A 45,556-nucleotide genomic window follows, 5' to 3' on the forward strand; every position below is an offset into this window, starting at 1 on the left:
TAATTGATAAAGTTAATTTTATACCAAATATGAGTGAATTGAAAGGTAATCAACAATTAATAAAAAAAGTAATATTAATGTTAAGCCCAGAGGATTTAAATCAGATGAATATTACTGGAAATTATTATAGTAGAACTATAAAACATAATGACTATTTTGAGCTTTATAATATGACCTATAACAAAATATCAAAAGAGACTTGGGATAGATACGCCCCTTATTTATTGCCTTTAATGGATATTGATGGAACTGTTAATCTTAATTAAATTAGAAATGAAAAAAAATATTATCCTAACTTTGTTTTTATTCTTTTGCTCAATAAGTTTTGCTCAAAACACAAAGGCATCATACGAAAAAGCAAATGCTTATTTTCAAGAGAAAAATTATTTTGCAGCTATTCAAGAATTAAATAAATTAATAAAAATAAATCCAAAAAACAAAAAAGCAATAGAATTAAGAGGAATGGCAAAACATAATCTTAAAGATGAGCGAGGAGCTATTTCCGACTTTACCCTAATAATAAGTATAGATAAAAATTACGCAAACGCTTATTTTTTGCGAGGTGTTTCAAGAATATTAAATAACCAAAAAGAAGAAGGTTGCCAAGATTTAAGCAAAGCAGGCGAACTAGGAATTAGCGACGCTTACACTATAATCGAAGCCCAGTGTAGAGATTAATTATTCTAACACAATTCTTTTTCTATTTTTCATTATGAAATAAATAATGATTGAAAGTATTATCCCAATAGTTGAATAAATAGAAAAATATATTAAAAACGCCCATTTTTTTGGTTCTAAAGAATAACGATTATAATAACTTTTATACCAGACTATCCAATCTGATGTAAAAACATAGCCATCATTTCTACTTGTTGATGATGTAATTTTATCGTCATTTATAATATGGTTTTTATCACCATTTGGTCTTATAATATGTATTGTATCACCCAATTTAAAATACTTATCGCCTACTTGATTAACTTCATAATAATCATTTTTATATTTACCTAAATGTAAATCCAAAATTTTAGAATAAGCCCCTGGAATGAAAGTACTATCTTTATCTTCCTTTGTTAAAAATTCAGCTGCACCTATGTAGCAATTTTTTATTGAAGGTCTGTATGTTGGTAAATCATAACCGGGTGTAGAAAAATAACCATAGTTAGTACCACTATGATGAATTTTTTCTGGTACTTTATATGCCATATCACCACCCAAGTAAGTGACTATTGTAAATACATCATCATTACGCCATAGATTTAGTGCGGTAAAACCATCACTATAAACATCTTTTATGTAATATTGTTTTAAATTTTTAAATATATCCCATTGTTTTAATTCTTTATCATACCAATAACCATCTTTATCATTCTCCCTTTTAATAGGTTGATAAGCTAGAATTATATCATTAGCTTTTACTGAAGCATTTTTAAAATCAATACCCATCTCTGTATCTGATGGACGATAAACTACATCGTGTAAATTACCATCTAAACGATCATCACAATAGTAATCGGAAATAGAGGTTTTGCTTTTAAAAAGTTCATTTATTTCATCGCTAATTTTATTATAATCATTTTTTTGTTGAAAATAAGTAATTAAAGCAGCAATACCGATTGAAGCAAGTATAAGTATAATTAAAATAGTATGCTTAGGTAATTTAATTTTAACCTCATCAGTAGTAATAGTTTCTTCTTTATCAATATTACTCACAACTTCGATTGGGATTATTACATCTTCACTTTCAATGGTTTCAATTTGATTTAATTCTTCAAAATCAGACAAGGCTAGCCAATTTGTTTTATCCTCACGGTAAATCATAGTATCAGAACTAAGATTTCTAGAAATTATTTCCTCTAAAGTATAAGGACCTTTTTTTTCAATGCCATCTAGGTAATAATATTTCATATTTTAAAATGTTTGATTAACATTAATGCAAAGCAATATTTAAACTAATATAACTTTAAACTAAGAGTTTTAATTAATTCAAAGATAATTTTTTTTTCTATTTGTTCATATGTTATTAAAAATAAACGAAATAATCATTTATTAACGAAATGAAGCAAACAAACAATTGATGCTAGGAATACTTGGACTAGGAGCGATTTTTGTGCAGGTGAATGAGGTAATAATTATTGTTATTTTAAATAATTTTCTTCTAACAATAATTTAAAATCTACTTTCTCATTTTTAGCATGTTTTTTTAGTAGTACTCGTACTGAGTTTGAAATCCTTTTTAAATTACCTTTAGACACCTTGCCATCTTTGTGTAATTCAAAAAAATATCTGCCATCATTAAAAAGCCATCTAATAGAAAAATGCCAAAAATTCCATTTGGCTGGAGTGTGAATAATTTTGCAGTGAAAAGTATTCTCAATATCACCATCAGTATGTAAATATGTCAATGGCTCATCATTAATCATACCAATATTAATACACCAAAAATCTCTATCATTTGTAAAATAAAAATGGTCCAAATATCTTGGAATTAATGTACTAAAATCATTGTCACAATACATACCAAATTCTTTGCCTCCCCATTTAGTCAAAGCAACAGAAATATCGACATAAGTAAAAATACTTAATAAACTTGTAGACATGTCCCCTAGCTTGTCTGAAGGGCTAAATAAATATTTGTCTTCAATTAAGCCATTTGCATCTAAAATTGGCAATTCAGGATTAACAACCTCAAAGTGTCTTATCAAAAAGTATTCTGCTAAATCACATTCGATTGATTTATATTCTACTTTGGGTAAAAGATATAAAGGAAAAATCACGCTATTAAGCTAATTCGTAGGATAACAACTCTTTTGACAAGACTTTACTCAACTTTGAATATCTGGTCTCTATTGAGTAATTATCATTATTTGAAATATTTGAAAAAATTATTTCAACATCATCTTCTTCGTTAGGGTCAAAATCGATGAAGTATTGAAGTATGTACTTATTATTATTTTTGTCTAAAGAAAAAATTAGAGTGTTATCAAAAGTAAATTCTACAGACATTTTATTAAAATCAAATGCTATCAATTCGCTGTAGATTTTTGAGAATTTATTTTTAACAATTTGTAATGAATAATCATTATTGCACAAATGATATTCTTTTTCAATTTTATTCAAGAAATTGATATAATTCTTATCAAACAAACTATCTATATCATTTGTAGCATCAACTGAAATCATTGTAGTTGCAGGAGAATTAATAAAATCATTCCCTCTTGATTGAATATAAGCTGACCTAAAAAACATTGCCCCGTAATGTCTTTCAATCGGTCTAACAATACTAATAAGCGAATTGAATTCTACACTATTATAATCTGTATATGCCATAATTAATATTTAGGGTTTAGGCTTGCTAAAAATTCTTTTCTTATTAATTTAAAAAAAACTTCTTTTTCAAGAGTATGAGCGTCATCTATAATATTAAATAGTTCGTGATGACTATTTACATTTAAATTCATCTTAATAATATCAACATCAATCACTGATGTTGGTGTTACTTTATTATCAATTACTATTGGTACATTATTATTTAAGTTAAGCACTACTTTATGTTCTTTTAAATCAAATTCAGAGGTAAAAGAATACGAATTAGAAACTATATCAGGAAAACCAAATGAGAAATTGAAATTAATACTATCTGTCAAATTAATATCTTTATATTCACTGATGTATCTAACGCCAACTCTTTTAAATGTTTTGACAACATTAGTTGAAGCAATTTTTGTTAATACATTTTTGATTTCAACAAAGTAATTTTCCCATAAAATATATTCACCCTGGCAATTAAAAGCTATAGAATTGTTGTTAATTTGGAATTTAATTTTATCATTATAAAACAAACTAATACCTCCTAATGACAATGTGAATTCTTTATTAAAACTATTTGAATTAGATGATAATTGTTGTGTCCCTATTGGTTTATTAGAATATTTATAATCATCTTTTAAAGCACTAAAAAAAACCCCTAAATTTACTTCATTTGGGTAATCACTTTCAAAGTTGATTTCAACAATTGCATCTTTAATTCTGTCTGGTGCAATAGATTTAGGTATTTTCATATAGTAAAAAGCTAAACTTTGTTTAATTAAACCAAATATAAGTATAAATTAGAAAAGGTTTGCAAATATAATGTTAATATTTGTATTAGCAAAATACAGAACTATTATACCATAATGTATACAAAATAGACACACTAAATAACATAAAAAATAAAAAAATATTTACTTAAAGGCTTATTAATGAAATGAAGCAAACAAAGAATTGATACTAGGAATACTTGGATACCGATAGTTATCGGCACAGTCTAAGAGCCATTTTTGTTTAGCTTAATGAGGTAATGAATATGTTGGTAGTTGAAAAGATGGAATCAATGATCATTGTATAGATCGTAATACAGGTAATATGTCAGGTAAAGTATAGAAAAAACTTGACATTTAAAATAAAATTGTTATCTTTGTTGCTGAATATGAAAGTAACAGATAAAATAGTAGCTAAAATAAATCGAATAGATACTGGTGATGTATTCGGATATGATACTCTTGGATTAACTTCAGATGAAATTATTGCTGGTTCTAAAGCATTAAGTAGATTAGTAGATAAAGGTGTTATAAAAAGAGCTAGAAAAGGTTATTATTATAAACCAAAAGTTTCTGTATTTGGTGAACAAAAACCTAGAGAAGATGTTTTGCTTTCGCTTTATTTGTTTGAGAAAAACAAGCAAGTTGCCTATATTACTGGGACGAGACTGTATAATAGATTGGGATTAACCACACAAGTTCCAAGTTCTATACGAGTGGCTTCTTTGGACAGACAAGTTAAAGGTAAAGTAGGTAATGTTGTGATTAAGCCAGCGAAAAGTTATGTAAAAGTAACTGCTGACACTATTAAATATTTGGAATTATTGGATGTTATAAAAGATTTGAATACTATTCCGGACTTGCAAAAAAGTGATGGACTTGTTTATTTAAAAAAGACTATTTATAATTTTGAAACCATAGAATTGAAAAAACTAATTACTTATGGTGTTGCTTATCCTCCTAAAGTTAGAGCTTTGCTTGGTGCTCTTTTGGAAGCAATGAATATTGATACAACCAACCTTTCTTTATTGAAAAAATCAATTAATCCTTCGAGTAGTTATGACTATGGAATTAGTCCCAAAATGCTTTCGACTGTTAACGCTTGGAATATAGTATAATGAATTTACATTTAGATAAAAACAACTTTGAAGGTGCTATTGTTGCAGCTGCTGACTATTTTCAAATTCCTGAGATTTTCATTGAAAAAGATTATTGGGTAACTTATGCTTTGCTATAGTTATATAACCTATTACAATATTTAATAAATGATTTTATTCCTTTAATTTTGTCCCACTTGCGTTTTGCTACACATTGTGTAGAGTTACGCAAATAGTTTATTAGCTAGTCTAATAACAAAATTATTTGAACTCGAATTGTAAATTCGAGCTATCTTGGTTCATAAGTTATTCAAATATTTAACGCGAAAGAATTAACTAATTTAATTATATTACGCGAACGTGAGTTGGAATTAAAATTATTTTTTTTTATTACTTTTTACATACTCTTTATATGTTTGTCCAAAATAAGAATTATACTTTAATGCTTCTAATGGTTTGACATATTTGATTTTCATTTTCTGGCAAAACTTGTTTCCAAAAACATCATGGATCTTTACTTCAATATCTACTAAATCATTATTTTCTAATCTAGGCATTAAATTGCCATAAGCTTCATATTCTTCAAAATATGCAACACCTGTTATCTGTTTCCCTACTTCTAAAAAAGTATCAACTTCTTTTGAATATAATTGATTACGTTGAGTTAAAAATGGATATACTTTAAGCTTATCACTATCAGGTAGTTCAATTTTAAAATCTTCTTTACTAATTGTTTGTTTAACCCATCTTCTTTTTGAACAAAATTTAGTTTTAAAGTCTGCTTTATAATAACCTAATTCAACTTTATGAATGCTGGATGAGATATTACCGATGTTTGAAACATTTAAATAAACTACAAATGCAGTCTTATGTACTGGTAAGTCATTATATGTTTCGTTTAAATCAATAATTGTACAAAAAGTACATTGTTCTAATTTTTCAATTCTAAACTTCGGACTAATAATAATTGACTTAAAAAAACCTGATACCCAACCTAATATAAAGGTTGCTATAAATAAAACTAATGACAAAAAACCTGAATTGACATTACACCAATGAATTATATTTGTAATTTCAATTTTTTCCATATTTAACTAATCTTCATAATTCCAATTTATTCACTCTTTATTATTTTACATATGGAGTTCATAAATCAAAATCGATAGATTTTAATTTATGATTTTTCTTTGATTTCGATTTCCTCCTAACTCAAATTAAACATCAAATACATCATCAAATCTAACTCAAACTCTAAAGCTTTTGTATTGTTGAATGCGAAAGGATTATCACACGAGCGGGGGTGTATAAATGTCAAAAGCATTTAGATTAAATTTTAATTACTATATTTTATATAGTTAGTATTTTACTTTTTATTTCTCAATTGCCAAATTTTTATTTTACCATTTTTTACTTTTTTCTGACCAAGTATTCTATCTGATAAGAGCGTATATAATTGATTATTTTCAATTGTATCTAATAGTTCAATTGTTTCTAGACTTCCAATTAGTTTATTAAAAGGACTACCTAGAGAATTTAATCTTGCATTGAGTATATCTAAACTAAGAGAAGGATTATAATATTTATTAAATAGAGAAACCTTGGTTTTTAATAAGTTATTTGAAGATAGCAAAGAATTTATCAAAACTTCACTTATTGGAATGTTTGTTTGTCTTAAAAGAAATATACATGTGAACGATTGTAGATTTTTATCATCAACAATTAAATTTTCATTTATAGTTTTAATGATATCAATTTTATTTTCTTCATTGAACACTTCTGAATTCATTATTTTTAAAACAATTGCACTTGTAATAGGAAGTTCATCAATTAATTCTAAAAAATCTTTCTTATTCAGTTCCGAATAAATTGTAGTTAAGTTTTCATAATTATCACTAATGCTAGTAAAATTATCAACTGAGAAGGGTATAACCTCATTTTTAATAAGAATTTCGATTTTATCTATTTCGACATCCTCCAGTTCAGAAAATTCAAAAGTAAAAGGAATTTTAGGCGCAAGTGAATTAAAGCTTTCTATAGGAATTGTACTATGTATTAGTTTTGTTATAAATTGAGTTTTAATTTCGTCTTCATTCTCTAAAATATCTTCATTTGAAAGAATATCAATTACTTCTTGATGTTTTAAATAATTTATAAGAACATCATCAAATTCATTGACCACTTTAAAGTATTCAATTACATTTTGCCATGAAACTTTTAATTTACTATTATTAAGAAATACTGGCCACAGATTTTTATCTTTTATGTCTGTAAGTTTATTTATTAATAATTCATTCTTTTCAATTAATCCAATTTCCAGATCTTGGGGTACTACTAATTCGTTCAAAATTTTTAAAATACTTGGTTCAGACTCATTTAAATTATTTTCAAACTCAAACAATACACATTCAATATAATATTCTATTTCATTATCTATATAAGAATTTAATTTTGAACAGCCAGAATTCGAAATCAATGTATAATTTGATACATTTAATTCCTCTAAATTAACCTCGTTTTCATGAAAACTTGAAATCATTAATTCAATCATGTCAAAATTAATTTTATATAGATTGTTTTCATAAATAAATTTTAATAATTGAAGGTGCTCTTCTTCAAAAATTAACCTTTCAAATTGAATTTTCTCGTCTATAAAGAACTGTTTTACTTTATTTTTATTTACATCATCGTCAAAATAAATAGGGGTTAAAGATTCTAAATAATTTAAAAAATAAACAATTGATTTGTCTTTATTCAATTCTTTTATCTTCGATAGTGAGTTATTTGCAAATATTAATCTTAAATAAAATGATTTTTTGTCAATTGAATATTCTGTTGAATTTTCTAAATAATTAAAAATATTAGTCCATTCATTTGATAAATTTATGATAAAAATATTTTTATTTTCATCATTAGTGTATTGTAAATATTCATCAATAAACAAAATTGAATTCTCCGTTTCATTTTTTACAACATTCATTATTTTGATTATTTCAACTGATTTATTATTCTCAATGAGATAATCCATCAATGAAAAATTTAATATTTCTGGTCTGTGTAAATAGATATCATCAATTTTACTTAATATACTATTAAACTCATTTAATTTTACATCAAATGATAACTGTTTCGAGTTAAAACTTAATAAGAAATCTCTATCTTCTTTAGATAAATTTCCATCTTGTCTTGAAATATAATGTTCATAATCTTCATCTATATATCCAACTTTAACTAAAAAATTAATCAAATCATAATTTTTTATTTTTTTCTTAATTTCGTCAGGCATTTTTAGTGAATTCTCATATTCCGTTTGTCTTTGAACAAAATAACTATTACTTTCAAATTCATTAAGTAGCTCTGATAGTTTCTTTGAATTTAAGGACTTAATTTTGTTTTGGTTTAATTCAACTTTAATTCTAAGTTCTTCATTATTCTTAAAAGCTTTATTTGTAATCCTTTCCAGTCTTTGTAAGTAAGTTGTTGAAGGATGTACGGCTTTTTCAATTTCTTTAAATGTTAAGTGTATAGTTGTATTATTTGAATTATACCAATAATAATTTATTGAATCAATCTCGGTAAATATTTTAAAATTAACATCATTCACTAAATCTGAAGGGATGATGTTCTGGGAGTTTAACATCACACTTATAACCCCTTGGTTATTTCTCTTATTTACAATTTCAAGGAACTTGGCTACATAAAGCATTCGTAAATCTTTAGAGTTAGTTATTATCTCTTTATTTGCTAAATCAATCAGACTATCAAAAGTTTTTGTTTCTTCTTCTATTGCTACTATTGTATCATCTGTAAGTTTACTCTTGTTTTTCAACAATCCATAAACATATCCTTTTTGCTTATTCAATAAATCGAAGTCTGTTGGTTCTACATTTTTGTATACCATCATAGCAAAAAGTTTTTTCTCGTCTATATTTTCATTAAGAATATTTTTATATACTTTATATTCGTTTGCAACAGATATTATTACTCTCATATCGCTTAAATAAAGAGATACTTTTTCTATAAAGTTTTTAAATTCTCTCTTTTCTTTTACGTTTTTAATTGATTCAATTTCATTGTTAAATCTTGTAATAAGTTCGATAGCAGAATTTGTATAGTTAATTATCGGAACGACAGGTAATATGAAATCGAAGAATTTCGTTCTCTCATTTTGTGTAAAAATATCGTCAATTACTGCGTAAACAAAAGTTACTTTTCCTTTTTCTTTAATTGGCTTGTAATTATTAATGAGGAAATTAATCTCTCGAAGTTTTATATAAATTTCAGTATTATTAAATCTATCTAAATCTTCAAAAAAAACTACATCTATTGGATTTCTTTCAAAAAAATATAAAATTTCATCAATCTCATTTTCAAAATTTATTGTTGCTTTTTCATGTTTACTTTCCAATTCTGCTTCATTTATCTTAAATTTTGTCATTTTAAAATTGATAAAAAAATCATATACTTTATAGACAATAAAGATAAGACCGGTAAGTGAAACTATACTATAAACTCTATTAAATAAAGAAGAATAAAAGTCTAATCCTAATGCAAAAATTAAAGAATCTAAAATACTATTATTTGTAAAATATAAAATTGAAATTAACCACAAGAAAAATAAAAATGATTTTACAGCAATATACTTATGATTTACAATTCTTTTAAATCTTGATTCAGGAACTTTATCAGGATGAACTTTATAAAAGAGTTGTTTTAATATACAATATTCTAATTTTGATGTAATCTTATTATCATCTTCAACAAATTTGTCATCAAAAGTTGCCAATGATATATCCATATATCTAAGAGAATATATATGTTTAAAAGTTTTTATAATTGATGTTTTTCCAGAACCATAAGGACCCGATAAGGCAATATTGTAAATATTACTATCTTCTATAGCTTCTCTTAGCAAAACAGAATGTTTGTCTTGTTCTTTAATCAAAATCTTCGCAGAAAAACTTTCAATAGACCTTTCGGTAAAACCAATTGATTTTTTATTAGCTAAATCATTTAATTTCAATATTATAATATTATCAATTAAGAATTGATTTACTTCAGCTTTATATTTTTTCAGCTTTATTTTTAATTTTTTAATCATAGTTTAATTTTTAATTTATGATTTTTTTACGATTTTGATTTCTTCCACCGTCAACCCATATTAGGCATACTTATAACATCTGTCTCGCTTCAAAAAATTATATTTTCTTTTCATTCTACTCCTTCTTGCTCTGAGCTTGTCGATGGGCAAACAACCTGACTGTATATGTCTTATACAACTCAAATATAAACACCATGCGTTTGGCCTAGCTTGTGAAAGCTTTTTGGTTTTAAGTTGCACCAAGTTTAACTTATTTTATCGTTTGAACTTAGTGCCATTTCTTATTTGTTTAATTGTAGCGCTTTATACCAATAATAAAAAGCTTCAGGGTTGTTCTTTTTTAATTTATTTAATTTGTTGTATTGTGGGGCTTCGATACTCCAGTCTTTTATTTCGAGTGGATTTGTAAATCGTACTATTTTAACTTCTTTCTCATTTTGTAGTAATTGGGTTAGATAGGCCACTTTTGCTGCTGCTGTTATTGCCTGGTCTATATTGAATTGTTCAATAGGGAAGTTAGTGAAATTGGTAATGCCCTTTTGTAATTGTTTAAAGTCTGCTGATTTTTCATTTCTTTCGGCTAGATTATAACTGGCTTGCCAGGTATCTTCTAGAACTTCTTTAGCTGTTATGTCTAATTTTCGGAATCCGATTTCTTCCTGAACCACTTTGTTGTAACTGTTTTTTACTACAGTTAAATCAGCTATGTTATCGAATAGAAAAGCGATGTCGTATAGTTGTTTTATGATTTCCGCCGGTCTGTTTTTACTGTAGAGTATTCCGGTTGTTTTTGGGGCGAATGCGGTTAATTTATCTCCTAAAATAGCATCAAATGTTGGCATTGTGATTGTAACCTCATCACCAGATGTGATTAGCCACGAGTGTTTTATTGGAACTTCTTGCGTTTCAGGATAAGGATTGGGTGTATATAGTAGGTCTAACAAAATTGGTTCAATATTACCATCTATTACACTTTTATAATAGGCTTTGAAATGTCCTATTGGCGCATCAGGTGTATGTTTACGGTTGTTGTCGTCTTCCCAACTCAAGAATATTTTATCGTCCACTATTTTTTGTAAAACTGCGGTTATTTCTTTTTCGGAATGTTCTGTAATTATATCGATGTCGATTGAAAATCGTTTTGGTTTTTCGGTTGCTAAGACTAAAGCCGTACCGCCTTTGAATATAAAGTTTAAACTGTTTATTTGTAATTGTTCCAATAGTGTTAGTGCCCAAATTACTTTTTCAATTAATTTGGCATCGCTATGTTTTCCTAACTTTCTTTTTAAGTTAAGAATCCAATTACTGGTATGTGTTTCGTTATTTATCATTTTATAGTATTGGCAAAAACGGTTTATTTTGCCTTAATTATATTGGTTTGGTTTTTAATTTCAGATACGCGATTTCTTCTCGATGCGTAGCGTTTCATTTTTGATTCGTTGATGTTGTATTTGTCAAATGCACTTTTGAAAATAAATTCTAGTTCGCCTTGCTGTGCTGAAAATAGTTTCTCGTCTGCAATTATGTCTACTAAAATTTTTTCTAATGTTGGTACATTGATGTTTTTCCATTTTAGTATTGGCGCTTCTGAATTTAAATTTTTGATGATTATGGCATTATCTAAAGCTCCGATGTATCGTTCAATTGTTTTTTCGTCTGGATTGATGAAAACATTTGAGAAGTTGTTATTGAGCTGGTTGAATACTTGTTCAATGGCTATTTTTTCTACTTCTACAATTGTGAAATTTTTGAACGTTTGATGCCGCATTACATCATTCAACCATGCGCTTTCCCACACGCAATACTCTACAAAAGGGAATGTTTTGTTTATGATTGATGCTATTTTAACTAATTTATTGTTTAGATGCGGTTGAAATGTTTCTTCTTTACCTAAGGCATACATGCCTCTTGAAAGGGAATGGATAATACCTTTCTTTTGTAAAATAGATAAATAAATATTGATAGTATTATCTGTCCAATTTGTAAAATCTTTTTTGATTAATACCAATAGTTCTTCTCTAGAGATTTTGTCTCTAGATTTAAAATATATATTTATTTGATTTTCTATTGTAACACTCATTTTTCGCTTATTTTAAGCAAATATACATCTTTTTTTTAATTAATATAAAATTGGCAAAAATATTTATTTTTTGCCAATTTTATATTAATCGTTTGGTTTGTGTTTGTGTGGTTTTAAATCAGGGTGTTTTGGTTTTGTTTCGGGTGTTACTCTTCTTCTTTTGTCTGGTGTTCCGTCTTCTTTTTTTGGTTTTGGTCCTGGTTTGATTGCTTGTATGGTCATATTTGTTTTTAGTATTTAGTTGTTTGCTACACGATGGGAATCGCTCAGTAGTGGTTGTAGTACTTTATATTAGAGAATAAATCTTTTCTATAAATAGAATTATTTTTCCAAATTTATATATTTTTCCAGCTTTTGATTTTATGACACTTATTGTATTTGTTGATTCTATTTCTAGTTTAATTAAATTAAAAATTTGTTCGTAATTTTTTCTGTTTTCAGTAGAAATTTGTTCCATTATGAAACTAACTTTTAATAATAAACCTTCAAGTTCTAAATATGATTTTTCGACAGTATTCTCTTTTAATGAACAAAAAAAGTAATCAATAATTTCCTTTTCCTTTACTTGAAAAAATAAAATTGCTGGTGTTTTAACTTTATCTTCTACTTCAAATTCTTCAAAAAGAAATCTATTCATTTCTTCTACAAAATTATTTCTAGATTTCTGTTTATATTCAGAAGTTAACTCAAGGTAAAATACCGTTAAATTATGACCCGATATTTCATTCAGAGAATTGAAGTATTCATCATCTTTAAGTACTTTAGTTACTTGAGGATTTTTAAAATCGTGAATAATCAATGCGAAGGAACTTGCTTTGCCTTCTTCTTGATGTTCGGAACAAATCTTTTTGAAATTTTGAGCAAATTCTTTTATGTAAATTCTTTCACCAGTTCCTGGATTTCTAACGTAAATTGGAAACATATATGTATCGTATTTTTTATTATTACCGCTAACATGGTAATATCATCAATGCTATGTAACTTTTTAAGCTTTGGTTAATTATATATTAATTCTATTTTTTTTGTGTTGATTTTGATGGTTTTAACGATTGTGTATTGCCTGGTGTTCCTTTATTATCACGTTGACGTTGGTCAGGCTTTCCTGTTGATTTTGCTATTCTTTTTGGTCCTGTTTTGATTGGTTGTCTGGTCATATGATTTTAATTTTAAAATTGATTAAGCACGGATTACAAATCCGCGACATCATGGTTTGTAATCTGTGTCTTTTTGGTTTGTTATTAATTGAAGGGATCTATTATTTTGCAATATAATTTATCTATTCATCAAAAGGAATACGTATAAATACGTATTATTAAATTTGAGTACTATCAAAAAAATTGTATGAATGTTATCTAAAAATCGCTCGATACTTTGTTGAAGTTCAAAGCTATTCATCCCAATGCACTATCAAAAGATAGTATAATACAATAATAACAAAGGAGTTATTTTGTTTTTAGACGGAAAAATTAAATAGTTTGTCGTGAAAGATTTTACGATTTTCCTGACAATTCGTTACTATTGATGATAATTGTAGTTTTCCAAGCGCATGGCTTACTGTGTTTTGAGACAAGATGGTTAAGTTCATTTCAATATGGGTATTTAAGTTTGGGATTGGAAAAGTACTAAAAATACTAATATATAGTTTAATTTTTAGTATTTTTTTTTGTAGTAACTATATAAAAGGGTTCTTAATACATTTTAAGGGGTTGCTACGTCAGTTAGTTAAAACTCGGGTTAAAAGATTAAGCACGGATTACAAATCCGCGCCATCATGGTTCGTTTATTGAATTTTAGATATTAATAAGTTTTATTTCTTAAGTTAAATTAGAAAACTATATCGACTAATTCAGCTGATTCGTCACTACCACCTTTTACTTTTATTATTGCTCCAAAATTTTTGTTTCTTACTTTTTTTCTTAATTCTTTCCATTTATTTGCAAGAAACCATGAACCTCCACTTGTACCCCATTCTCCTAATCCAGCAACACATATATGTGTTCTATTAGGGAAAAGTCGATCATTAAATTTTATAATCACTGCATAATCATTTACCCCGTCAACTTTATATATTTTCTTTCTATCTTTTTTATTGACAATGAAATCAGCTTTAAATTCAAAAAAAATATTTTGTACACTTTCTATTACTTCAATTGTTTTATAATTATTGAACCCTCCTAATGAGCAATATGAAATATCAATTTTATCTTTAATTTCATCATCAGAGATAAGTTTTGGACTTTTTTTGAGAAACTTTGAATAAGATTCTGATAAATATTTAGCAGCCTTTGTTTCTGCAAATGAAACAGGGTTACTCATATTAAATTCTCCATTTGTTTCTGGCTTTAAGAAAGGATATCTGTCTTGGGAATAATATTTAGGTTTTAAAATCATTTTTCCATAAACAATATAAAAATTTTGTGTGTCAGTGCCAAATATTTGTTTGTATCTGAAACCTTTAAATTTTATCATTAGGTAAATAAAAAGACGATCAAAAACTGCAACTAAAATCCCTCCTAAAAGATTAATGAATAAATTATGAATATCTGTGTCCATTGTGTTTTGTTATTAAATGTTATATATAAATTTTGAGAATGTAGAAAAACAAGTTACTGATTATTGGAAGTAAATAGTAATGTTACACTTACAGTCGTTGTTTTTCATTTTTTTTATTTTGGTCCTGTTTTGATTGCTTAGAGGGGCATAGGTTATATTTTTAGGTTAGTTGTTAATTTGTTCTTTAATGCAGCTTCAAACTCGGGAGACTCTAGAGACCAGGGATTAAATTATTTGCTTTTATCTCCTTGATTTAATCCTGATGAGTCATTATCATTACTTTTATTCTTATTTATATTTATATTGTTTTTAAGTTGTATGGTTTTTGATAAATCTCCGAAACCCTTCCAATAATTAGTATCATTCATCGTTTGATTAATTTTAGCTATTGTCTCATATAATTCATTAGGCCACAAATAATTCAAATTGTTCATGTGTTGTACATTTTGCATCAAAGAACTAGTATTCTCATTTAATGGAATTAATGTATTAGATCCTAAACTAGAAATGTTTCCTAGAAATTCATTTCTAGCTTCATCAGAGATTCTAATATCTTTTATTTCTTCTATTGTTTTATCTTTTAGGTCTGTTACTAATCCTCTCTGTTTTGCAAATTTTAAGAATTGGTCTGAATTATATATTAATATTCTTATTCCAGTTAGATCATAAAATTCTTTTATTAGCTCTTCTCTAGGTCTTATTGTTATACCATTTTCTTTCTTCCACCAATCATCTTTTCCATCATCAGTTACAAAAATTAGTGGTTTTTTATTTCTTTTTGAATATTCAATAAGTTCTTTCCAAATTAATAAATCACCATATAGATGCCTTTGCCCTTTTTTTTCTTTTTCTTTTAAATCTTTATAACCAGGGGGGATTTCCTCCAAATATCTTTCTTTACCTTCTTCGTAAATTTTTTTTAAATCTGATTTTAAAGGTTCTTTTCCTATACAACATTCAAATAACAATGTAAGCTCATCAAGAATATAATCTTTAGTTTTAAAATCGGGATGCTTCTTTTTTTGTTTTTCTAATAGAAGTGATATTTTATTTAAAAAATCTTCATTCTGTTTTAAAAGTGATTGAATTTCAATTGAAGGATGACGTTTATAGTTATTAATGGCTGTTTTTAAATTATTCTGGAAGATATTATTGTAAGATTGTTCTAAACCTATATAGGATTTTTCTAAATCATCAATTACTTTTATTCTATTGTTTAAATATTCAAAAGCAACTTGAAAAGGAATGAATAAGTTTTCTTTAATAAATTTTAAAACATGTAAAAAGTCTTTTCTAGTAACATCTGTATATCTGTATAAATTTAATAAAGTATTTGCGTCAAATGCGAATACTCCATTAGTCCAAGCATCTTCGATTTCTTGTTCTGTTGGATCATAAAATCCAATAAATTTTTTTTTCATATAAAAGTAAATTTTTAAATTTATTAAGCACGGTTTACAAATCCGCACTATCGTGAGCTAAACCCGCATATAGATTTTTGTTGGCATGTTTAAGGTATGTTTTAATATTTTCAAATCTATATATTGATTTATAATTTTCAAATACGTATTTATACGTATTTACTTACGTTTGTCGTTTGTGGTGTTATCAAAGGCGATGAGGTTGCATAGTTCTCTTAGTCGGGAGCGTACTCGGTTGCCGTAGTGTTTTTCTATTTCGGTGGCGGATAAGTTTGTGGTGATGTGGGTTTTAAGTTTTTTTGAAATGAATAGGTCGTATCTGCTTAATATGATTTCTGCCATGACGTTGCATTCATTACCGAAGTATTTTAGGTTGTTTTCTGTGCCTAAATCGTCAAAGCAATAGGTTCTTGGTTCGGAATGATAGAGTTGGCCTATGCTGTATTTGTGGATGATTTGGTAGCCGTCTTGTATGAATTCGAAGCTGATGTCACGACAGGGTTTTATGGCGAATTTATTTTCGGGTTGGGCCAAAAGTTTCATTAGATTCATTAGTGTGGTTTTTCCGCTGCCAATTGGTCCGGTTAATATTATTCCTTTATTTAGGTTTATGCCGTATTGGGAACATACTGGTTCGTCGTTTAGGAAATAAGCTAATAGTTTGTGCACGATTGGGTAATCGGTTTCAAGGATTTTGAAATTATTGCCGTATAGTTCAATGCCTTTTTTTTCTAGCCAATTGATTACTTCGGTGTAGTTGTAATTGGTTTTTATTTCTGTTTTCATAGTTTTAGATTTAACCGCAAAGTCCGCAAAGATTGACGCAAGGTTCACAAAGGTTTTTTAGCCACGGATTAAAAGGATTTACAAGGATTTTTTAATTTGAACCACATAGAAACATAGGTTTTATAGTTTTTTTGGATTGTGTGAAAGGCGCTTCGCTTTGGATAGGTTAGCATAGGTTTAACCGCAAAGAGCGCAAAGGTTTTTTAGCCACGGATTAAAAGGATTTACACGGATTTTTTAATTTGAACCACATAGAAACATAGGTTTTATAGTTTTTTTAGATTGTGTGAAAGGCGCTTCGCTTTGGATAGGTTAGCATAGGTTTAACCGCAAAGAACGCAAAGATTGAGGTTGGGTTCGCAAGGATTGAGATACTGAAACAAGTTCAGTATGACAAGAAGTTTATAAAGGTTCTGCATAGTCTTTGTCGGTTGTGGTGTTTAGTTGTTTTGGTCGATTAGTTGGTGATGTGTCGGTGTTGTGATTAAAATTAATGCTGTTTAGGATCCAATTTTGTGCAGCGGCTTGCCAGTTGTGCATCGGGATCTTCCCTCCTATTAACCAGCCGATACTGGAGAAATAATTGAAGAATTTTTGAGCTTCGATTTCTGGAAAGTTGTTTTCTTGGAAATAGATTTTGACTTCTTCGATTGTTGGTGGTGTCTTTTTTAAAGGAGATACCTCGGCTTCGCTCGGTATGACACGAACATCTTTTTCTTTTTCTTTTTCTTTTTTTGCGGAACTTTTTTCTTTTTGTGTTCCCTCGCTTTCGCTAGGGACTACAATTTTATCTGAAGAATTATCAATTTCTTCAAAATTATTTGTGTGCTTTTGCACGTTTGAAACGTTATTTTCGTTTAAATTATTTGTATTGTTTATATAGTTTATAGAAGGTACTAACGCTTGTTCAACACTAGTCTCACTACTCGTACAAGACTTGTTTAAAACTTGTTCAGAAACAAGTTCATTTTTTGGTTCATATTTTGGTTTTCTTTCGGATTTTGAAAATGGTTTTAAATCTTCTGAAAAGTTGAAAAGAATGACGTGGCTCCCTCTAAATGGGTTATAGGACGGTTGGTAGTCTATATATCCTAAAGCATGTAAATTCTTTAAACATTTGTGATAAGTGGCTTTGGAACTAATTTTACTTATTCGCATTATCTCATCGCGACTTATGCTTATTGGATTTTTGAATCGGTTGCAGTTCCAAAATTGGAATAAGGCGATGTATAGACTAATGTGTGTTGGATTTAGTGTTCGGTCTAGGGCTACTTTTTCGAAGAAGCCGGTTAGGTGTTTGATGTAGTTCATTTACTAGTGATTAGTGATTAGTAAAAAGTGATTAGAGCAGCTTGAACTTTGTTCAAGAATTGACCAGCTTTGCAGGAGATACCTCAGCTTCGCTCGGTATGACAAATAAGTTACTCTACTTAAATAGAGTTGGTAAGGCCTGTACCTTGTTTCCATTTAATAGCTTGTCAATATCTGTATTGTCATAATACATGATGCCTCCTATTTTGGTATAGGATAGGGTTCCGTTAATGCGGAGGTTTTGTAAAGTGCCTGGTGAGATGTTTAACAGTTTGCGGACTTCATTTGATTTGAGCCACTGTTTGGATTGTTGCGGTTTGGATTGAATGATTTCTTTTAAATCGTTCAAAAGAAGACTTCTGAATTCGTTTAAGTCTTCAATGGTAATAATTTGTACTGCCATAACTTATGATTTAAATTGTTATGGGACAAAATTGAAGGTTTTGATTTATTTTCTTTCACAACGGAGGTTGTGTTGTGAACGATTTTTATTTAAATTACCTCATCGGAGTTTTCCATACGTTTTAAAAGTTGGTCGTTAAGTGTATTGATAAATTTTGTTTTATCACTCTTTCTTGCCCTAATTTCAAGGAATACTCGACGGTATTGCCCTAGGTCTATTTCAAATATGTGCTCAAAATATTCGGCTATGTCTTTTAAATCGGCTGCGCCATTATTGAAAACACCTTCTGTTTGTAATGCATACATTAATTCTACAAGGGCTACTTTTGAGCCTGTCCATGTCATTTTCACGTTCGGTTTGCGTTGTGATTTTTCTGAGTATTCATTATTATCTAGCATGAGCAATTGATTTTCTAAATATAATTGTATTAAATCATTGGCCAGAATAGTAGCTACTTTGAAATCGTGAGAAGTTGAAAATGATGTGTCGGTTTCGAAATAATAAGAATCTAGTGCTAATTTAATATCAAATTTTCCTCGTAGGAAATATTTATAATCTAAATAGGTGCTACTAGAACGAAAATACTGGTAAAACTCTAATTCATTATCGAAGAATGCTTTGAGTTTTAGTAGTTCGTTATTATAATATTTTTTAAGTATTCGATTTCCACCATTGGGTTTTTTCATTTCAATTTTGTACACGCGATTGAAATAAATTAATTTTGAGGTAAATTGGGGTTTAATCTCTTTGAAGAATTGGATTTCTTCCGTTTCGGTTTTAAAATTTGATTTGGTTGTTATTTTTTTAAGTTCATTACTTGACTTTAATATTATAGTAATCGCCTGCTCACACTTCTTGATTTGATCGTCTATTTCTAAATCAATAAAGTTGAGTTGTTCGTTGAGGTGATTTAATAGGGTTGTATATTTGGGATTCAAGGGGGCTTGAGTTTTGATTATTACTATTTAACAGCGCACACCCCACAACTTCCACCATTTTTAGCACAGTGTTTGCAGTACTTGCAATTTTTACAGGCGGTACAGTTTTTTGAGCCCGTGCATTTTTTACCTGCTGTGTAATAGGTGGCTGAACTTACTACTGTAGTTAGTATAACGATTGCTGAAATAATAAGTGTTTTTTTCATTTTTATATTTAATTTTTAGTTTTTGCAAATAAAAGGGTCTGGATTTCCTGGGACAATAGGCTTGTTATTATCATAACATAGGTTGAGTTGTTTTGAGTAAATACTTTTAATGTAAACGCGAACGGTTTTACCTCTGTTGCTATCTGGCGCCCTAACCGATTTTGTATCGTTTGGGCTACTGTTTTTCAATACTAACTTTTCGACATTGAAAATACCTCCATTTTTTTTGATGTATTCGACTTCAACCATTACCTCATCTAAAATATAATTGGTATTGTTTGTAACCGTAATATCTAGGTTAGATATACCTCCCAATCCGTTACTAGTGTATTCATTTGTGTTTGCTACTACTAGCGTTGTAATTGCATTTCGTGTTTGTTGTTCTGCTTCTTGCTTTAGCTCCTGTTGTATTAATTTATCTTCTTCTTTACTGACTTCGTTATAGATTGCTAACCCTACTGCTGCTATACAACCTATTACAAAAAAGCCAAAAAACCAATTTAAGACCGTTTTTTTCCAAATTCTATTTTTTGGTTTTTGGTGTTGTGTGATTGGAGGTGGTGTATTAAAAAATAATTCATGAAGATCTTCATAATTTTCTGCACAAGTCCATCTTTCTTTGCCTTCTACCCAAACTGGAGTGGTTTTAACTATACCAAGTTGTTTGAGTTCTTTTTTATCGAATGGGCCTATACTATCTGTGCCATTGTGTAAAAAATATTTTTTCATTATTTTAGAATGTTTATATAGTGCTAAAGTCTACTCTTTAGATTATTTAGACAATACGTATTTATACTAATCTTGTTTTATTTGTGTTTTTAAAAATTTATGCGTTTCTATACGTATAAATACGTATTTTAGTACCGAAAAACCATATTACATTTGGCGTTATTAATTTTAAAAATTTCATTTTATGAGTTTAAATCCAAACACAGGGAGTATTATTACTAAAGAAGAAGCCCAAACATTAATAGCTGCCTTTGGCAAAAAATTTCCAGGAGAAGTAGTTGCTTCTTTTATTGGAGAAAACAATGTAAAACAAATATTAGAACAAGACAATTGTATAGGCTTGCGTATTTATAATGGCTATAATGATGCTGAACAAAAAATAAGCTTGGTTATGGTAGGTGTGGATGCGGAAGAGCAAGATATGTTGGATGGAAATATTATTTATGATAAAATGGTTACATGCCCACCTATTTGTGCTCATAATGGTTTGGTTTAATTAAAAAGTAAGCCTATCGTATACGATAGGTTTACATATTTTTATTTCTAATGTTTTTACTATATTTTATTATTATTTTTGGCGCTTGCCCTTTACTTTACTTTTTAATTGCTAAAAGAAAAGATTATAGAGAATTGAAGCCAATACTACCTTTTGTTGTACTTACATTTATAGCTAGTTTTTATGAATTTTTTGGATCATTATTTTTAAAATTAAATGTTTCTTATTGGTTCGTTATTTATGATATTCTATCATTTTTCTGTATTTATTATTTTTACTTACAAGTTTTACACAAGCATTTTTCGAAATTATTCCAACTATTTTTAGTTGCATTCTTTATACTATGTATTACAATGTATCCATATTTTAAAGTTGATGAATTTTTAATTATTACTTCTTACATCGACACATTTATTACATTATTTATTCTCTTTTTTACAATTATTTGGTTTAGAAAGCTAATACTAGAAGCATATATAGAAAACCTGTTGCAGAATAGTACTTTTTATTTTATTTCGGGGTTTATATTGTATTATTGTGGTACACTGTTTTTATTTTTACTAAGTAATTACATTTATAAAGTTGAATCAAGCATGTTTCAATCCTATTGGGTGATTAATATATTATTAAATTTGGTTTTACGAACTCTTTTACTTGTGGGGCTATGGAAGGCGAGAACGAATTAAAATCTATAATTTTTATTGGTACCTTTTTAATGTTATTTTTAGCATTTGGTTTGTTGTTTATGGTGTTGTTTTATCAACGTCATTTGGCAAAAATTAAAAAGAAAGAAGCTGAATTATTATTAAAAACCGCATTAAAAAGTGAGAAAAAAGAACGTAAACGTATCGCTAAAGATTTGCATGATGCTATTCAGAGTGATTTGAATGCGATTCGTAATTATGTTATTTTATTTTCTAAAAAGAATAGTCATACGGATGCGCCTGAGCTTTTAGAAGCCATTCATACCTCTTTGGAACAAACTATTGAAAATACCCGATTGATTTCTTATCAATTGATGCCTCCATTATTAGAAACAGCTGGATTTAATTTGGCATTACGTGATTATTTTGAACAATTGAGTGCTTCGAGTGGTAAGCGTTTTGAATTGGATATGAACTTGGCCGAAACTTTAGTTTCTGATAAAATTAGTTATGAAATGTTTCGTGTGGTTCAGGAATTGACTTCTAATATGCTTAAATATGGTTCTATGACCATTTGTACCGCTCGATTGAATACAACTTCTAAAGGTGTTTGTTTTGAACTGATTGATGATGGTATTCCTTTTGATTTTAAAATGGCCTATAAACAAACCAAAGGAACCGGACTTCAAAATATTCAATCGCGATTAAAAAGTATTTCTGCGACCTTAGAGCAAGAAACCATTGCTAAAGGCAATCATTATAAAATTTATTTATTTCCTATTTATGATTAAAGTTGCTTTAGTTGACGACCATCAGCTATTTAGAAAAAGTTTGTCGTTATTATTATCTTCATGTGAAGGTATTTCTGTTGTGTATGATACTTCTGATGGTATGGCTTTTTTAAAGTATTTAGAAGAAGCCGAACTGGACGTATTACTATTGGATTTAGAAATGCCCATAGTTCATGGATCCGATGTTTGTAAGCAAGCAAAGTTTATTGATCCTGATCTTAAAGTAATTATTCTATCGCAATTGACTTCTAAAGAAGCTGTGCATCAAGTTATGGAAATAGGTGCAAATGGTTATTTTACAAAAAATTCGTCTCCAGATATTTTAGAAGATGCTATTAGAAATGTTTTTGATAAAGATTATTATTTTGATATCGCTTTGAGTACTGTTATACGTGAAGCTTTGTTGTGGAAGAGAAAACGAAATACCTTTTCCGATACGCCTAGCGTTCATTTAACGCCTAGAGAAATACAAATTATACAATTGGCCACTAAGGAGAAATGTAGTAAGGAAATTGCTGATTCACTTAATATTAGTACACGAACAGTAGAAAAGCATCGTAAACATATTATGGAGAAAACAGATTCTAAAAACTTTATTGGGGTTATTTTGTATGCTTTGAAGTCTAATTTGATTCTTTTAGAGGACGTGTAAAAAATAGATTATTGTTCTTAAAATTCAGATTTTCAACCTGATACAACAACTACAACCACTCCTAATAAAAAACTATATTTTTAAACAAATATCGCGCGAAATGAACTTCAGCGTAGCTAATCCTTCGCGTGGCTTTACAATTTAAAATATTGAAAAACATAAATATTATCTAACAATCCTTTTTCCCCTGCATAATCAGGAGCACTACTGTATTTATAATCTTCTGGTTTAAACACAATTCCTTCTTCTACAGGATTATTGTGAATATAATCAATTTTTTACTGAATTACTTCATTACTCCATAACTCTATTGGTTTGTTATCATGGCTCCAAAACTGAAAATTAGTTGTATTGGAACTTTTCTCAGCTTCTTTCTTAAAATAATCTAATAAAAATTCTTTTCTACTTTCTTTAGGATTCTCTTGTATGGCTTTGATAACACTTCGGCTTGTAAATCTTTTAAAATCGCCTAATAAAAGCTCCGGTTTTTGTTCTTCTGTATTTCTAAATATCAAATGAACGTGATTGGTCATTATGCACCAAGCATGTATCTCCATCCCCTTACTATTTTGACAAAATTCTAAGCTTTCTAAAAGTAAATCTTTGTATTCGTTTCTCGTGAATACATCTAACCAACCCACAACTGCAAAGCTTACAAAATATAAACCCTCTGGATTATGAAATTTATAATTTCTACTCATATTTTACTTTTTTCAAATATAACAATATATTTTAATTCATATGACTAGAACCACGGATGGAGATAGAACCACGCGAAAGGATTCGCGCGGCAGCGGTGGTATGACTTTTAATATAGTATTTATTGACAAACCACTTAAATAATGATTGTATTTAATAATTACTGTATTCGTTTTTTAGTTACCACGCGAAGGGATTCGCGCGGCAGCGGGGGGGATTCGCGCGGCAGCGGTGGAGAAACTATTCCGTCTAACGGAATGGTTTCTCTATTTTTTAAACCTGTTACATAGGCAAATTATTTTTTAGTTTTTTATTTAGTAATGCATATCAAATCTACCTTCACGCACTTTTACAATTTCTCCATTAGAATTTATAGCATCATACCAAAATGTACCACTCAATATTGCATTATTATAATTATGGTAAGTTATTTTAAATTCGCCAGTAATAATTGAGTTTGAAGAATAGTAACCTGGGTCGGGCGAAGCAACTGCATTAATAACATACTCTCCAGATTTTGAATTAGCACCATATTCTATTAAAGGAAAAGTTACACCAACATTATCATGAAGATTTTGATTAAATGAGCTAATCAAAATTGTTCTAATATTTTCATTTCCTCCTTGAATTATACTTTCTCTTATTCCAAGTGTAAAATCTTTACCATCTATATAATAACAAACTAGATTACCTGTGGTAAAATAGCCCTTTGGCAAAAAAGCAACACCATTAACCAAACAACCTGCTGTGTTAGCCCCTGTTTGTGTAGCTGGTGGTAGTTTTTCGAGTTCTGTTTTAGGTTGTTCGTCATCGCCTTTATTACAGCAACTTATTACGAAAGTTGTTAACAGTAGTAAAATTAAATTTTTCATAGTGAATTATTTTAATATGTTTATCAAATATAATTAAATATTGTCATGAAATTGTTCATAAAAGTTTACTACTAAATTGTTTTTAAAATATAAAATACTATTTAGTGTAATATTTTTTTAAAATTATATATTACAAAACATACATATATACGTGTTTATACGTATTTATTCATTCAAAAAAACACACACCTTACGAAGTTTTAGAAAGCATAGTATTCTGTGAGAATTTATTTTTGAGTATTTTTATGCCTTCGCTTCATTATGTCATTGGCCAGTGCTTTAAATAAAAAAAACTGTTTTTGAAAGTTCCAAAAACTGTTTTTATAATTTGTTTATTCTACAGCTATTTGATGACTTTCTATTTGGCTATCTATGTAAATTTTTAAAACATAAATTCCTTTATTAAGCCCTTTAACTGAAAAATTTGACTTGTTGTTATATATTTCAACTTTTGATTTTGATTGTCCCATCATATCAAAAAGTTCGCCTGAAACTGTTGCACTTTTTACGGGTATATTGTTTGCATCTCTAATTTCAATATTTACTATATCATTTGATGGATTAGGATAAATTTTAAATATGTTATTGTTTGCAATTCTTCCAAAGTCACAATCATATTGTAAAGTTGTGCTGCCGCAAGCGTTTGTTGCTGTTGCATTAACACAAAAAACATTTGTTCCTCTAACACAATATGGCCCACCCCAGTTAGATATAAATTCATTATTGGAAGTAGTGTAAATAACATTTGTAACTCCTTGTTGAGCTAATGTTAAATTTGACACATCACTTATAGCACAAAGGGTAGATTTTACTGGTTGTGGTTCAAAATATGTGTACTCAAATGTGAATGATGGTTTTCCTACCCAAATGGTTTTTGTTAGTGTTTGTTCGTTTTGAAAGGTTGCTTTTACAAAACCCGGACCATCTACTACTTTAGAAACGGTAATTGAATATGCCGATTGACTTACAATTTGAAGGTTGGAAGATACAGACCATGTTACTGTACTTGGGATCTTACATATATCCGGAAAAGAATAAGTTGTGGTACTACATACTAAATCAGGACCTGACATTGCATTTTCTTGAATTGGAAAATTGGGTGCTTGATGAGAAGGCGGATTTGTATTATCTCCTAGTTCTTTTAATAGCCAATTTACACTTCTAAAATTAAGCGCGATATGTGCTGTATTATTCGATTCTCCAAAATAACTATCAAAATAGGTTTCATTACAAGTTACTAAATTACGATTTAATGGATTTGCCCAATTTTGGTTTGGATTTTTCATCCCAATACTTGAATAGGTTGGTATAAAACATTGGTCTGCAATTAATGCATGCGTTTCCCATTGCGCCCCATTACCAAATTGATTTGCATACCAATAAGCTAAATTATCTGATGTATATTGCCAAAAACTGCCTCTTACTCCAGTTACACCTGTGCCAGTTATGGTACTATGAATTACACCAGTTGCATCAATTAAACCGCCAGGAATTAGATCTAAATTACCTCGAAAATTCAGATTTATTACAGGTGTAGATTGAGTACGACCTATCCCTTTAGTTAAAGATGCGCTTTCTGCTATGATTCCAGTTGAGGGCATTAAACGAGCTTGTGCTGTTGCTAGTTTTGTGGTATAGCAAACCGATGGTTTCCAACCGAATAAACTAAATGGTTTGAAGCAGGCTTGGGTAATCAGTCGGGTATCTAGCACTAAATCGTTGTTATTTCCTAATGGCCTAACTCCTGATAAAGAACCATTTACAATAGCAATTTTTCGCAAATTCATAGGAAAACCTTTTGAATTAGGCAATCCGTTGGTAAACTGGTTGTTGAAATGTGTTTGAAAATAGGGGTTTCCCTCATTTGTAGGCATTCCTTGTGCTATTGTTGAAGCGTTTAGATAGGAATTATTAATACTTCCTTCATTTGCTGTTTGCTGATGTAATTCTATCATCAGTTCCTTCGATGCTGTAGAATTAAGCTTGTTTTTGTATGTATCATCAGCTTCTGCATTTGCACCACCATCTCTTAGTAAATTAACTAATGCTTGGTCTCCAAATGGGACATTTGCTCCATGGTTTGGGCTATCAAAAGCAACCCATAGGCGAGTGTTGTGTTTCCATTTGTTTTGCTCAATAACAGTAGTAGCTTCCGCTTCTTTCTTTTCCATATAAGCAAGTGCATAACGAGAAATTTGACCGCCCATACTAGGTCCTACTACAACCATTTTTTCGGTACTTCCGTTTTGTTGTAGTTTGCTATTTAGGTTTTTAAGTAAAGTAACTAGAGCTAGACCATTACGTTCTATAAAGTCGGCACCACCATCCACTTTTATTCCTTGGGGAGTGTTGTAGGTAGGCTGGTTTACCACTACTATATCATAGCCTTTGGAACGGAGAACTCTTATTAAATTATCATTTATTCCAAAAGAATCTTTATATCCCATTAATTCCTGTATCGATTGATGAATTTGTGGATCATAAAGCTCTGCACTATTTCGGTTGGCATATTGGCAGTCACCTGTTGGGTCATTTTCGCAATCGCAATCGGTTATTTTTCGCTTATCGCCTGGATCGAAACCATCTATAATTATTATGGGTTTGCGTAATGTCTTCTGATGATTCGGATCATAAAAAATTCTAACTTCTAGCTTGCCTTTCAGAGCAATTGCATCACCAATACCTTGAAAGGCTTCATTGGCTTCTATAAGATTTGCTACAGGGTATAAAACTTCACTGTCTATGTCACCATCGCAAGGAGTAGAAGTAGTTGCCATAGACATAGTTGTAGTATTGATATTTTTGCTTACAAAAATTTTGCCATAAGTAGTGATACTCACATTATTACTAAGTGTAACTGTAAAGGTAATTTTTTGATTAGCGTTTGATACCGTGTTATTTATACTTACACTGTTGGTTATTAGAGCGTTGTTGCTAATTATGGTGCGGTTTATACCATCGCCAAAATTGGCTATCAATGTTTTTATGGTGTAATTACCATTATTTATAATCAAATTATTGTTAAATTTATAGGTAATGGTATTACCACTAATCACATTTTTTAGTGGGGCTATTACTAATGCCTGCAAATCATAAAAAGGAACTTTGTTTATAATGGGTCTAAAATAAGTGCCATCAAACGTTAATCCTCCGTTTGTGGGGTTTGCTGAATCGTAATTCATGACCTGAAGCGAGGAGTTTATAATACCAATATTTACTTCGTTTCCATTGGTGGCGTTTATATTGCGATTTTCCAATCCTTGCAAAGAGATGAGTCTTGTGTTGTTACTTGACTTATACAGTTCGGCAAGCGCTTGTTTGAAAAAAACAAAATTGGCAGTATTGTGCAAATTATCAGGTTGGTTATAGGCAAACAAGTTGGTAGTTCGTAAAGACCTTTCGTATATAATGCCACTGGTAACAGAACTTTGATTTATATAAACCAATTGTGCGTCTAAAGGATTTGTGGTTTGTGCTAAGGTGTTTAAAAAAAACACCAAAAAGAGGGTAATGAAAATTTTTTTCATAAATTTGTTTTGAGTTTTTGGATTAGTAATTATTTTGTTAATCTAAATTTTGGGTTGCTATGTCCAGTAGCAACCCTTTTTTTTAAGGAAAAGGAGTTATATCTAATGTGCTCCATTTGAAATCAAATCTTCCGTTTAATATTTCTATTTCTTCTGTTCCATTGTAAAGTCTTAATTTTCCGCTAAAATTTCCTGAAACAATTCTGTTGGGTAAATCAAATCGAGTTATAGTCACTTTACCTGAGTTTTCAAAAGAACCATAATACTTCCAAGTGCTGGAAGCAGGAACAAATATTCTAGCATATACATAATTTTGCATTAAACCATCGATACTGTTCTGAAAATTTGAAGGATGCCAAATGTATTCTCCTTCTTGGTTTTGAAATAAATCTTGTAAATGAATTATCATTAAAGCACAAGGCTTACCGTCTTGGGCATTTTTTATTTCTATTTCATTCCAAGTGTAATCTGGTCCATCTCCTGAAAATATCAAGCCTTTAGTTCCTGGCACATAAAGTGATCCTGTACCATCACGAGGGTAAAAAATTTGATTATTTATAATACAACCAAAAGTATTTGCACCTGTTTGGGTTTCTGGAGGTAGTTTTGCAAATGGGTCTTCATGGGTTTGGGAGTCGTCTTTTGAGCAAGAGAAGCCCCCTAACCCCCAGAGGGGGAATGTGATGATGAATAAAAAAAGTGTTGATTTTTTCATAGTGTATTGTTTTTAAATGTTTATCAAATATAATTAAATATTGTCATGAAATTGTTCATAAAAGTTTGCTACTAAATTGTTTTTAAAATATAAAATACTATTTAGTGTAATATTTTTTTAAAATTATATATTACAAAACATACATATATACGTGTTTATACGTATTTATTCATTCAAAAAAACACACACCTTACGAAGTTTTAGAAAGCATAGTATTCTGTGAGAATTTATTTTTGAGTATTTTTATGCCTTCGCTTCATTATGTCATTGGCCAGTGCTTTAAATAAAAAAAACTGTTTTTGAAAGTTCCAAAAACTGTTTTTATAATTTGTTTATTCTACAGCTATTTGATGACTTTCTATTTGGCTATCTATGTAAATTTTTAAAACATAAATTCCTTTATTAAGCCCTTTAACTGAAAAATTTGACTTGTTGTTATATATTTCAACTTTTGATTTTGATTGTCCCATCATATCAAAAAGTTCGCCTGAAACTGTTGCACTTTTTACGGGTATATTGTTTGCATCTCTAATTTCAATATTTACTATATCATTTGATGGATTAGGATAAATTTTAAATATGTTATTGTTTGCAATTCTTCCAAAGTCACAATCATATTGTAAAGTTGTGCTACCGCAAGCGTTTGTTGCTGTTGCATTAACACAAAAAACATTTGTTCCTCTAACACAATATGGTCCACCCCAGTTAGATATAAATTCATTATTGGAAGTAGTGTATACAACATTTGTAACTCCTTGTTGAGCTAATGTTAAATTTGTCACATCACTTATAGCACAAAGGGTAGATTTTACTGGTTGTGGTTCAAAATATGTGTACTCAAATGTAAATGATGGTTTACCTACCCAAATGGTTTTGGTCAGTGTTTGTTCATTTTGAAAGGTTGCTTTTACAAAACCCGGACCATCTACTACTTTAGAAACGGTAATTGAATATGCCGATTGACTTACAATTTGAAGATTGGAAGATATAGACCATGTTACTGTACTTGGGATCTTACATATATCCGGAAAAGAATAAGTTGTGGTACTACATACTAAATCAGGACCTGACATTGCATTTTCTTGAATTGGAAAATTTGGAACTTGAGGAATTTCATCTAATTCTTTAAAAAGCCAATCTATACTTTCTTTAGTAAAAGAAGTATGCTCTGTATTGTTTGCTGTACCATAGTAACTATCAAATGGTGTTTGCTTGTTTGTAGGACATGTTAAATTAGTATTTAAAGGATTACCCCAATTTTGATTTGGATTTAAATGACCAATTGCTGAAAACGTTGGGATAAAAGAATGATTTTCAATGTAATCTCTAGTTTCCTGTCTAACACCTGCTTCACTTAACCCATCAGAAACTGCTTCTCTAATATATTTGACAGTTTTAAAAAACCCTCCAGGTACAACGTCTAAACTTCCTTTGATACTATTGTTATTTACATTTAAAGTATATCTTGGGTGAGAAAAATCTACATACCAATGATTGAACCCAATATTAATAGTACTGTTTTGCCCATCACCTTTAAAAACAGTACCTGACTGAAATGATGCTGGCATAAAATTATCTTGTAATCTTAAAAATGTAATAGTCCAGTTAGAAAATAGCATTGTTGCCAAACCTGCTAATGGAGATAGTATAAAACCTGCTGCATTTGCTTTAGCATAACCTCTCATATATAAAAATGTTTGTTGCTCTGAAGCATCTTTTTTACCAGTAAATGAACCGTTTACCATCGAAATTTTTCTGAAATTTGCGTTTGAAACAGGATAACCATTTGACCCTGAAACACCGTTTGTATTTAGATTATTGTAATAAGTTGTAAAAAAACTGTTGCCATTTAAGTAGCCTGTTTCCCTAGCATTTTGAAACTGACTAATAATTTGTTGTTTTCCAGCAACTGAATTTAACTCTTCATAATACTGAATTTTTGCTGGTTCTTTTCCTAATCGGTCAGCTAAAAACCAAATGTTTGCTTGTGCACCTACAGGAATATTTGCCCCTAAATGTGGACTATCTACACTTACCCATAAACGCGCATTATGTTGCCATTTTGGTTTTTCTAAAGGGTCAGTTTCTTCGGCAAATCTTTTCTCCATATATGCAAGGGCATATCGAGTAATTTGACCACCCATACTAGGCCCAATTAATACTAATTGTTGTGTACTACCCACAGTATTTTGGTCTTCTTTAATTTTTTGAATATAAGACGCTAAAGTTCTACCATTACGCTCTATATAATCTGCACCTCCATCAATAGTAACCGATTGTCCTGCTAAATTTGTAGTAGTGTAAGTTGGATTGTTAATTACAATAACGTCGTAACCTTTTTTTCTTAGTTCAATGATTAAATTTGTTTTTTTTGGTAAGCCTGTAACAGGATCAATAGTTCCATCATTGTAATACATCAAATCTTCTAACGATTCGTGATTTTCAGGATTGAAAACACCATTGTCATCATCATCATTATTTATTACACAGGTTGGGTCTTGTTCGCAATCACAATCTAGTACTTTTCTTTTGTCTTTTGGGTCAAAGCCATCAACTATAATAATTGGCTTTAGCATATGTTTAGCATTGTTATTATTACCATAAAAAATAGTGTATTCCGTTCTGCCAAATACAGGTGAAGTTTCTGTATAACCTTGAAATGATATAGTTGAAGTAAACATACCTTTGTCTTTTAATGGTTCGTAACATGGTGAATTTGTATTATTTGTAGTAAATGTTTGTACATTTGAGCTGTATTTTATGTAAATTTTTCCATACGTTATCAGAGTGGTATTGTCAGAATAGGTTATCGTAAATTTTAGTGTTTTCATACCTGTTGATGAATAATTTACGGTTTTTGATGGTATAACAATTGTGCTGTTGGAAATGACTGTAGATGGAGTAGTTCCGTCTGTAAAATCAACAATCAATGTTTTTATAGTTGTTGTAGCATTATTTAAAATTAAATTGTTTTTGAAATTAAATACAAAACTACTTCCTGTTACAAATTCTTTTAATGGAGCTATTATACTAATTTTTTTACTTATGAATGAAGGTTGACCCGCAATTACAACAAATTTACCTGTACTTTGATTAAAAGTTACACCGCCAACACTAGGATTTTCTTCGTTAAAAAGTAGTTTTTGAAATGAGGTGTTAATAATTCCAATATCAACCGAATTATTTGCTGTTGTTGATGCTGTTCTATTTTTCAGTTCTGTTATTGAAATAAACCTTGCTTGGTCGGATGCACGATACAATTCACTTAATGCTTGATTAAATTGTTCCTTGTTTGACCAATTGTTTTCAATAGAATTATAGTTTATGATGTTTGCAAAAGAGGTTACTTTGTCAATCAGCACACCGGAGGTAATTTGAGATGTATTCAAGTTAGAAAGCATAACAGGCCAGTTGGGTGTTACTTCTGTTTGTTGAATCGTAGGATTGTCTTGTGCAACTACTTGGGAGAGTTGAAAACAAAAAATGAATGAAATTAAGATTTTTTTCATAATTTTGAAGTTAGATTAGAATTAATGTTAGAACAGTTATTTTTAATTTATTAGTAAGAGGCAATTGGCGTTGCCTCTTTATTATTTATTGATAGTTGTATTTCCAGTTACCATATGAATTTAATAAAGATAGAATTGTTACAATAATTAAAGGAGGCATCACAGCAACTGCAGTTTTTTCTAAACTGAATTTATTAATTTTCATAATATCAGTTTTGGTGACTTTTAATTCTTTATTTTGGTAAATACCAATTATACTTTCATTTGTTTCGTTAATAAACTTAAAGTGCCTAATAGTGCCTATACTTTTAGTTTTAATAATATATAGGTTGTTTTCTTTTAGAACATAATAATCTTGCTTGTTACTTGCATTAATTTTTGTTGTAACACAAGAACTTAATAAAAGTAAAAATAGCATACAAAAGATTGTTGTTGTTTTCATAATTTATAAGGTTTTATGGAAAAGGATGATTAGGTAAGGTAAAACCATTAATATCAAATCTACCATCTGTAATTTGAATAAAATTATTAGGATTGTCATAGCGGAAAAATTTTCCGAAAAATTTTCCAGATAAAATTCCACTGTCTAATCTTGTAATATTTAAAAAACATTCATTTTCAACAGAACCATAATACGCATAATTACTAATATTGCTATCCCATATTTTAAAATAAATATGACTATTTCTAATACTATCTATGTTATCTTGAAAATTGCTTTGTTTTAGTGTAATCTGTCCTGTTGATATCAATGGCTCCATATGAATAACCATATTAAAACCAACAGAACTTGCACCATCTTTAATTTCTAATTCATACCAAGAATTATCTGATGTACCCCATAAAACCATTCCTTTGCCACTTCCCAGTACCCCTCCTCCTGTTGGATCTCTAGGTATATATACTTTGCCATTAATAGTAACGCCAAAAGTGTTTGCTCCTATTTGAGTTTCAGGCGGTAAGGTAAACGTTGGGTTTTTAGTTACGTTATTGTCTTTGCTGCAACTTTGCAGTATTATTAACGTAATAGTTAAAATTAAATTTCTCATAGAGTGTTATTTTTAATTGTTTATCAAATATAATTAAATATTGTCATGAAATTGTTTACATAAGTTTGCTACTAAATTGTTCTTAAAATTTAAAATACCATTTAGTGTAATATTTTTTTTTAAAATTATATATTACAAAGTATACATATATACGTGTTTATACGTATTTATTAATTCAAAAAACACCCTCTAAGAAGTTTTTGAAAGCATATTGTTATGCGAGAACTTGTCCTTGAGCATTTTCATGTCCTCACTTACCTTTCTATCTAAAACCTTGGCGTAATGCTGTGTAGTGCGCAGGTTTTTGTGACCTAGCATTTTGCTAACGCTTTCTATAGGCACGCCGTTAGTTAGCGTTATCGTTGTTGCAAAGGTATGTCGGGCAATGTGAAAGGTTAATTCTTTTTCGATTTCACAAACTGATGCTATTTCTTTTAAATAAGCGTTCATTTTTTGGTTCGATAAAATAGGAAGTAGTTTATCCTCGTTATTACTTTGCGGATGGTTTTCGTATTTGTCGATTATCATTTGTGTAACTGGAAGGATTGGAATTTTGGAAGCACTTTCCGTTTTTTGTCTGTGCGTGAATATCCATTTTTCACCGTCAATACCATAGCTTATATGCGACTTTGTTAGGTTTTTGACATCAATGTAGGCTAGACCTGTAAAGCAGCTAAAAAGGAAGATATCGCGTACAAGTGATAATCTTTCTGTTTTAAAGTCTTTTTCAATTATGGATTGGATTTCTTCTTCAGTTAAATACACGCGCTCCACTTCTTTGACTTTTGATTTGTAATTAGCAAATGGATTTTTATCTAGCCAGTCATTGGCCAAACAAAGTTTGATGATTTTATTGAAATTTTTTAGGTATTTAACCGCTGTGTTGTTTGCGCAGTTTCTAACACTTCGAAGCCAGAATTCATAATCGGTAACAAAAGCATGATCAATCTTTGTAATATCGATATCCGAAACGTTGTATTTCCATTGCATGAACTCAATGGTATGTTTCAATGAGGTGGTATAGCGTTCTAAAGTGCCCGGAGCATATTCTTTTCCAATAAGCTTTTTTATTTTGTTATTGTGGTCTTGGAATATGGGTACAAGCATTCTTGCTCTTTCATCAATACCTAAAAGTTTGCTCTTAATTGTTTCAATAGTAACTGGTGCCTTTTTATGGATTAATTCCATTTCAGCATCTCGTATTTGATTTTTGAGTAAATCGAGATGATTATTTATTAAACGAGCTTCTTCTGAAGTGCCTTTCATTTTGTTACCTTCTGTAGACCATTTAGAAATTTCTACAAAGCGGTTTGTACTTTGTTCAAAACGTTTTCCATTGATTGTAATTCTGGTATAGATAGGAACTAAACCATTTGCGGCTGCTTTTGCTCTCTTTGTGTAAAAGAGAATTGATACTTTTGTTTTCATTGTGGTGACCTTTTTAGTGTTATTAAATGTAACTTCAATATGACTAATCCACAAGATGTACAGTTATTAAACTGGTTGTTGAACTGGCTGTAAAGCCTTGTGAATGTTAGTCTGAGACAAAAATCGGTTACCCTAGATTAGGTTTTTTTTAGGGTAACCGATTTTATCCCTTTTGGTTCACGAATGAATGAATATTTTGATATGTGATAAAAAGAAAAAACCCCTAAAATCATACGATTTTAAGGGTTTTAGTTCAATTTGCTTTTCAGCTGGCGGAGAAAGAGGGATTCGAACCCCCGGACCTGTTACAGTCAACAGTTTTCAAGACTGCCGCATTCGACCGCTCTGCCATTTCTCCAATAAGACGTGCACTACTTTCGTATTGCGAGTGCAAATATAAAAGGTTTTTTCTATTAAAAAAACAATTGCATTACTTTTTTTAGAAGTTTTTATTAAATAGCTGATAGTCAATATTTACTACCTGCGTTTTTAATTAATAATTCAAATATTCGGTTATTTCTAAGCCGTAACCTATCATTCCCACACGTTTGTTTTGGTAAGAGTTGGTTAATAACTTAATCTTAGTGATGTCCAAATCATGTAAAATTTGCGCACCAATACCAAAGTCTTTTGTATCTACAGCAATTCGTGGTGTCGTAAAATCACCTGCCGCTTGCAAGCGTTTCAACTCGGCCAAACGATCCAACAATTCCACCGACTGCATTTCCTGATTAATAAACAAAATCGCACACTTCTCATACGATTCAAATTTCTTAAAGATATCTTCTAACTTCTTATTTAAGGTATCGGTTAAACTACCCAATATATCATTCGTGACTTGCGTAGAGTTAATACGGGTTAAAATGGCCTCCCCCATACTCCAACTTCCTTTAGTTAAAGCAATATGCACCTGTTTGTTCGTAACTTGCAAATACGCACGCAAACGGTACGTTCCAAAACGGGTTTGTATTTCAAAGTCTTCTTTTTTCTTAATCAAACTGTCATGTTGCATTCTGTACGCCACCAAGTCTTCAATAGAAACCAATTTCAAATCGAATTTCTTCGCCACCTCAACCAATTCTGGTAAACGTGCCATTGTACCATCATCATTCATAATTTCACAAATGACACCAGCTGAGGAATACCCTGCCAAACGGGCAAAATCAATGGCTGCTTCTGTGTGTCCTGTTCTTCGTAACACCCCACCTTGACGGGCAATTAAAGGAAAAATATGTCCTGGTCGTCCCAATTCGTAAGGTTTGGTATCTGGATGCACTAAGGCTTCAATAGTTTTAGCACGGTCGGCAGCAGAAATACCGGTGGTAACCCCATTCCCTTTTAAATCTACAGAAACTGTAAATGCCGTTTCCATGTTGTCCGTATTGTTCGTCACCATGGTATGCAATTCCAATTCCTTACATCTCGATTCGGTTAACGGAACGCAAATAAGCCCTTTTCCGTGCGTAGCCATAAAGTTGATCATTTCTGGCGTAACTTTGTCAGCAGCGGCTAAAAAATCGCCTTCATTTTCTCTATCTTCATCATCTACCACAATAATCATTTTACCCTGACGGATATCTTCAATGGCTTCTTCTATGGTATTCAGTTGTATTTTATGACTCATTAGTTGTAATGTTTTCGCCTGGTAGCGAATTAGTATTTTGTTTCGTAAACATTTTTTTAATAGGGGTTATCAGCCAATCTAAATCGATAGTCAATCCCATATCTTTAGTAGCTCGGTACGTAAATAATATCGCAAATGGGGTTAGTATCAAAGCACCCGCTGCAACTCCAATAAACGGAGGAATGGCATCTTGTCCGGCTAATTTCTTACCAAAAGTATTGGCAAAATTAAAGATTATAAAAATCAATATCGCAAATACAATAGGCAAGCCCAACCCGCCTTTTCTAATAATGGCACCTAACGGAGCACCAATAAAAAACATCAACAAACACGAATAGGCAATTAGTATTTTATCGTAATACCCAATCCAGTGGTCGTTAATATTGTTTTGTTTAAACTCCAAATCGGTTTTATATCCGTCCAAAGTAAAAATAGTATTGTTAATATTGTTTTTCGCTACATCCAACACCATCGCTTTTTTATCTGTTGGAAACAAATCAAGTAAATCATCAGATATTTTAATCTTCTTAGGCACCACTACAGAAGAGGACACGGGCACATTATACACCATAGCAAGACTTTCAGCACTTTTATCTAAGTTATCACTGTACGAGGCAACATCTTTGTTAAACGTCTTTTGTAACGAATCAATGGTATATTTCAATTCGCTCATATTAAGCATGTTGTAGGCATTCACAATCTCAGCACCTTCATCCGATGCGCCGTTTAGTTTCGCCAAATCAATTGTAACGGTATATTTCTTAAAACTACTTTTAGCAAAAGGCAGCTTGTCGCGTTCTTCAAACTTTTTAGGTTGAATGTCTTCGTAGTAATTCCCATCTAACAAATCCAATTGCAATAAATTGGTCGATTCATCACTTTTCAAAACACCTTTTTTGGCTTTAATAACGGTGGTAACGGTTCCAAACTCCCCTTTCTTCATATGCATCGTAACACCTTCTAAAAACGAGCCGTTTTCCCCTGATTTCTTTTCTACATGTATTGAGGTAGTGGTACCTATTTTACTAAATTGTCCTTCACCAATAGCCATAGCCGGTTTGGTTTGGATAATGGATTTTCGCAAATTAATAAAACGGTATTGCGCTTCCGGAATGATGTTATTGGCAAATAAAAAAGCAATACCACTAAACAAAACCGAACAAACAATTAAATACTTCATGGCACGTCCTAAAGATATTCCGCCCGACTTCATTGCCGCAAATTCATAGTTTTCTGCAAAGCTACCAAAAGTCATAATAGATGCCAATAAAATAGACAAAGGCAATACCAAAGGCACCATAATAGGCGAATAGTAAAAGATAAATTTAAAGATGGTCATGAAATCTAAATCCTTACCTGCTAATTCGGCAATAAACAACCAAATACTTTGCAATACGAAAATAAAAAAAAGGATTACGAATACCGTAGCAAACGTAATCAGGAATGATTTTAATAAATATTTATCAATTATTTTCATGGAGTAGTTATACGTAAATGCTACAGATTAGTCCGCTTTATTAATATAATAATTTGGATATTTAGCTTTTACAAAGGTAAACTGATTTTTTGCTAACGTTTGGTTAAATTTAAACGAAGAAACTGTTAAAGTAGTTCTAGTACCATTTTTACCTACTTCAATAAGGTTATAAATATGATTGGTTTTGGTATCAATACCAATTAAGATTTCTTTACGTTTATCCGTTACGCTAGAAGGCGTAAGCTTTACATACTGAATGGTTTTCCCAGCCATAGGTTGTTTGATGTCCATAGCGAATTTAAATCCTTTTTTAAAGAAGGTAAATATCTTGTTTGGTGACATGGTGTTGGGATCACTTTCATCATGATTAGAAACCGTAATCTCTTCATCTTCTGGAACAATTGTGTATATTTTCTTTCCATCAAATAGTTTTGTAACACCCATAAAAGATAAATGATACTTGTTCCCTTGTAACATTACTTTACCCGTACTCTCCTGATTGATTTTTTCTGCGGTATTGTTAATAGCATACTTAAAGTCAATCACCATATTTTTGTACGATTTTGCCTTGCTAACTACTTTATCTAATAACGCTTTACCTGCATTTTTCTCTTTCGGTGGATTATTTTCTACAGTTGTAAACGCCACTAAAAATAGGGCTATAACTGATAATGTAACTAATTTTTTCATTATATTGTAATCAATCTATTGTTCGTTCTTAAAAAATATTTCTAACGAATTCATATCCGTTATTAAAACTTGTCTGGCTTTGCTACCTTCAAAAGGTCCTACAATTCCAGCTGCTTCTAATTGGTCAATAATACGTCCAGCGCGGTTATACCCAAGCTTTAGTTTTCTTTGTATTAAAGAAGCCGAACCTTGTTGTGCCGAAACAACAACCTCAGCCGCATCTCTAAATAATGAATCACGTTCTGATATATCCATATCAAGTTTTATGCCACTATCTTCACCCACATAATCTGGTAGTAAATACGCATCGGCATACGCTTTCTGTGAACCAATAAAATCACAAATGCGTTCTACTTCTGGAGTATCTACAAAGGCACACTGCACACGAATTAAATCATTTCCGTTAGAAAACAACAAATCCCCTCTACCAATTAATTGGTCAGCACCTCCTGAATCTAAAATGGTTCTTGAGTCAATTTTAGACGTTACTCTAAAGGCAATTCGTGCTGGGAAATTGGCTTTAATCATACCCGTAATTACATTCACTGACGGACGCTGCGTTGCAATAATCAAATGAATTCCGATAGCACGAGCCAATTGAGCCAAACGAGCGATAGGCATTTCTACCTCTTTACCCGCTGTCATAATTAAATCGGCAAACTCATCCACCACTAAAACGATATACGGTAAAAAACGATGTCCGTTTTCAGGGTTTAATTTACGCTGTTTGAACTTTTCATTGTACTCTTTAATATTACGCACCATCGCATCTTTAAGCAAAGAATAGCGATTGTCCATTTCCAAACACAACGAGTTTAACGTATTAATTACTTTCGCATTATCGGTAATAATCGCCTCATCTGTATCAGGTAATTTAGCCAAATAATGACGTTCTATTTTATTAAAAAGAGTCAACTCTACTTTCTTAGGATCTACCAAAACAAACTTCACTTCTGCTGGATGTTTTTTGTATAATAACGAAGTCAATACCGCATTTAATCCTACCGATTTACCTTGTCCAGTAGCTCCTGCCATCAATAAGTGAGGCATTTTAGCCAAATCCACAACCAAGGTTTCATTAGAAATGGTTTTTCCTAAAGCAATAGGCAATTCCATTTCCGCTTGTTGGAATTTCGGAGAAGCAATTGCACTTCTCATAGAAACCATCGACGGATTGGCATTTGGTACTTCAATACCAATAGTTCCTTTACCAGGTATTGGCGCAATGATACGAATACCTAATGCCGATAATGACAAGGCAATATCATCTTCCAAACTCTTAATTTTAGAGATACGAATACCCGCTTCTGGTACAATTTCGTATAAAGTAACCGTAGGTCCTACAGTCGCTTTAATCTGAGCGATTTCTATTTTGTAGTTCTTTAAGGTATCTACAATTTTATTTTTATTTTCTTCTAATTCCGCTTGATTAATGGTAATCCCCACTCCCGAATAATCTTTCAACAATTCAATAGAAGGCATCTGAAAATTAGACAACTCTAAAGTTGGATCAAATTCCCCGAAATCCTGCACCAAACGTTGAGCAATACTTTCTTCAACAATATCTTCTTCTTCTGGTTTTTCGATAATGAAAGAGGAATCTTCCGTTTCAATAATTTCAGGTTGTTTCGGTGTTTCTTGTGGTGGTGTGTCTAATTTAATTTCAGACGCATTTTGTATGGTAGGCTTTAACGCCGTTTTATCTATTTCAAAAGCAGATGGCGCATCACGGTCAATCACTTGCATGTTTGTCCATTCCTCATCAGGCGTTTCTTCAATAATTGGACTTTTCTTAAAAGAAGTTACCGGAACAGGTGTTTCCTCTTCTTCTTCTTCAACTAATGCTGGAGTTCCCATTGGTGTTACAGCTTCTTCATCAGTCTCAGAAGCATCCGCTACAGCTACAGGTGAAGCTTTCGCATCTAAATAGTCTTTTAGTTTGTCTGGAGATACTTTAACCTTAAAGATTAAAAATACAATTACATTGAAGACTAAAATCATAATCGTACCAATATTCCCAGCATAATCTTGAATTAAATCATGCAATTCGAAACCAATTACTCCAGATAAATGAGGAACATACTCCCAAATAAGTCCAAAAAATAATGAAATGGTAACCATCGCATACAAATCCCAAAAGGTAGATTTTTTTATTTTACCTAATGGCAAATCAATTAGTAAGTACGCACCAATTAAAAAGAAAATCTTAACAAATAAGAAAGAAGCGATACCAAAACCTTGATACAAGAAAAAATCAGCCAACCAAGCCCCTATTTTACCCAACCAATTTTCAACAACTACGTTTCTATTAGCCAGCTCATTTATTTGACTTTGGTCGTTACTACCTGAAATATAATACGATATAAAAGATAATAATAAAAACAATGCAATTATAATGAAGAAAAAACCAGCAACGAACTTTTGCCCACGGGTGGTTTTAAAAAGGGAAGTACGCAATTTTTTATCGGATGCGTTTGAAGTTTCTTTTTTAGCCATTAATTTCTATAAATTAAATAGTTTCGGTACATAAATTAAAGCACCAACAGTTAATGCGCTACTTGCGGCAAACAAAACAGCGCCAGCAGCAATATCTTTAATAAAACCAATTCGATCATGAAATTCAGGGTGAATAAAATCGGCTATTTTTTCTACAGCAGTATTTAACCCTTCAATTCCTAATACCAAACCGAAAGCTAAGGTTTGTAGCATCCATTCTTCTCTACTAATGTGAAAATAAAAACCAGCAAAAATCATTAAAAGCATAATGGAAAATTGCACCATTATACTATGTTCCGTAGAAACTAATTTAAAGGCACCTTTTACAGCAAATCCAATACTTTTAATTCTGCCAGAAACAAATCGTTTGTCTTGAATCATAACAATGGTTTATGCGTTTAAAGCCGCGTCGTAATTTGGTTCATTAGCAATTTCGCTAACCAATTCAGAATAAGCCACTTTTCCAGTTTCATCAATTACAACAATCGCTCTTGCGTGTAATCCTTTTAAAACAGAATCAATTAAAGTAACACCATAATCAGTTCCGAAACTTCCATCTCTAAAATCAGATAAGTTCACTACATTTTCTAATCCTTCCGAACCACAAAAACGTTTTTGAGCAAAAGGTAAATCTTTAGAAATACACAATACTTTAGTGTTGGCTAACGAATTAGCTAACGTATTGAAAGTACGTACCGATGTAGCACAAGTTGGCGTATCAATACTTGGAAAAATATTTAAGATAACACGTTGACCTAAATAGTCGTGTAAAGAAACTTCTGATAAATCAGTTGCAACTAATTGAAATTGTGGTGCCGCAGAACCAATAGCTGGTAAAGCGTTATTTGTGTTTACAGGATTTCCTCCTAAAGTTATTGTTGACATCGTAATAATTTTTAAGCATCAAAAGTACAAAAAATATTTTTGCCGAATATCAAATAAGTAAAGTTTATTTTGATTTGGGATTTACGATTTGGGTGTTGGTTATTAGGTATTGGGTTCCTTTCACCTTTCACCTTTCACCTTTCACCCTATACCCTTTACCTTATTCCTAAACTAACTTCCACAACACATCGTCCGGAACTGGAGCGATAAGTTCTAATGGATCTTTGGTAACAGGATGCGTTAACACTAATTTTCTGGCATGTAAATGAATACCTCCGTTGGGATTACTTCTATCAAATCCGTATTTTAAGTCGCCTTTAATTGGGCAACCTACAGCAGTAAGTTGTGCTCTAATTTGATGATGACGTCCGGTATGTAAATCGATTTCTAAAGCGTAATAATTATCTAATTTCTTAATTATTTTATACGATAGTTTTGCTTCTTTAGCATCAGGTACTTCTTTTAAATGTGCTTTAGAGGTATTGTTTTTAGTATTTCTTCTTAAGAAATGCACCAAAGTATCTTCCGTTTTTGGCGGCGCATTTTTCACAATCGCCCAATAGGTTTTTTGCGTTTCTCTGTTTTTAAAGGTTTCGTTCAAACGGGTTAGGGCTTTTGATGTTTTAGCAAACACCACAATACCCGTAGTAGGTCTGTCCAAACGATGTACCACACCTAAAAACACCTCTCCAGGTTTGTCGTACGCCACTTTTAAATACGATTTCACAATATCCGATAAAGGCTCATCACCGGTTTTATCTCCTTGTACGATATCGCCAACGCGCTTATTTACTACTATTATATGATTGTCTTCGTGAAGAATTTGAAGATTTTTTGAATCGGAAACTATTTTCATTTGTATGGGATGTAAGTGATAAGTTAATAGTAATTAGTAAATAGTGTTTGTTATAAATAATTAGCAGAAAAACTACTTACTAATTACTTGTCACTAATCACTAATATTGTTCGTTAGCATTAGGAAAATCAACCGATTTTACATCAGCTACATATTGTCCGATAGCTTTTGTCATATCTTCAAATAAATTCATATATCTGCGTAAGAATCTTGGACTAAATTCGTGCGTCATACCCACCATATCGTGTAATACCAACACTTGACCGTCTACGCCACTCCCCGCTCCAATTCCAATTACGGGAATAGAAATACTTTCAGCTACTTTTTGTGCTAATTTCGCTGGAATTTTTTCTAAAACTAAAGCAAAACAACCAATTCGTTCTAACATTTTAGCGTCTTCTAACAATTGATCTGCTTCTTCCTCTTCTTTTGCACGAACGGTGTACGTTCCGAATTTATATATCGATTGTGGTGTCAACCCCAAATGCCCCATTACAGGAATTCCAGCATTTAATATTTTCTTTATAGAGGATTCAATTTCTTTTCCACCTTCTAATTTTACAGCATGTCCGCCGCTTTCTTTCATAATACGAATAGAAGAACGCAACGCCTCTTTAGGATCCGATTGATAACTTCCGAAAGGCAAATCTACCACAACTAATGCTCTGTCAACAGCTTTAACCACACTACTAGCGTGATAAATCATTTGGTCTAACGTAATTGGCAATGTGGTTTCGTTTCCTGCCATTACATTACTGGCCGAATCGCCAACTAAAATAACATCAATACCCGCTGTATCTACAATTTTAGCCATTGTGTAATCGTATGCCGTTAGCATAGAAATTTTTTCACCATTGGCTTTCATATCAATTAACGACTTCGTTGTAATTTTTTTATAATCTTTTTTTGCTACAGACATATGCTTTAGTGTTCAGTTATCAGTTTTTAGTGTTCAGTAAATACCGAATGAAATATTTTGTAAAATTAATATAAAGATATGGATTGTAACAATTTTTCGACATTTAATACCAATAATAAAAATGCAACAACTATGAGACAAGTATTTATTTTACTATTTTTTGGTTTTAGTGTAGGAATTTCCGCACAAGAAGAAACGGCAATTAAACAAACGATTTCAACATTTTTTGAAGGCCTACAAACCGGTGACACATTAAAAATACAATCGGTTTGCCATAAAGACATGAAACTGCAATCGATAACCGAAAAAAACGCCATTGGAACATTATCATTTGACAGCAATTCAGATTTTTATAAATCCATAGCAGCTATACCCAAAAACCTAAAAATTGAAGAACGTCTTTTAAGTTATAACATCCAAATAGATGGCACTATGGCAAACGTTTGGACACCTTACGAATTTTATGTGAATGAAAAACAAAGTCATATTGGAACAAATTCCTTTACTTTGCTATTAGAAAACAACAGTTGGAAAATTGTGCACATTATTGATACACGAAGAAAAAAGATTTAAAATGAAAAACACAGTTGCCTTATTTTTCTTAACGATAGTCTCAATTTCGTTTGCTCAAGAAAATCCAAAAAAAACATTAAAAATAGTGCTTTCAGGTTACATTGACACCTACTATTCCTATGATTTTGATTCGCCTGAAACACAAGACAAACAAACTTTTTTATACAATTACAACAAACAAAACAACTTTAATATAAACATCGCATTACTAAGAGCTTCAATTAGTTATGAAAATGTTTACGCAAAAGTTTCGGTGCATTCTGGAACGTATGTAAAAGCTAATTACGCTGCCGAAAAAACCAAATACTTAAACGAAGCGTATGTAGGAGTGTTTTTAAATAAAAACAAAACAACCACTTTAGAAGCGGGAATTATGCCCAGTTATATTGGTTTCGAATCTGCCATAACTCACGCTAATTTAACCGCAACACGTTCTATACTTGCCGAAAATTCTCCTTATTTTATGACGGGTGTAAAACTGAATCATCAATTTAATGAAAAATGGAGTGTAGCTGGATTACTAACCAACGGTTGGCAACGTATTGAAAAAGCAAAAAGCAATTTAGCGCCATCATTTGGTACACAATTGATATACAAACCAAATAGCAAAAACACGTTAAATTGGAGCACTTTTATAGGCAAGGAAGCGTATGCTGAAGAGTTTAATACGCGCTATTTTAGTAATCTATATTGGGACAAAACTTGGAATACAAAATGGCATTCTATACTTGGTTTCGATTATGGTTTGCAAGATATTTCCTCTCAAAACACGGAGAAAGCAACTTGGTACAGTCCGGTTGTAATTACACAATATTCGTTCAATTCGAAATGGCAAATGGCACACAGAATTGAATATTATCAAGATAAGAAGCAGGCAATAATAGCTAGTCAAATTCCTTTTGAAACGGTAGGAAATTCAATAAATTTAGATTTTTTACCCAATTCGAAGTTTA

At 30.7% G+C, this 45,556-nt stretch carries 42 protein-coding genes and 1 tRNA gene; 8 read left to right on the forward strand and 35 right to left on the reverse strand.

Going from position 1 to position 45,556, the window contains the following annotated elements; all coding sequences use genetic code 11:
• Together KA468_RS04325 and KA468_RS04330 are read left to right on the forward strand one after the other, a co-directional pair.
• The coding region (locus tag KA468_RS04325; RefSeq protein ID WP_291241707.1) for a hypothetical protein at nt 1-266 on the forward strand (266 nt) is incomplete at its 5' end.
• Nucleotides 267-273: 7 nt separating this feature from the next.
• Complete coding sequence (locus tag KA468_RS04330) at nt 274-678, forward strand: tetratricopeptide repeat protein (RefSeq protein WP_291241708.1); 405 nt, start codon at nt 274-276, stop codon at nt 676-678.
• Here KA468_RS04330 and KA468_RS04335 read toward each other — a convergent pair whose 3' ends face one another.
• The 4 genes from KA468_RS04335 to KA468_RS04350 all read right to left on the reverse strand — a co-directional run bounded on the left by KA468_RS04335 (nt 679) and on the right by KA468_RS04350 (nt 4,061).
• Complete coding sequence (locus KA468_RS04335) at nt 679-1,908, reverse strand: DUF4339 domain-containing protein (protein ID WP_291241709.1); 1,230 nt, start codon at nt 1,906-1,908, stop codon at nt 679-681.
• Nucleotides 1,909-2,138: 230 nt separating this feature from the next.
• On the reverse strand, nt 2,139-2,705 hold the full coding sequence (locus tag KA468_RS04340) for a hypothetical protein (RefSeq protein ID WP_291241710.1): 567 nt from the start codon (nt 2,703-2,705) through the stop codon (nt 2,139-2,141).
• A 76-nt stretch (nt 2,706-2,781) separates the two neighbouring features.
• The gene (locus KA468_RS04345) at nt 2,782-3,330 is read right to left on the reverse strand and encodes a hypothetical protein (protein ID WP_291241711.1); all 549 of its coding nucleotides are present in this window, start codon (nt 3,328-3,330) and stop codon (nt 2,782-2,784) included.
• A 2-nt stretch (nt 3,331-3,332) separates the two neighbouring features.
• On the reverse strand, nt 3,333-4,061 hold the full coding sequence (locus tag KA468_RS04350) for a TIGR04255 family protein (protein WP_291241712.1): 729 nt from the start codon (nt 4,059-4,061) through the stop codon (nt 3,333-3,335).
• 407 nt (nt 4,062-4,468) lie between these two features.
• Between KA468_RS04350 and KA468_RS04355 the strand changes: the two genes are divergently transcribed.
• Nucleotides 4,469-5,197 (forward strand): DUF6088 family protein, encoded by a 729-nt coding sequence (locus KA468_RS04355; RefSeq protein ID WP_291241713.1) that lies wholly within the window; start codon nt 4,469-4,471, stop codon nt 5,195-5,197.
• A 356-nt stretch (nt 5,198-5,553) separates the two neighbouring features.
• Here the strand turns inward: KA468_RS04355 and KA468_RS04360 are convergent, their stop codons facing one another.
• From KA468_RS04360 to KA468_RS04425, 14 genes are all read right to left on the reverse strand, one after another.
• A complete protein-coding gene (locus KA468_RS04360) occupies nt 5,554-6,264 on the reverse strand; it encodes a hypothetical protein (protein WP_291241714.1) in 711 nt (236 codons plus the stop codon).
• A gap of 275 nt (nt 6,265-6,539) precedes the next feature.
• Nucleotides 6,540-10,274 (reverse strand): hypothetical protein, encoded by a 3,735-nt coding sequence (locus tag KA468_RS04365; RefSeq protein WP_291241715.1) that lies wholly within the window; start codon nt 10,272-10,274, stop codon nt 6,540-6,542.
• A gap of 281 nt (nt 10,275-10,555) precedes the next feature.
• Nucleotides 10,556-11,605 carry a nucleotidyl transferase AbiEii/AbiGii toxin family protein gene (locus KA468_RS04370; RefSeq protein WP_291241716.1) on the reverse strand — a complete coding sequence of 350 codons (1,050 nt, stop codon included), beginning with the start codon at nt 11,603-11,605 and terminating at the stop codon, nt 10,556-10,558.
• Between the two features lie 23 nt (nt 11,606-11,628).
• Nucleotides 11,629-12,354 (reverse strand): DUF6577 family protein, encoded by a 726-nt coding sequence (locus KA468_RS04375; protein ID WP_291241717.1) that lies wholly within the window; start codon nt 12,352-12,354, stop codon nt 11,629-11,631.
• 84 nt (nt 12,355-12,438) lie between these two features.
• Nucleotides 12,439-12,576, reverse strand: coding sequence for a hypothetical protein (locus KA468_RS04380; protein WP_291241718.1), 138 nt, complete (start codon nt 12,574-12,576; stop codon nt 12,439-12,441).
• Between the two features lie 64 nt (nt 12,577-12,640).
• Nucleotides 12,641-13,276 carry a hypothetical protein gene (locus tag KA468_RS04385; protein WP_291241719.1) on the reverse strand — a complete coding sequence of 212 codons (636 nt, stop codon included), beginning with the start codon at nt 13,274-13,276 and terminating at the stop codon, nt 12,641-12,643.
• A gap of 91 nt (nt 13,277-13,367) precedes the next feature.
• Nucleotides 13,368-13,508, reverse strand: a complete 141-nt coding sequence (locus KA468_RS04390) for a hypothetical protein (RefSeq protein ID WP_291241720.1) — start codon at nt 13,506-13,508, stop codon at nt 13,368-13,370.
• 670 nt (nt 13,509-14,178) lie between these two features.
• Entirely contained in the window at nt 14,179-14,907 is a 729-nt protein-coding gene (locus tag KA468_RS04395; protein ID WP_291241721.1) for a hypothetical protein, read from the reverse strand.
• A gap of 230 nt (nt 14,908-15,137) precedes the next feature.
• The gene (locus tag KA468_RS04400; RefSeq protein ID WP_291241722.1) at nt 15,138-16,328 is read right to left on the reverse strand and encodes a PIN domain-containing protein; all 1,191 of its coding nucleotides are present in this window, start codon (nt 16,326-16,328) and stop codon (nt 15,138-15,140) included.
• 159 nt (nt 16,329-16,487) lie between these two features.
• A complete protein-coding gene (locus KA468_RS04405) occupies nt 16,488-17,114 on the reverse strand; it encodes an ATPase (RefSeq protein WP_291241723.1) in 627 nt (208 codons plus the stop codon).
• 402 nt (nt 17,115-17,516) lie between these two features.
• Nucleotides 17,517-18,425 carry a transcriptional regulator gene (locus KA468_RS04410; RefSeq protein ID WP_291241724.1) on the reverse strand — a complete coding sequence of 303 codons (909 nt, stop codon included), beginning with the start codon at nt 18,423-18,425 and terminating at the stop codon, nt 17,517-17,519.
• Between the two features lie 115 nt (nt 18,426-18,540).
• A complete protein-coding gene (locus tag KA468_RS04415) occupies nt 18,541-18,828 on the reverse strand; it encodes a helix-turn-helix domain-containing protein (protein ID WP_291241725.1) in 288 nt (95 codons plus the stop codon).
• A gap of 89 nt (nt 18,829-18,917) precedes the next feature.
• The gene (locus KA468_RS04420; RefSeq protein ID WP_291241726.1) at nt 18,918-19,766 is read right to left on the reverse strand and encodes an RteC domain-containing protein; all 849 of its coding nucleotides are present in this window, start codon (nt 19,764-19,766) and stop codon (nt 18,918-18,920) included.
• A 221-nt stretch (nt 19,767-19,987) separates the two neighbouring features.
• Nucleotides 19,988-20,701: a GYF domain-containing protein gene (locus KA468_RS04425; protein WP_291241727.1), complete on the reverse strand. Its 714-nt coding sequence runs from the start codon at nt 20,699-20,701 to the stop codon at nt 19,988-19,990.
• Between the two features lie 184 nt (nt 20,702-20,885).
• Between KA468_RS04425 and KA468_RS04430 the strand changes: the two genes are divergently transcribed.
• The 3 genes from KA468_RS04430 to KA468_RS04440 all read left to right on the forward strand — a co-directional run bounded on the left by KA468_RS04430 (nt 20,886) and on the right by KA468_RS04440 (nt 23,284).
• The gene (locus KA468_RS04430) at nt 20,886-21,197 is read left to right on the forward strand and encodes a hypothetical protein (protein WP_291241728.1); all 312 of its coding nucleotides are present in this window, start codon (nt 20,886-20,888) and stop codon (nt 21,195-21,197) included.
• 664 nt (nt 21,198-21,861) lie between these two features.
• Nucleotides 21,862-22,632 (forward strand): histidine kinase, encoded by a 771-nt coding sequence (locus KA468_RS04435; RefSeq protein WP_291241729.1) that lies wholly within the window; start codon nt 21,862-21,864, stop codon nt 22,630-22,632.
• Nucleotides 22,583-23,284, forward strand: coding sequence for a response regulator transcription factor (locus tag KA468_RS04440; RefSeq protein WP_291241730.1), 702 nt, complete (start codon nt 22,583-22,585; stop codon nt 23,282-23,284). Before KA468_RS04435 ends, KA468_RS04440 begins: the two co-directional genes overlap by 50 nt.
• Before the next feature lie 278 nt (nt 23,285-23,562).
• On the opposite strand, the gene KA468_RS04445 is transcribed toward KA468_RS04440, so the two are convergent.
• The 17 genes from KA468_RS04445 to panB all read right to left on the reverse strand — a co-directional run bounded on the left by KA468_RS04445 (nt 23,563) and on the right by panB (nt 44,030).
• Complete coding sequence (locus tag KA468_RS04445) at nt 23,563-23,985, reverse strand: transposase (RefSeq protein WP_366933124.1); 423 nt, start codon at nt 23,983-23,985, stop codon at nt 23,563-23,565.
• A gap of 312 nt (nt 23,986-24,297) precedes the next feature.
• Nucleotides 24,298-24,855, reverse strand: a complete 558-nt coding sequence (locus KA468_RS04450) for a hypothetical protein (RefSeq protein ID WP_291241731.1) — start codon at nt 24,853-24,855, stop codon at nt 24,298-24,300.
• A gap of 332 nt (nt 24,856-25,187) precedes the next feature.
• Nucleotides 25,188-28,382 carry a T9SS type A sorting domain-containing protein gene (locus KA468_RS04455; protein WP_291241732.1) on the reverse strand — a complete coding sequence of 1,065 codons (3,195 nt, stop codon included), beginning with the start codon at nt 28,380-28,382 and terminating at the stop codon, nt 25,188-25,190.
• Between the two features lie 82 nt (nt 28,383-28,464).
• Complete coding sequence (locus KA468_RS04460; protein WP_291241733.1) at nt 28,465-29,097, reverse strand: hypothetical protein; 633 nt, start codon at nt 29,095-29,097, stop codon at nt 28,465-28,467.
• A gap of 332 nt (nt 29,098-29,429) precedes the next feature.
• Nucleotides 29,430-32,606, reverse strand: a complete 3,177-nt coding sequence (locus tag KA468_RS04465; protein ID WP_291241734.1) for a T9SS type A sorting domain-containing protein — start codon at nt 32,604-32,606, stop codon at nt 29,430-29,432.
• An 85-nt stretch (nt 32,607-32,691) separates the two neighbouring features.
• Nucleotides 32,692-33,048, reverse strand: a complete 357-nt coding sequence (locus tag KA468_RS04470) for a hypothetical protein (RefSeq protein ID WP_291241735.1) — start codon at nt 33,046-33,048, stop codon at nt 32,692-32,694.
• Between the two features lie 13 nt (nt 33,049-33,061).
• Nucleotides 33,062-33,655, reverse strand: coding sequence for a hypothetical protein (locus KA468_RS04475; protein WP_291241736.1), 594 nt, complete (start codon nt 33,653-33,655; stop codon nt 33,062-33,064).
• Between the two features lie 189 nt (nt 33,656-33,844).
• A complete protein-coding gene (locus KA468_RS04480; protein ID WP_291241737.1) occupies nt 33,845-35,083 on the reverse strand; it encodes a site-specific integrase in 1,239 nt (412 codons plus the stop codon).
• Nucleotides 35,084-35,353: 270 nt separating this feature from the next.
• Nucleotides 35,354-35,441: transfer RNA gene (locus KA468_RS04485), tRNA-Ser, on the reverse strand.
• Between the two features lie 135 nt (nt 35,442-35,576).
• Nucleotides 35,577-36,707, reverse strand: coding sequence for a 3,4-dihydroxy-2-butanone-4-phosphate synthase (gene ribB, locus KA468_RS04490; RefSeq protein ID WP_291241738.1), 1,131 nt, complete (start codon nt 36,705-36,707; stop codon nt 35,577-35,579).
• Nucleotides 36,697-38,184 carry an LptF/LptG family permease gene (locus KA468_RS04495; protein WP_291241739.1) on the reverse strand — a complete coding sequence of 496 codons (1,488 nt, stop codon included), beginning with the start codon at nt 38,182-38,184 and terminating at the stop codon, nt 36,697-36,699. Before KA468_RS04495 ends, ribB begins: the two co-directional genes overlap by 11 nt.
• Nucleotides 38,185-38,211: 27 nt before the next feature.
• Nucleotides 38,212-38,874: an outer membrane lipoprotein carrier protein LolA gene (locus KA468_RS04500; RefSeq protein ID WP_291241740.1), complete on the reverse strand. Its 663-nt coding sequence runs from the start codon at nt 38,872-38,874 to the stop codon at nt 38,212-38,214.
• A gap of 15 nt (nt 38,875-38,889) precedes the next feature.
• Entirely contained in the window at nt 38,890-41,370 is a 2,481-nt protein-coding gene (locus KA468_RS04505; RefSeq protein ID WP_291241741.1) for a DNA translocase FtsK, read from the reverse strand.
• A gap of 6 nt (nt 41,371-41,376) precedes the next feature.
• A complete protein-coding gene (locus KA468_RS04510) occupies nt 41,377-41,757 on the reverse strand; it encodes a diacylglycerol kinase family protein (protein ID WP_291241747.1) in 381 nt (126 codons plus the stop codon).
• A gap of 3 nt (nt 41,758-41,760) precedes the next feature.
• Complete coding sequence (tpx, locus tag KA468_RS04515; protein ID WP_291241742.1) at nt 41,761-42,255, reverse strand: thiol peroxidase; 495 nt, start codon at nt 42,253-42,255, stop codon at nt 41,761-41,763.
• Between the two features lie 166 nt (nt 42,256-42,421).
• On the reverse strand, nt 42,422-43,111 hold the full coding sequence (locus tag KA468_RS04520; protein WP_291241743.1) for an RluA family pseudouridine synthase: 690 nt from the start codon (nt 43,109-43,111) through the stop codon (nt 42,422-42,424).
• A gap of 100 nt (nt 43,112-43,211) precedes the next feature.
• Complete coding sequence (gene panB / locus KA468_RS04525) at nt 43,212-44,030, reverse strand: 3-methyl-2-oxobutanoate hydroxymethyltransferase (RefSeq protein WP_291241744.1); 819 nt, start codon at nt 44,028-44,030, stop codon at nt 43,212-43,214.
• A 132-nt stretch (nt 44,031-44,162) separates the two neighbouring features.
• Here panB and KA468_RS04530 point away from each other — a divergent pair, with 132 nt between their 5' ends.
• Both KA468_RS04530 and KA468_RS04535 read left to right on the forward strand, forming a co-directional pair.
• Entirely contained in the window at nt 44,163-44,603 is a 441-nt protein-coding gene (locus tag KA468_RS04530) for a nuclear transport factor 2 family protein (RefSeq protein ID WP_291241745.1), read from the forward strand.
• A 1-nt stretch (nt 44,604) separates the two neighbouring features.
• Nucleotides 44,605-45,556, forward strand: a 952-nt coding sequence (locus tag KA468_RS04535; RefSeq protein ID WP_291241746.1) for an outer membrane beta-barrel protein, incomplete at its 3' end; no start/stop codon positions are given.

The sequence above is a fragment of the Flavobacterium sp. genome, from assembly GCF_017985075.1.
Taxonomy (GTDB): Bacteria; Bacteroidota; Bacteroidia; order Flavobacteriales; family Flavobacteriaceae; genus Flavobacterium.

Bases quoted from the DNA above. Each gene is read 5' to 3' on its own strand.
- KA468_RS04350 (WP_291241712.1), bottom strand. From the start codon at position 4,061: ATGAAAATACCTAAATCTATTGCACCAGACAGAATTAAAGATGCAATT.
- KA468_RS04375 (WP_291241717.1), bottom strand. From the start codon at position 12,354: ATGAGTGTTACAATAGAAAATCAAATAAATATATATTTTAAATCTAGA.
- KA468_RS04500 (WP_291241740.1), bottom strand. From the start codon at position 38,874: ATGAAAAAATTAGTTACATTATCAGTTATAGCCCTATTTTTAGTGGCG.
- KA468_RS04345 (WP_291241711.1), bottom strand. From the start codon at position 3,330: ATGGCATATACAGATTATAATAGTGTAGAATTCAATTCGCTTATTAGT.
- KA468_RS04530 (WP_291241745.1), top strand. From the start codon at position 44,163: ATGAGACAAGTATTTATTTTACTATTTTTTGGTTTTAGTGTAGGAATT.
- KA468_RS04335 (WP_291241709.1), bottom strand. From the start codon at position 1,908: ATGAAATATTATTACCTAGATGGCATTGAAAAAAAAGGTCCTTATACT.
- KA468_RS04415 (WP_291241725.1), bottom strand. From the start codon at position 18,828: ATGGCAGTACAAATTATTACCATTGAAGACTTAAACGAATTCAGAAGT.
- KA468_RS04425 (WP_291241727.1), bottom strand. From the start codon at position 20,701: ATGAAAAAATATTTTTTACACAATGGCACAGATAGTATAGGCCCATTC.
- KA468_RS04430 (WP_291241728.1), top strand. From the start codon at position 20,886: ATGAGTTTAAATCCAAACACAGGGAGTATTATTACTAAAGAAGAAGCC.
- KA468_RS04330 (WP_291241708.1), top strand. From the start codon at position 274: ATGAAAAAAAATATTATCCTAACTTTGTTTTTATTCTTTTGCTCAATA.
- KA468_RS04410 (WP_291241724.1), bottom strand. From the start codon at position 18,425: ATGAACTACATCAAACACCTAACCGGCTTCTTCGAAAAAGTAGCCCTA.
- KA468_RS04445 (WP_366933124.1), bottom strand. From the start codon at position 23,985: ATGAGTAGAAATTATAAATTTCATAATCCAGAGGGTTTATATTTTGTA.
- ribB (WP_291241738.1), bottom strand. From the start codon at position 36,707: ATGAGTCATAAAATACAACTGAATACCATAGAAGAAGCCATTGAAGAT.
- panB (WP_291241744.1), bottom strand. From the start codon at position 44,030: ATGTCTGTAGCAAAAAAAGATTATAAAAAAATTACAACGAAGTCGTTA.
- KA468_RS04400 (WP_291241722.1), bottom strand. From the start codon at position 16,328: ATGAAAAAAAAATTTATTGGATTTTATGATCCAACAGAACAAGAAATC.
- KA468_RS04355 (WP_291241713.1), top strand. From the start codon at position 4,469: ATGAAAGTAACAGATAAAATAGTAGCTAAAATAAATCGAATAGATACT.
- KA468_RS04455 (WP_291241732.1), bottom strand. From the start codon at position 28,382: ATGAAAAAAATTTTCATTACCCTCTTTTTGGTGTTTTTTTTAAACACC.
- KA468_RS04470 (WP_291241735.1), bottom strand. From the start codon at position 33,048: ATGAAAACAACAACAATCTTTTGTATGCTATTTTTACTTTTATTAAGT.
- KA468_RS04450 (WP_291241731.1), bottom strand. From the start codon at position 24,855: ATGAAAAATTTAATTTTACTACTGTTAACAACTTTCGTAATAAGTTGC.
- KA468_RS04360 (WP_291241714.1), bottom strand. From the start codon at position 6,264: ATGGAAAAAATTGAAATTACAAATATAATTCATTGGTGTAATGTCAAT.
- KA468_RS04385 (WP_291241719.1), bottom strand. From the start codon at position 13,276: ATGTTTCCAATTTACGTTAGAAATCCAGGAACTGGTGAAAGAATTTAC.
- KA468_RS04380 (WP_291241718.1), bottom strand. From the start codon at position 12,576: ATGACCATACAAGCAATCAAACCAGGACCAAAACCAAAAAAAGAAGAC.
- KA468_RS04480 (WP_291241737.1), bottom strand. From the start codon at position 35,083: ATGAAAACAAAAGTATCAATTCTCTTTTACACAAAGAGAGCAAAAGCA.
- KA468_RS04405 (WP_291241723.1), bottom strand. From the start codon at position 17,114: ATGAAAACAGAAATAAAAACCAATTACAACTACACCGAAGTAATCAAT.
- KA468_RS04475 (WP_291241736.1), bottom strand. From the start codon at position 33,655: ATGAGAAATTTAATTTTAACTATTACGTTAATAATACTGCAAAGTTGC.
- KA468_RS04460 (WP_291241733.1), bottom strand. From the start codon at position 29,097: ATGAAAAAATCAACACTTTTTTTATTCATCATCACATTCCCCCTCTGG.
- KA468_RS04365 (WP_291241715.1), bottom strand. From the start codon at position 10,274: ATGATTAAAAAATTAAAAATAAAGCTGAAAAAATATAAAGCTGAAGTA.
- KA468_RS04505 (WP_291241741.1), bottom strand. From the start codon at position 41,370: ATGGCTAAAAAAGAAACTTCAAACGCATCCGATAAAAAATTGCGTACT.
- KA468_RS04395 (WP_291241721.1), bottom strand. From the start codon at position 14,907: ATGGACACAGATATTCATAATTTATTCATTAATCTTTTAGGAGGGATT.
- KA468_RS04465 (WP_291241734.1), bottom strand. From the start codon at position 32,606: ATGAAAAAAATCTTAATTTCATTCATTTTTTGTTTTCAACTCTCCCAA.
- KA468_RS04370 (WP_291241716.1), bottom strand. From the start codon at position 11,605: ATGATAAATAACGAAACACATACCAGTAATTGGATTCTTAACTTAAAA.
- KA468_RS04390 (WP_291241720.1), bottom strand. From the start codon at position 13,508: ATGACCAGACAACCAATCAAAACAGGACCAAAAAGAATAGCAAAATCA.
- KA468_RS04435 (WP_291241729.1), top strand. From the start codon at position 21,862: ATGGAAGGCGAGAACGAATTAAAATCTATAATTTTTATTGGTACCTTT.
- KA468_RS04495 (WP_291241739.1), bottom strand. From the start codon at position 38,184: ATGAAAATAATTGATAAATATTTATTAAAATCATTCCTGATTACGTTT.
- KA468_RS04520 (WP_291241743.1), bottom strand. From the start codon at position 43,111: ATGAAAATAGTTTCCGATTCAAAAAATCTTCAAATTCTTCACGAAGAC.
- tpx (WP_291241742.1), bottom strand. From the start codon at position 42,255: ATGTCAACAATAACTTTAGGAGGAAATCCTGTAAACACAAATAACGCT.